Origin of the sequence: Ruegeria denitrificans, from assembly GCF_001458295.1 — a bacterium.
Lineage (GTDB): Bacteria > Pseudomonadota > Alphaproteobacteria > Rhodobacterales > Rhodobacteraceae > Ruegeria > Ruegeria denitrificans.
On record NZ_CYUD01000003.1, the window covers coordinates 114,536 to 168,705 of the forward strand.

Below are 54,170 nucleotides of genomic sequence, written 5' to 3' on the forward strand. Positions count from 1 at the left end.
GGAAAACACGGCGGTTCAGGCCTGTTGTGGTGGGTGACATCAATACTGCTCGAGCTCTTTGTTCGGGAAATTATGCCTGTTTCTGCCTTTCACGGCAAGCTGGGGCTTGCCCGCCGCGCTGCTTGCGCTTACCTCGGCTTGGAACACTGGATCAGGTTAGAAACCAAGGGTTAGCGGAATGTTTACAGGGATCGTCACCGATATCGGCACCGTCACCGAGCTAGACCAACAGGGCGATCTGCGAGCCCGGATCAAAACAGCCTATGACACGGTAGGTATAGATATCGGTGCCTCGATTGCCTGCGATGGTGTGTGCCTGACCGTCATCGCGCTGGGCGATGACTGGTATGACGTTCAGATCAGTGCCGAGACGGTTTCGAAAACCAACCTCGACAGCTGGCAGGTCGGCAAGCGCGTCAATCTGGAGCGCGCCCTAAAGGTCGGTGACGAGCTGGGCGGGCATATCGTGTCGGGCCATGTGGACGGCGTGGCTGAAGTGGTCGCCGTGCAGGACGAAGGCGACAGCACGCGCGTCACCCTGCGTGCCCCCAAAGAACTGGCCCGGTTTATCGCGCCAAAAGGTTCGGTTGCATTGAATGGAACCTCGCTGACCGTCAACGATGTGGATGATTGTGATTTCGGCATCAATTTCATCCCCCACACCAAGGAAGTCACAACCTGGGGTGATGTAGGGGTTGGTGACAAGGTGAACCTTGAGATCGACACACTGGCCCGCTACGTCGCGCGCCTGGCCGAAATGTCCTGAAACTACGTCGCGCCGGGATTGCCTGGTGCCGCAAGTGCTCTGGCCTTTGACCGTCTGGTAGTCTATCCACCGGGTCAAACATGCTCTGTGAAAGGCTGCCTCATGAGCTTTGAAACCCCAGGACCCGTCGAAGCCCAGCTGCGCGACGCGATCAGCCCGATCGAAGACATCATCGACGAGGCCCGCAAAGGCCGGATGTATATTCTGGTCGACCACGAGGATCGTGAAAACGAAGGCGATCTGGTGATCCCCGCCGAATTTGCCGATGCCGACGCGATCAACTTTATGGCCACGCATGGGCGCGGGCTGATCTGCCTGCCGATGACGGCCGAACGGGTGGACGCTCTTGAACTGCCGATGATGGCGGTGAACAACTCATCCCGACACGAAACTGCATTCACCGTTTCGATTGAAGCGCGTGAGGGCGTGTCGACCGGTATTTCCGCCGCTGACAGGGCATTGACGGTAGCCACTGCGATCAACGAACAGAACACGATGGCGCATATCGCCACCCCCGGCCACATTTTTCCCCTGCGCGCCAAGCGCGGCGGGGTGCTGGTACGTGCGGGCCATACCGAAGCCGCCGTGGATATTTCGCGTCTGGCTGGGTTGAACCCTTCGGGCGTGATCTGTGAGATCATGAAGGCGGACGGCACGATGGCGCGTCTGCCCGATCTGGTCGAATTCGCCAAAGAACACGACATGAAGATTGGAACGATCAGCGACCTGATTGCGTATCGGTCTCGCAATGACAATCTGGTGGTCGAGACGTCGCGCGAGACTGTTACCTCGGAATATGGCGGAGATTGGGAACTGCGGATTTTCACCGATCAGACCCACGGCATCGAACATGTCGTCATGACCAAGGGCGACATCACCACACCCGACCCAGTGCTGACCCGAACACATGCCCTGCACGAAGCGCCCGATATTCTGGGTCTCGGCCCGAAATCTTCGCGCGAACTGCCGCGGGCAATGGAAAAGATCGCCGAAGAGGGCCGCGGCGTGTTGTGCCTGTTCCGTCAGCCGCGCAACTCGCTTTATGCAGTCGAGGACGAAGGTCCGCGCACCATCAAGCAAACCGGTCTGGGCGCGCAGATCCTGTCCAAGATGGGTATTCAGGAACTGGTGTTGCTGACGGATTCACCGGAAACCGTATATTTGGGGCTCGACGCTTTTGGCCTGTCCATCGTCGGCACCCGCTCAATCCTCAAGGATGACTGATCGTGGCTGAGCAAGACAAACACGGCGTCCTGCCGACACCGACCTTCGACAAACCAGTAAAACTGCTCATTGTGGTCGCCCCGTTCTACCGCGCCATCGCGGACAATCTGGTTGCCGGTGCAAAGGCCGAGATCGAAACGGCAGGCGGCACCTGCGAAGTGGTCGAGGTGCCCGGTGCGCTGGAAATCCCTACCGCCATCGCCATGGCGGACCGTCAATGCAATTTTGACGGCTATGTAGCGCTGGGCTGTGTCATTCGTGGCGAGACCACGCATTATGAGACGGTGTGCAATGACTCGAGCCGGGCCATTCAGTTGATGGGCCTTCAGGGTCTTCTCATTGGCAACGGCATCCTGACCGTGGAAAATGACGATCAGGCCGAAGTGCGCGCAAATCCCGGGAAGATGAATAAAGGCGGCGGCGCGGCCGCAGCGGCCTTGCATCTGATCGCGCTCAGCCGTAAGTGGGGCGCTTCGAAAAAGGGCGTCGGTTTCAAGCCACCGTCCGAGTCCATCCTTGTGGCGGGCGACAGCAACGGACCGACGACAGCATGACCCAGACAGACGCGCCGAAACCGGCCAACCAGAAACGCCTGATGAAATCCGCTGCCCGGCTTTACGCCGTGCAGGCGCTGTTCCAGATGGAGCAGTCGGGGCAGACGACCGAGCAGGTTGTTAATGAGTTTCTGGATCACAGGTTCGGCGCCGTCTATGAAGGCGATGAGATGTTGGATGGGAACACCAGCGTCTTTCGCAAACTGGTTGAAGATGCGGTGAACTACCAGGCGCCGATTGACCAAATGACCGACCGCGCGTTGGTTGCAAAATGGCCAATCGCGCGCATCGACCCCACCCTGCGCGCCACTTTCCGCGCTGCAGGGGCCGAGCTGACCCAGGGCGACACACCACCCAAGGTGGTCATCACCGAGTTTGTCGACGTCGCCCGCGCCTTTTTCCCGGAAGGCAAAGAGCCGAAATTCGTCAACGCCGTGCTGGATCACATGGCGCGCGAAGCCCAGCCCGAGGCGTTCTGACGCCTTTACCCCGGTCTGAGATGCGCTAACCTGAATACCAGAGCGCAAGGAGGCCCACCATGCCCAAACTGATCAGACTGTATATCACTCAGGTCGCATGGGGTTTTGTCATCTCGGCCATGTTTGTCGGGGTGCTGCTGGCACTGAACGTGGCCAATTTACGCAGCTTGATCACCGGATCAGATATTGGGGTGGTAGCGATCCTGATGATCTGGTTCATGAACGGGATCGTCTTTGCCGGGGTTCAGTTCGCCTATGCGATCATGAGCATGGCAGAAAAGCCCAAAGGCCCGCGCCGTGGGACACCTGTAGCCGTCAGCCTCAAACCCGCGACGATCCGGATCGAAAAGACCTGAGACCAGAGCCATACCGCTGATCTAGTCGCAGCCTCGGTCAGTTTAACTTGATAGTAGCGTCTAATGCTTGAATATCGCGGTGTGTTGGCCTTTGATGCCGGTCAACACCTCAATCGACAGCGAAAGAGCAGCGCTTGTGAATATTCCTAGTTATGAAGAGGTTATCGCGTCCACGGACTTCCGCGATGATCTTGCATCCCTCAACGCTGCCATCGCCGATGGGCTGACACAAGCTGGTGAGCCGGTCGCGATTAACGGGAATGTTTGCTATGAGCATATGCAGCGGGATTTCCACCTACAGGACTTATCTCTTGGGATGGAGCCGAAACGTCGTGCTTTGCACCAGATGGCACAGGGCAGTTCGTGTTTTGCAGAGGTGGGTGTCGCCGGTGGTCACGCTGCTTTGCTGGCTCTCCATTCCAATCCATCGTTGACCTTTATCGGGATTGACCTTGGCCAGCGGTTGCGAGCGACCTGGCCGCCTGTGGAAATCTATGTTCCAATTGTTTTCAAGTGGTTCGAAGACAAGTTTCCGGGGCGCGTAAGGTTTTACCTGTCTGACGCCCGCGAAGGCCTGCGTCAGGCTGCGAACGAGCGCCCTTTTAGCTCAATAGATTTACTGCATCTGGATGCGATGAAGAAAGGCAGAATTTCCGAGCTTGAGGCAGTGTGGCCAGGTTTGGCCGGGCGGTGCTATTTGCTGCAGGGGGACAACAAAAACGGTTTTGTAAAGGCCAGTTCCGAGCAGCTGATTGCCGAAGGGCGTGCGCGACGGGTTACGTCTTCGAGTTATAAGAATGTTGCAAATGCCAATTTTGACGTGTTGGAGACAGGACCGGATGTTGCCGCAGGTAAGGTTAGCCTGGCAAGCCTCAGCGATGACCGAATTTTAGTGTGCGTCTGCCATCAGGACGATGAAACCCTGTTTTGCGGTTCGACTTTGGGTCATCTGAAAGATTGCGCGGATGTGACAATTGCAAGTTTCTTCCGGCCCGCTCCGAACCGCAAAGATACAGATACGCGCGAGGCGGCGATGCAGAGGGTATGTGATCTTCTCGGCGCCAAAAGGATTCAGTTTCCTTTTGCGGTCGAGCGAGATCATCGTTTATTGCGGCGTTTTATCCAGATGCCCTCTGCGACAGATCAGAATCCGCCGGAAATCCGCCGCCCTTTGCATCGGCACCCATTGTTCAATTTACTGGAAGGGTCAGCCTTTGCCCTGATGCAGCAGTATAAACCGTCGACCGTCATCACTCACAATCACGTAGGAGAATACGGCCATATCGAGCATGTGATGCTTCACCACGCTGTTTCGCATGCGGCAAAACGGTATCAAGAGGCACGGGTTTTGAATTTTGGCGTCGGGTTGCCCGAGGCGGATCTCGTCGTGCCGGCGCAACCTGAGCAAAAGAACCGGCTTTACGACGAATACATGCCGCAGTGGAATGGCCGCAGAATGTATGACTTTGCGCTATCAGACGAAACTTTCGTGAGCCACAATATTTCGGATGCTGAAGGGTAAGACGCGTATGTGGCGGGACCACCAGTCAACCGTGCGGTGTGATTCCCGAGGACCTGTATGTACAGGTGGGCGCCAGGTAATCAGGCCAGGACCTGAACAGAGCCAGCCCCCTCGGAATTGCTTAAGGCCACCAGAATGCTACCTATCACAAGAAGGGCAGAACCCGCCACGCGCCTAAGTAGGGGTTGCGGCGGGTTTGTACAAGGGGTTTTAAAATAGGTCAGGCATCAACTGTTTCGTGCAAGGCCGTGCGCATCTTGCCGAAATGCTCATCCCAGCCGTTGTCCAGCGCCAGGATCAGGCCAAAGGCTTCGGCACCCTGTGGCAGGCCTTCGTGCTGCAACACAAGCCGTGTGCCGCCCGGAACGGGCTCAAGTGTCCATTTGACCACGCTTACCGCATCCCCCATGGGTTTGACGGTGAACGTGTATTCCAGATACTCCGGCGGGCGGGCGACGCGCACTTCGCCCCAGATCAACAGGTCGCCACTAGTAGTGCCGAACATCTCAAGCTTTTGGCCAGCGGCCAGAGGGCGTTCGGGTTTGTGAAACCATTCGGCTAGCCGATCAGGGTCGGTCAAATATGCCCAGACAGTTGTGGGTTCCGCCCGTAGAAAGATCGTTTTATTCAGTATTGCATTTGTCATTTTTGTTTCCTTTCAATGGCTTCTTTCAGCTTGTTTAGGCGTTCGTCCCAGAACTGGTCAAAATAGCTGAACCAGTCGAGAACAGGGGCCATTCCCTGCGGTTCCAGCCGGTTGATACGTTCCCGCCCGCGTGTCTCGACCGTGATCAGACCGCCATCCGACAAGACGGTCAGATGTTTTTTGACGGCGGCACGGGTCATGTCGAACCGCTCGGTCAGTTGGGCAATTGTCATGTCCTGCGCGGCGAGCATCTGTACGATGTCGCGGCGTGTTGGATCGGCCAGAGCACGAAATGCGTTTTGGGTTTGGGGCTGCATTTGCTTCACCATTTGCGATACCATTTGGTACTATATAATTTCAGTACCAAATGGTATCATGTCAAGGGTGAAGTGGTTCTTGATTTTTGTTCACGAATTGTTCACATTCCTCGCATGACCCTTGATCTGCAACCCGGACAAAAACTGGCCCGCGGCGTGGCCCGCCATTTATCGGCGCATGGATTTGTTTCAGTTGAAGAATTCGTGCCGATGCGGGGATTGCGCGTCGATGTCATGGGGCTGGGCCCAAAGGGTGAGCTTTGGGTGATCGAATGTAAATCCAGCCGGGCGGACTATCAGTCCGATTCCAAATGGCAGGGCTATCTGGAGTGGTGTGATCGATTCTTCTGGGCTGTCGACATCGAGTTTCCAACCGACTTACTGCCAGCGGAAACCGGTCTGATCATCGCCGACGCCTATGATGCCGAGATCGTGCGCATGGCGCCGGAAGACAAAGTTGCCCCGGCGCGGCGCAAGAAGATGATCCAGAAATTTGCAACCGACGCGGCGCGCAGATTGCAGGCGCTTCGCGATCCCCGGATTTAGGTGATCAGCTTTGGACTGCTCGGGCAGCCTGAGCAGCAGCGCGAAGTTCGTCCGCGATTTCCTCGGCTTCTTCGGGGTCAAAATCCATCGGGATTTCGAGGTTATCGGCTTCGATGAATAGCCGCACCATGCCGTGATCGGTGGGGCCGATCTGCAGGTTTGCCTGAATGTCGCGTTCGGTGTTGATGCCCATGTTCGCCTCCGGGACTAGGCGTTCGTGCTAGCGCGCAAAGGGTTGAGAATCAAGCTGCCTTTGCGATCATATGAGGGATGGAGAACGTTCAGATCAGACCCTTTCGCGCCACAGATGTACCCTGGCTGGTAGAGCAGCATGGCAAGTATTATGCGCGCGATGAGGGGTTTGATGCCTCGTTTGGCGCTTTAGTTCAGAGCATTCTCGAGGATTTTGTCGCCAGCCATGATCCGGCGCGCGAACGCGGCTGGATCTCGGAATGTGATGGCGAGCGACTCGGCAGCATATTCTGCGTTGCTTTGGATGGGCAAACCGCAAAACTACGGCTTTTTCTATTGCTGCCTGAAGCACGGGGAAGGGGCTTGGGAAAACGTATGCTGGATACCTGCATGGGCTACGCACGCAGCGCGGGCTATGCTGAAATGCGGCTTTGGACCCATGAAAGCCACAGAGCGGCGTGCGCTCTGTATCGAGCGAACGGATGGCAGTTGTTGGCCAGTAAACCGGTGCATTCTTTCGGTGTCGATCTTGTCGAACAAAGCTGGAAAATTCAGCTTTAATCCTCTTGCATTCCTTCGGCGCGTTCGGTACATCGCCCCTCACGAGTGCCGCCTTAGCTCAGTTGGTTAGAGCGCTGGATTGTGGATCCAGAGGTCCCCTGTTCAAGCCAGGGAGGCGGTACCATCTCCTCCAAAACAGACGCAAAATTTTCGTGCCCGTTCAGCCGCATTGTGTGCGGTTTTTTAAATTGAAATGGACAGTGTGGAAGCAGGCACGCCCTTGTTAGCGCGCCAGGTTCAATCTCAGCTTCATTTTGCTTCGCTTTGAGGCAGGCAGATGTCGGTTCAAGTGCTTGTTAACCCGACCAAAGCCCCAGATGACCACAAGGGTCAGCAGGATGAAATAAAAGGCCAGAATCGGGTAGGGGATGAATGGGTTGAACGTTTTGTCCGCGAAATAGCCTGCGTAGTACAGCGCATCGCCCCGTTGCTGCCACACCGGGAAGGCTGAGAAGAAGACCAAGGTGGTGGCGTGGAACAGAAAAATCGCCTCGTTCGTGTAGGCCGGCCAGGCCAGCCGCAGCATGGTCGGCCAGATGATGCGACGAAACCGCGCCCAGCCGGTCATGCCATAAGCGTCTGCGGCCTCGATATCACCTTTGGGGATCGACCGCAGTGCGCCATAGAAGATCTCGCCGGTATAAGCGGCGGTATTGAAGAACAGCACGATCAGCGCGCCAAGCCAAGCCGAGGTGAGCGTGTCGAGGAACGGGTAGCTTTGCTTCAACGACAGGAAGAAGAAATAGGCGAAGAAGAATTGGATAAACAGCGGCGAGCCCCGGAACAAGAAGATGAACCACTCTGCCGGTTTACGCAGCCATTTATTCGTGGATGCCTTGCCCATGGCAAGCGCGGTGGCCAGAAAGAACCCTGTCGCCAGCGCCATGATCCCGAAATAGATGTTCCAGATCATGCCCGAGCCGATCAGGGTAAACTGTTCGCACAGGGTGAAATCGTTCCGCGGCAACAAACGCTCGCCAATCCCGATGGAACGCAGGCCATAGTCCTGGATCGTTTGCAGGCAGCTCATGCGGTGGTCTCCTTGCGCAGCAGCTCTCCGCCCGAGGTCGCCTGGCCGTGGGACAGGCGGCGCATCAGCCGTTCTAGGCCGATTTCCGAGACGCGGGTCATGCCCAAGTAGAACACCAGCAGGGCCAGGAAGTACCACATACGCCAGTCCCCATGTGGGTATTGGGTGAATTTCGGATTCTTGTAACCGCCCAGCTCACGCGCCCAATAGACGATGTCTTCGATGCCCAGCAGGAACAGCAGCGGAGTGGCTTTGATCAGCACCATCCACAGGTTCGATAGACCGGGCAGGGCGTATACCCACATCTGCGGCACAAGAATGCGCCAGAAGGTCTGGCGACGGGTCATCCCATAGGCCTCGGCCGTTTCCAGCTGAGCGTGAGGAACGGCGCGCATACCACCAAACAGTACGTTTGCGGCGAACGCGCCAAAAACGATTGAGAATGTAATGACGGCCAGAAAGAAGCCGTAAGTTTCATGCACCCACTCAGGCGCGCTGCCAAGCGGCAGCTTGGCAGCCTGACAGACGATGAAGTCATTGCCCTGCCGGATCGGGTCGGTCCATTCCGGACACAGAATTTGGTGGCGGGTCCATTCGAACGCCTGATCCAGCGCAATCACGAAGAACATGAAGAATGCAATATCCGGCACGCCACGTACAATCGCGATATAGCCCTTGCCCAGCATGCTGAGCGGCGGAAAGTGCGACCGGGCCGCCATAGCGCCCAGAAAGCCAAAGCCCAACGCCACAGGCGCGGTAATGGCGAGTAAAAGCAAGACCTTGAAAAAGGACAGATAGAACAGCCAATGCACACCGTTGGTCAGATAACACGAGAACCAACGGAACGTGCCGAGTGTTTCGGGATCAGTGCAGAACGAGAAAATGGCGGGCCTCTTTGACTGGCAAGGGCTCAGAGGCGGCGCGCCCTAGGGGTAGGCGCGCCGCAGAGTGCAGGATTAGAAGGTCGAGGACACTTCCCACTTGGTGATCAGCTCGTTCAGGCTGCCGTCGTCCTTCATGGACTGGATGGCCGCATTGAACTTTTCTTTCAGCTCACCGTCGGATTCGCGAATGCCCATGCCGACACCACCGCCCAGCGGAACTTCGTCGCCAACGAAAACAATGCCCGAGCCATCCTCGGTGAAGGGCACCAGGAAGGATTTGTCGGCCAGAACCGCATCAGCTTCGCCGTTGCGCACGGCGGCAAGGGTTTCTTCAGGGCTTGCGAACTCAACCAGAGTGGCACCGGAATCGGCAATGTAGCCCGCCTGAATGGTGCCGGTCTGCGCTGCGATCACGCCACCTGCCAGGTCAACGCCATCGGACATTGCGACATAGGCAGACGGATCCGGCGGCGTGTAATTGTGGGTGAAGTCGATGACTTCGTCACGCTCGTCGGTGATCGACATACCAGCGATGATCGCATCGTAGTTGCCCGATACCAGGTTCGGAATGATCGAATCCCAGTCGTTCTTGACCCATTCGCATTCCAGGTTGGCACGTTTGCACAGCTCATCGCCCAGCTCACGTTCAAACCCGTCGATCTCGCCCGCGTCATTGACGAAATTCCACGGTGCATAGGCACCCTCGGTGCCCAGACGGATGGTGTCCGCCATGGTCATGCCAGCGCTCAGCGCCAAGGCTGCAGTGGTCAGAATCAGTTTTTTCATTGGATACTCCCCAGTTTTGTTTTCTGTCCTGAAGTTAAGCCGCCTGTGTGGCGGATAGAAAGCCCCTAAGTCGTTCGGATTCGGGGGACGTAAAGATATCTTCCGGCAGACCCTCTTCTTCGATCAAGCCTTGATGCAGGAATACGACATGGCTCGAGATATCGGCAGCCATTTTCATGTCGTGGGTCACGATGATCATGGTACGGCCTTCGGCGGCCAGATCTTTGATCACCTTGATCACTTCCTGTTCCAGCTCGGGGTCCAGCGCCGAGGTGGGTTCGTCGAACAGCAACGCTTCGGGTTCCATGCACAGGCCGCGGGCGATGGCTGCGCGCTGTTGCTGGCCACCCGACAACTGCGCCGGGTAGACATCGCATTTGTCGCCGATGCCGACCTTTTCCAGGTATTTGCGAGCGCTGTCCTCAACCTCTTTCGGATCGCGGCCAAGAACTGTGACAGGGGCCTCCATCACGTTTTGCAGGATGGTCATGTGGGCCCACAGATTGAACTGCTGAAACACCATCGACAGGTTGGTACGGATGCGCATCACCTGTTTCGGGTCGGCGGGGCGGCGGTGGTGCAGGTCACCAGACCAGCGCACGGGTTCGCCCTTGAACAGAATCTCGCCCTGCTGGCTATCTTCCAGCAGGTTACAGCAACGCAGCAATGTGGATTTTCCTGATCCGGACGATCCGATCAACGAAACCACATCCCCGCGTCTTGCCGTAATATCGACCCCTTTCAGCACTTCGAGATGGCCGAAACTTTTGTGGAGGTTATTGATTTCGATAACGGGAGTGGAATCTGTCACGGGTGGCCCATGTGTTGTCGGTGTTGGTGCGGTAATAGGGCGCAAAAATCGGGGCAATGCAATGCGCAATTGACATCATCGAGTGCTGAAACCGTCAAATTGACCACACGTACTGACCAAAATGATCAGCAGACCGGTCAGATGGTATGATCCTGGGACGGATTGGGAACCGCCAGATAGTCGTCCGCTGAGATGTCGATCAGACCGCAGAGGTGAAGCAGGCCGCGGTCTTGTGGGGTCAGGTCATCAATTGCAGCTCGGACCGCACGAGCGATGTTTGACGCATCTTGCCCGGTGGCAGTGATATAGGGCAGGGCGGGCGTGGGCAGAGTCGTTCCAACCTCACGCATGGACTCGCCAAGATTGGAATGCGCCTTGAGCAATTCCCAAGTCAAAGCGTCCAGCGCAGCATAGTCAGCCCTGCCATCGGCCACTGCAGTGGCCGAGCGCGCATGCCCACCGGTTTCCAGTACGGCTTTGGGGCGCTGGTTGCGTGCCTTGAGATGAACCATCGGGGCAGCCCAACCTGATTGTGACAGGCCTTCATTATAGGCGAACGTACCCTCAGACAGCGCGCGCAGATCGCGTGGATCGTTGCTTCGGGCCACAAAAACAGATCGGTAATGGCCGGGCGGGCAGCCTTCCAGCCCATAATCCGGCGTGCCGACCAGCTGCACTTTGCCGTGTAGGCGGGTGCGGTAGGGCATTCCGCAAGTTTGGGCAAAAGTAAGGTTCGGATGCTGCCAGACTTCCCAGAAATCGGCGCCTCGGGTCAGTCGATCCGGGCCATAACCCAAATTGCCGCGAATCAACGCCCAGAACCGATCATTCGCAGACTGTAGCGCGGGCATGTCATACATGCCCAGCATTGCGATCACGACTTGGCAGCCTTTTGACGTGCCAGGGCCGAATCCACATCGCTGACCCCCAACAGGCTGACTACCAGCCGCAGCAGTGAATCTTCCTCACCTGTGCGATGTCCGTCGGCCAAAGCGACCGACCACATCGCCTGTACCACGGCCAGACGATCATCATAGGCGACGGCCTCTTTGATCGCGCGGGTAAAGCGGACGGTGTCCGGGGCCTCGGCCTCTAGGTCTTCGGCACGGGCTCGCAGGGCGGCGGCCTCAAACGGGGACAGGCCATAACGCTGGGTCGAAATCTTATCGATTCGGGCCATCTCGGTATCGGCATAGTCGTTGTCGGATCGGGCGATGCGTACCAACAGGGCCGTAAGGGCCAAGCGGGCATCATCATCGGCAAGCGGATCAGGGGCGGGCTGTGTCAGCCGGGACAGGAAATCACTAAACATGTGTTAGATATAGATGGCGCTTAGTGCTCTTCCAAGCTTCTTTGAACACGCTCGCGGGCGGTCGTACTGTCGTTAAAGCTTAGCCCCATGGCGATGCGTGCTTCTTCCACGATTTTGACTTCGCCCTCGTCCGAGTCGCCGTCGGCCAGAACGACCTCCCACAGCGCGTCCAGTGCGGCAAGGCGCTCGTGCAGGTCAGTGGTTTCGCGGATCAGCTTGCCGAACGTGTCGGTGTCAGGCGCGGCAGCGTGCAACTTTTCACAGGTGGCGCGGACCTTGGCGGCCTCGATCGCGTTGTGTTGATAGAGCCGCGCAAGGATGCGGTCGATCAAGCTGATTTCCTCAAGTTTATAGTCGCGATCCGCCTGCGCCACACGAACCATAAGCGCACCCAAGGCCAACTCGGCATCAGGATCGGGCAGTTTATCGTGTTGCGGTGGGCGAAAAGCCTGAAAGAACTTCTTCAACATGCGCTCAGGTTATTCCATATTTTGTGGGCCGCCAAGCACAGACCACCGGTCATAGGCCGAATGATCGCAACTTTGCCGGATTTGACAGAATCACGCTAAGAGCGACCCACTCAAAGGTGGCTCAACCCGATTTAAGCGCTTGTTTTGCCTGTTCCTGCAACCAGCCCAGCATCTGCCGATAGGGGACAGGGCCATAGCTGATCCGGGCCACGCCCAATGATGCCAGCGTAGTCGTGTCAGGGGTGCCGGGCAGGGCGATGATATTGACGGGCAGGTCTGTCGATTCGCACAGTCGGGCAATCAGCCCTTCATCCTTAAGCCCCGGTGCAAAGAAGCCGCTCGCCCCGGCATCGGCATAGGCTTTGGCCCGTGCGATTGCATCATCCAGCATTGTATCGTTATGGGTGTCAGGCTTTGCCTTCAGGAAGATATCCGTGCGGGCATTTATGAAGGCCGGGACAGCAGCAGCATCACAGCCTTCGCGCATGGCCCGGACACGTGCTTCCTGCGTTTCAATGTCGTAAAGGTCGCTCGTGCCAACGATCTGGTCCTCAAAATTAAAACCGATGACACCGGTTTCAAGCGCAAGTCGAACATTGGCGGCGACACCCAGCACATCTTCGGCATAGGCACCTTCGAAATCCAGTGTCACGGGAAGGTCTACCGTTGCAACGATCCGGCGTGCATTGTCCAGGGCGGCATCCAGTGAGATTTTCTGCCCGTCCCCGAACCCCTGCGCCATTGCGACCGGAGCACTCCCGGTTGCAATCGCCTTGGCACCCGCATCGCGCACGGCCCCAGCGCTGCCCGGATCCCAGATATTGTACAGGATGACCGGCTCGCCCTTTTTGTGTAGGGCGGCGAATTCTTCTGCTTGGGTATTCTGGTTGGTCATGCCGGTCTCCTGTCGCTGCTATGGCGGCAGTTAACCGTGCAAACCGTCGGCGCGTAAAGATGTTTCGCGCCGACCGACACAATACAGTGATCTGTCCGCGATCAGACCAGTCGCGAGCTGTCCTTTGCGGCACGCACGAAGTCGCGGAACAGGGGGTGCGGGTCAAACGGTTTGGATTTCAGCTCGGGATGATACTGCACACCGATGAACCACGGATGATCCGACCATTCGACGATCTCGGGTAAACGCCCATCCGGTGACATACCCGAAAAGTTCAGGCCAGCCTTTTCCAGCTTTTCACGGTACTTGATGTCTACTTCATAGCGGTGACGGTGACGTTCCTCGATCTGCGTGCCGCCATAAACCTCAGCCACTTTCGAGCCCTCGGCCAGCACCGCATTATATGCGCCAAGACGCATAGTGCCGCCTTTGTCGTCGCCGACTTTGCGCTCAACCTTGTGGTTACCCTGCACCCATTCTTTCAGGTGATAGACCACCGGCTCAAAACGCCGTTTTCCAGCTTCGTGGTCGAATTCCTCGGAGCCTGCTTCGGCGATACCAGCAGCGTTTCGCGCCGCTTCGATCACGGCCATTTGCATGCCCAGACAGATGCCCAGATAGGGCACCTTGTGTTCGCGCGCATATTGCGCCGCTTTGATCTTGCCCTCGGTGCCACGTTCGCCAAATCCACCTGGCACAAGGATTGCGTGGAAGCCTTCCAGATGGGGGGCGGCGTCTTCGGTATCGAATACCTCGGCATCGACCCACTCGACCTTGACCCTAACCCGGTTGGCCATGCCGCCGTGGGTCAGTGCCTCGGCAATCGACTTATAAGCGTCTTCCAACTGAGTGTATTTGCCAACGATGGCAACCTTCACTTCGCCTTCGGCGTTGTGGATGCGGTCGCTGACATCTTCCCATTTGGTCAGATCGGGTTTTGGGGCCGGGCTGATCTGGAATGCGTCCAGTACGGCCTGATCCAGACCTTCGCGGTGATAGGCCAGCGGGGCGTCATAAATGGTCGAAAGGTCCTGTGCCGCAATCACGCTGTCGGGCCGCACATTGCAGAACAAGGCCAGCTTTTCACGCTCTTTGGTCGGGATCGGGCCCTCGGAGCGACAAACCAGAATGTCAGGGGCCAAACCGATCGAGCGCAGCTCTTTGACCGAGTGTTGGGTCGGTTTGGTTTTCAACTCGCCCGATGCCTTGATGTAGGGCAGCAGGGTCAGGTGCATGAAAAGGCACTGACCACGGGGCTTGTCCTGGCTGAACTGACGGATGGCTTCGAAAAAGGGCAGGCCCTCGATATCGCCGACGGTGCCACCGATTTCACACAGCATGAAATCGACCTCATCCTCACCAATCGAGATGAAATCCTTGATCTCGTTGGTGACGTGCGGGATCACCTGAATGGTCTTGCCGAGGTAGTCGCCGCGGCGTTCCTTTTCCAGCACGTTGGAATAAATCCGTCCCGAGCTGACCGAGTCGGTCTTGCGGGCAGCCACACCAGTGAAACGCTCATAGTGGCCCAGATCCAAATCGGTCTCGGCCCCGTCATCGGTAACGAACACCTCGCCATGTTCGAACGGCGACATCGTGCCCGGATCGACGTTCAAGTAGGGGTCCAGTTTGCGCAGACGCACCGAATATCCCCGTGCTTGCAACAGCGCGCCCAAAGCCGCCGAAGCCAGTCCTTTGCCCAAAGACGAAACCACACCACCAGTGATGAAAATAAAACGCGCCATGTTTTTCGGCTGCTCCCGTGAGACGTCAAAATCAGCTGCCCGACGGTTCCGAAAAACCGCTGCATCACGGGACTTCACGTATAAAGGATTCGCGCCAATAGCGCAAGAGAACCGCAAGATGCTGTTGCAGTCCTCTTTCAGGTTTCTAGGTTTTGTGGATCAGTTGGCCTGCGGAATCAAAGGCGCGTTGTCGCCCTGCGCCGGAGGCAGCAGATCATCCGCCGACGGAACCGCCGGAGTGCTTTCTTCGGTTGCCGCAGGTGCCGGAACGCCCAATCTGTCGATTACCGAGCTGCCAGAAGATTTCTGAGCCGCCAGAATCGTCAGCGTGATTGAGGTCACGATAAAGCAGGCTGCCAGAATCCAGGTCACCTTTCCCAAAGCGGTCGCTGCCGCACGACCCGTCATGGCGCCACCGCCGCCGCCACCCATACCAAGGCCACCGCCTTCGGACCGCTGCATCAGAACAACGGCAATCAGGCCCAAGGCCAAGAGGAGGTGGATGATGAGAACGACGTTTTCCATGGTGTTCCTGTACAGCGTGGCGTGTATCGCGTGGTACTTATGCAAGTTTGCCTTCGGGGGCAAGGGATGAGTTGGCATCACGAATGGTGATATTCCAGATCACAGCAAAGGGACTGGACAGGCGGATGATCCGTAACGCAGGCTGCGGCCATGCCTCATGACGATCACGACCACCCGCACGCCCTGTTGCCGCCCGATCCCGCGCTTCGAGTTAAAGCGCTTGAGACGATTCTGACCCGTAAGGGCCTGATCGACCCTGCAGCGTTGGATGAGATTATCGATACGTATCAGAACAAGATTGGCCCGCAAAACGGCGCGTGCGTTGTCGCCAAAGCTTGGTCCGATCCTGCGTTCAAGCAAGCCCTGCTTGCGGACGCGACGCAGGTTGTTGCTGATCTTGGTTTTTACGGCCGACAAGGCGAGCACATTGTAGTGGTTGAGAATACGCCGGATCAGCACAACATGGTCGTTTGTACTTTGTGCAGCTGCTACCCGTGGCCTCTGCTGGGTATTCCGCCGGGCTGGTACAAGTCTGATGCCTATCGTGCCCGGGCCGTGCGCGAGCCGCGCAAAGTCTTGGCCGAATTTGGTGTCACATTGCCGCCCGAGACGGCCGTGCGCGTATGGGATTCGACTGCCGAGATTCGCTACCTCGTGTTGCCGATGCGCCCGGAAGGGTCAGATGGGTTGGACGAAGGCGATCAAGCCGCGCTGGTCACCCGTGATAGCATGATTGGCACAGGTCTGCCCATGGTGCCGTCATGACCCGCGTACACGATATGGGCGGCCGGTTCGGGGACGGTCCGGTTAGGCCCGAGGCCAAAGATGCCCCGGTATTTGCTGAGGACTGGCACGGTCGCGCATTGGCCGTGACTCTGGCAACGGGGTTTCTGGGGCAATGGAACATCGACGTTTCGCGCCATGCGCGCGAAAGGCTGTCGCCCAAGGACTACACGCGATTCTCCTATTACGAAAAGTGGATATCCGGTTTGGCCGACCTGCTGGTCGAGAAGGGTGTGCTGACCTTAGATGACTTGTCGGGCGCGGGCACTGAAGACCCACACCCATTGGCAGCCCGTGTTCTGAAAGCAGGGACCGTTTCAGGAGCCTTGGCCAAAGGCGGGCCAGCGGATCGGCCTTCGGACGTGCCGATACAGTTTGAGGTCGGGCAGAATGTACGCACTGTGAAGCTTGCAGCCAATCGTTTGGTGACAGGCGGCCATACGCGGCTGCCGATTTATGCGGCAGGGGCAAATGGCCGAATTTTGCGGCTGCACGGCACGCATGTCCTGCCGGATTCAAATGCACACGGGTTGGGCGAGGCCCCGGAACCCCTCTATGCGGTGGCGTTTGCCGCGTTTGAACTGTGGGCTAATCCGGAGCATCCGAATGATGAGGTGGTTCTGGACCTGTGGCAAAGCTATCTGGAGCCCGCATGAACACCCGCGTCACTCATTCTGCGCCAGAGCCGGTTTTCGCCGAACCCTGGCACGCGCAGGTCTTTGCCGTGACTGTGGCTTTGAATGAGGCTGGACGATTCGAATGGTCCGACTGGGCAGAACGGTTTTCTCAAACTCTGAAAATGCACGGTCTGGACCGGGAGCTGGATGGCGGAGATGACTATTTCCACGCATGGTTGGAAACCCTGGAGCAATTACTGATTGAGCAGGGGGCGGCTGAATTTGATGACATTCAGCAATTGAGAAATGCCTGGGAAAAGGCCTATCTGACAACGCCACACGGTCAGCCGGTGCATTTGGCGGCAAGCGAATAAGGGGCGCTGCCCCCGCGGCCCGTTCCGGGCAACTCCCCCTAGATATTTCTGGCCAGATGAACAGGGGGTCCGGTCTTCATCTGGCGAAAACCCCTCCGCCGGAGGCACCTTGCGCAGCGTGGTTCTGAACTGCGGCGAATTACCGGTTTCCCTGCCGCTTTGTCCTCGCTATACGAGCCGAGTTTGATAATTCAGCGCAAAAGGACCGGATATGGCCAATGTGGTTGTTGTCGGCGCCCAGTGGGGCGACGAAGGAAAAGGCAAGATCGTCGACTGGCTCAGTGAACGGGCAGACGTGATCGCGCGTTTTCAAGGCGGGCATAATGCCGGTCATACACTGGTTATTGATGGCGAAGTCTACAAACTGAACGCGCTGCCCTCGGGCGTTGTACGTGGCGGCAAGCTGAGCGTCATCGGCAATGGTGTGGTTCTGGACCCGTGGCATTTGGTCAAAGAGATTGCTTCGATCCGCGAGCAAGGTGTCGAAATTACTCCCGAGACGTTGATGATTGCCGAAAACACACCTTTGATTCTGCCGATTCATGGTGAACTTGACCGGGCGCGTGAAGAAGCTGCCAGCAAAGGCACCAAGATCGGCACTACTGGCCGCGGCATCGGGCCTGCCTATGAAGACAAGGTTGGTCGCCGTTCTGTCCGCGTTGCTGATCTGGCGGACGAGGCAACGCTTGAGGCGCGCGTCGACCGTGCGTTGCAACACCATGATCCACTGCGCAAAGGTCTGGGGATCGAGGCTGTTGACCGGGACAAGCTGGTTGACCAACTGAAAGAGATCGCTTCGGAAATCCTGCCGTTCGCTGCGCCGGTCTGGAAGGTCCTGAACGAAAAGCGCAAGGCAGGCAAACGTATCCTGTTCGAAGGGGCGCAAGGCGCGTTGCTGGATATTGATTTCGGCACCTATCCCTTTGTGACTTCATCCAACGTGATCGCGGGACAAGCAGCGACGGGCGTGGGTATTGGACCGGGCTCGGTTGATTTTGTTCTGGGGATCGTCAAAGCCTACACAACTCGCGTGGGTGAGGGGCCGTTCCCGACCGAACTGGATGACGATGATGGGTTGCGCCTGGGAACACGTGGGCATGAATTCGGTACCGTTACTGGGCGTAAACGCCGTTGTGGCTGGTTCGACGCCTGTCTGGTACGCCAGACCTGTGCGACCAGCGGTGTGAACGGCATCTCGTTGACCAAGCTGGACGTGCTGGATGGGTTCGAAACGCTGAAGATCTGCGTGGGATATGAACTGGACGGCGAACGTCTGGATTATCTGCCCACCGCAGCCGACCAGCAGGCGCGCTGTAAACCCATCTATGAAGAAATGCCGGGGTGGAGCGAATCCACCGAAGGTGCGCGCAGCTGGGCCGACCTGCCAGCTAATGCGATCAAATACGTGCGTCGCGTCGAAGAGCTGATCGAGTGCCCCGTTGCCCTTTTGTCTACCAGTCCGGAGCGGGATGACACCATTCTGGTGACCGACCCGTTTGCCGACTGATGAGTGATAACGCCAAAACCGGCCTGAGCTATAAGGCCCGGCGGCGCTGGTCGCTGGTGCTGCTGTTGATCGGGCTTCCGGTTTATATCGTGGCGGTGGTGACAGTGGTGAACTGGTTAGACCGTCCGCCGATCTGGCTGGAGCTGTTGGTCTATGTCGGGTTGGGAATTCTGTGGGCGTTGCCATTCAAGTTCGTTTTCAAGGGCGTCGGCAAAGAAGACCCCGAGCAGAATTCGGATTGATCATTATAAATGCTGCTGAACAAAAAAAGGCCAGAGGAAACTCTGGCCCATTTTCTATTGATCTGATTGATTGTTATCCTGCGGCGCGCTCGTCGTCAGGACGGAACCCTATCTCGGTCGAGGCCGCGAAACGACCGCCGCCTGCTTTTTCAATTTTTCCATCCCGCAGCAACTGACCGAATGTACGCAGACTTTCTTCGCGGTTGAATTCGTTCTGCTTGAGCGAGCGGATTTTGTTCATCAGTTGTGGACGTGAAAATTGTTCCTGACCCTCGATAAAGGACAGGTACGCCGCAGCAGCTTCAAGCAAGTCGGGCAGGGATTGCGCGCCCTGCTCTTGTGCAAAAAGGGCAAAGCCACCTTCCTCGGGTGAATCGTCTTCCGCTTCGGATTTGACGCGACGAGGGGTGACTGGTCCGGCGTCTTCGGTCAGATTGTCGACGCGCTGTTCAGCCACCAGTTTAAGGGGGGCGGCATCATCACTGCTTGGGCGTGTACTGGTAGCTTCCTGAACCTCAGGACGGCGCGGGCTTACAACCGAGGACAGATCGCCGCGATAACCCTGTTCTTCGTTGTCCAGACTCGTGGCTTTCTGATCACCGCGTTCAGCTTCGGTTACTGCAACAGCCGCACGCAGATGCGTGTAGGCCTCACGCTGATTGCTGGTGTCCGGGTCGTTCAACTGTTCGCTGGCCTTATCCATCAAGCGTGATACATCACGATCCAGGTCGGACCCTTCATCGTCCGCCTTGGCTGCGCGCTTTGCCAGAACAGCTTCGACGCTAGAAATCTCTTCCAGCAAATCGACTTCGTCTTCTTCCGTCAGTATGCCTTCATCGGCGGCAGCAACGGTTTCGTCCTCTGGCTCGGCGTCGTCCAGGATCGGGGTTACTTCTTCGGGCGCATTCTCGGCGGGAAACTCAAGATCGGAAAACAGCGCGTCCAATGTGTCTTCCTCGTCAGACAACTCTTCTGCCGCGACGTCCACCGTCTCAGAGCTTGCGTCCTCGGGTTCGCTTTCCAGAACTAGTGTCTCGGTTTCTTCGGGTTGAGGTACCTCAGCTTCCGCTTCGGTCACCTCTGGCGTGTCGTCCTGGGTTTCAGAGGGGGGCGCGACCTCAACGGTCGTCTCTAGATCCGAAGGATCAAGCGAACCGGCCGCAAAGGCAGCAGCAACCGCGTCAGACGGGCCTGTGTTTTTCATCAGGGTCGTATCTTCGTCCTCGGTATAGATGACCGAGTTCTCTTCGGAATGCGAGACGACAGCCCGGATGCGCTGCAACTTGGCAGCAATGCTATCCGCAGCAGGTGCCGAGTTATCTTTCACGGCCTCTACGTTGGTAAACACGGGCTGCGAGAGGGGCGGTGTGTCGATGGTGTTTAAACTTGGTGTGCTGACATCGGGTTGGGACGGTACATTGGCATCCTCGGTTGCGCGGATCAGCAGACCTGCATCACTTTGCCTGGCTTCGACCTTGCGGGACGCGTCACGCTGCGCGATGCGTGTCAGCATTTCAGTGTCGGGCTGAGGGGGTTCAGAACCAAAGTAGCGATCATCCGCCGCGAGATCGCGGAAATATTCGGCAATCGCTTTCATCGTTTCAAAGGAATCATCAAAGCCTTCCAAAGTGCACGAGAAGGTTCCATAAGAAACGGTCAAAACCTTGTTATTCTGTACCATCAGACGCATGTCCTCTACAAACTACAAGAGCCATATTCCCGGCGACGGGCACACCAATGGCTCGAAACTCTCTGCATGAACCTACCATTTTGTGGTCTCAATGTGTCCAAATCCGGAAAAAATGATCAATCTTAAAAAAAATCAGTCAATTGTGCGGTCTGAAGAGCCAATCGCAGTGGTCGGAGGCGGAGAAATCGGTCCCGAAGACCTAAATTTGGCGCTGATTCGCGTCAATGCCGTTGTGGCGGCAGATGGCGGAGCGATCCCACTGATGGACTCGGGGCGTATGCCGGATGCGGTTTTCGGCGATTTTGATTCGCTGACCAGCGCCTATAGCGACCGGATTCCGGCAGACCGGTTGTTTCCGGTCCGTGAGCAGGACAGTACCGATTTCGACAAGACCCTGCGCAGCGTCGAGGCACCACTGGTTCTGGGAATCGGGTTTCTGGGCGGGCGGTTGGATCACCAGTTGGCGGTGCTCAATACGCTGGTCCGTTTACAGGATCGTCCCTGCATTTTATTGGGGGAACATGAAGTCATGTTCCACGCGCCGCCACGGATCGCTTTGGACCTCTCACCCGGCGATGTGGTTTCGCTGTTTCCGTTCCAGCAGGTAACCGGGCGCAGCCGTGGGTTGGAGTGGCCGATCGATGATTTGGTGTTGGAACCGAGCGGTCGCGTCGGGACGTCCAATCGCGCATTGGCTGATGTGGAACTGGAGGTAGACGAGCCCGGCCTTTTGGTCATGGTTCCGCGCGAGGCCTTGGATCAGGTCATGCAGGCGTTTCTGTCGGAGCAGACCGGGCGTTGGACCGCTCGTGAAGAATGACATAAAGGCCCGCGGCGATGGTGATCCCAATTCCGATGGCCGCGATCCCGTTGGGCAGATCATGAAAGATGAGCCAGCCGAATAGGGTGGCCATCGGAATTTCCAGATATTGCATCGGCGCCAGAGTTGCCGAAGGCGCAAAGCGCAGCGACCACGTCATCAACAGATGTGCGACGGTGCCCAGCAGCCCGATTGCGATCAGCAAAAGGTGGATGTCTGGGTGCGGTAAGATCAGCGATACGGCCCAGGTGCCGCTGATCGACCCGGCCAACAGAACCGGCAGCAATAGGACAGTGGCCATCAGGCCTGATACGGCCTGCAAAGCGATTGGGTCGGTGTCCTTGGCGATCTGACGCGTCACCAGCATGAACAGGGAAAAGAGTAGTGCGACTACAAGCGGCAACAGGGCCGCAGCGCCCACTTGCGCAAAGCTGGGCTGGATGACCAGCAAGGTACCAACAAAGCCAACGGCACAGGCAATCAGGCGGCGCGGGCCGACGGTTTCTCCCAGCACGTATTTGCCCAGGATCAACATGATGAACGGCATGACAAAAACGATTGCAATCGCGTCTGCCAGCGGCAGGAACAGCAGTGAACTGAACATGGCTGAAAGGGCGAGAATATGCAGAGCTGTGCGAATGAAGGTCAGCCGCAGAATGCGGCCGCGCATACGCAGTGCTCGTCCGGTCAGTAAGGCCAGTGGTATCAGCACCAGCGCCTGAACGGCAAAGCGAACAAAGACCAGCATGCCAATGGGGGTGGTCTCGGACAGCAGTTTTGCCATCGCGTCGCCCATCGGCGCGATGATACAAAAGCCAAGCATCAAGACGATGCCAAAGACCGGGCGATCCTGTGTCATACGCGTGACGCTACGGGGTTTGGGGCCCGGTGGAAAGCGTCTAGGGCAGGGGCTGCACTTTGGTGTAGTCCGGTCCGGTGCAAGTGGGCAGGCCGTCACCCAATTTCAGCCAGTGCAGCTTTTCCTCATGCGCCACATGTAACGTGGGTTCCAATTGGTTGGGATCATCCAGCGTTGCCACATAAAGATGAAGCACATCCGACATGGATTGTGACCGGAACGAGATCGGAGTGCCGCAATCGGAGCAAAAGCTGCGGGTGACACCAGGCGACGAGGCGAAGGTTTTCGGCTCGTCTCCGGTCCAGCGCCACTGGCCGTCACGCACGCCGAAATAGGTGGTCATCGGCGCTGCGCACTGCCGTCTGCAACTGTCGCAATGGCAGGTGACGCATGACAGGACCGGAGGCGTGACTTCATACCGGATGGTGCCGCACAGACAATGTCCCCGCATGGTTTCCCCTTTTAATGCGGCATCAGCAGTTGGGTATGTTCACCGCCAGACCGCCCAGTGACGTTTCCTTGTACTTCTCGTGCATATCATGGCCAGTCTGACGCATGGTTTCGATCACGGAATCCAGCGGTACAAAGTGTTCTCCGTCACCACGCAAAGCCAGCGATGCCGCTGAAACGGCTTTGATCGCCGCCAAACCATTGCGTTCGATGCACGGCACCTGCACCAGCCCGGCGACTGGATCACAGGTCATGCCCAGATGGTGCTCCAGCGCGATTTCAGCGGCGTTTTCCACCTGTTCGGGTGTGCCGCCCATGACGGCGCACAGACCTGCCGCTGCCATGGCAGACGCACTTCCGACCTCGGCCTGACAGCCAGCTTCAGCCCCCGAGATCGAAGCGTTATATTTCACGAGACCGCCAATGGCGGCGGCGGTCAGCAGGAAGTCCTCGATATGGCTTTCCGACGCGCCGGGCACGTGATCAAGGTAATAGCGCAGCACCGAAGGCATCGTGCCTGCCGCGCCATTGGTAGGGGCAGTTACGACCTGCCCACCGGCGGCGTTTTCCTCGTTGACCGCCATGGCATAGACGCTCATCCAGTCATTGATGGTGTGCGGCGCGTTCAGGTTCATGCCCCGCTCGGCAAGCAGAGCATCGTGAATGCCTTTGGCGCGGCGTCGCACGTTCAGGCCACCGGGTAAAATGCCGTCAGTATTCAGCCCGCGTTCGATGCAATTGTTCATAACTTCCCACAGACGCGCAGTGCCCTTGGCGAAGCTGTCGGCACAGCCGCGCGCGATTTCGTTCTCGCGCTTCATCTGAGCGATGCTTTTGCCGCTGGTCTTTGCCATCTCAAGCATTTCGGCGGCGGATTTGAACGGGAACGGGACCGGGTCGCCCTCGTCGGTTGCCTTGCCTTCGGCCAGTTCCTCTTCGGTCAGGACAAAACCACCGCCGACCGAGTAGTAAACCTGCCGCAGGATCACATCGCCTTGTGCGTCGGTGGCCATCAGGATCATGCCATTGGCGTGGCCGGGCAGGTTGTTGTCATAGTCAAAGATCAGATCGGTCTTTGGATTGAACTGAAGCGTCGGCAACCCTTCGGGCGTCACCGCGTGCGTTTCGGATATCTCGGCCAGGGCGGCCTCGGCCTTGTTGTTGTCGTAGGTGTCGGGCACAAATCCTGCCAGTCCCAGAATGGTGGCGCGATCAGTGGCGTGGCCAACCCCGGTAAAGGCAAGCGATCCGTGCAGCGAGCCGCGCAGCCCCGCGAATTCGAATGGAGACGCGCGCATCAGATCCAGAAAACGCGCGGCGGCCACCATTGGCCCCATGGTATGAGACGAAGACGGGCCGATGCCCACTTTGAACATATCGAAGACAGATAGAAACATATCAGGTAGCTGAGCCTTCTTCAGGTGTAGCGTAACGTGGTGAGGTGAACGGCGTAACCCCCAACCCCTCGGCCGCGCTGGCGGCTTGGGTCGCGGGGCGGAATTCCAGCCGCGCCAGGGTTTCTTGCAGATAGGGCGTGTCCGCCAGTTGAAACCAGCTGCGATCCGCGCTGGTGGGATACAGCGCAATCCAGCGCATTTGGCAGGCCAGATAATAGCAAAGAACCGATGGGGTATCGGCCTGTAGCCAGACCGGCGCGTTCCGGGCCTCGGCGTCCAACACCCGCAGATGTTGACGCAGGCGCGGGCGGATGCCTTCTCGCAAAGTTTCGGCCTGTGCCGCGTCGATGTACTTTTCGGCATAGAACAGAATGCGCAGATCGGCGTGCAGCGTATTGGACGCAAAAAATAGCCACTTCAAAAACGCCGCCCGATCCGGGCTGTCGGGGGCGGGAGCCAGTTGTTTGTGCGTATCTGCCAGCCACAAAAGAATGGCCGCTGTTTCAAAGATCGGCCCCTGCGGCGTGTCCAGCACCGGGATCAGCCCATTCGGATTCAAGGCCCGATATGCTGCACTGTCCTGTTCGTTCTGGCGGCGGTTCACCAGAACGGTTTCAAATGGCAGGCCCATCTCTTCCAACGCCAGTCTGATCACCAGAGAGGCGTTGTCGGGGGCGTAGTGCAGGCGATAGGGCGCGGTCATGTATCCAATGTACAATGCCGTGCTGTTGCTGGAAGCCTCGATTGCGACGTTTCCCATCGGAAACGCGTATTTTCCTCGCATGTTTACGCTATCCAGCGGAGAATTGGCTCTCGAAGTTGGCAGTCGTATTCCGTATAAGTCTGTCAGTAATAAAGGGAAACGCTGCCATGACCCGTGATCTGTCGCCTATCGACAACGCCAAATTTGCTGCCGCGCGCCGAGCTGCCGATTTGGTTCAGGATGGTATGCGCGTCGGTCTGGGGACAGGATCGACCGCTGCTTGGATGGTGCGCCGCCTTGGTGAACGGGTGCAAAATGAAGGGTTGCGGGTTAAGGGCGTTCCGACTTCGATCCGCACCGCGCAATTGGCCCGCGAGGTTGGGATCGAAGTGGTCTCGCTCGATCAGGCGGGATGGCTGGATCTGACCATCGACGGCGCGGATGAATTCGATAGCGAACTGAGCCTGATCAAAGGCGGCGGAGGTGCGCATCTGTTGGAAAAAATCGTCGCCACGGCCAGCGATCAGATGATCGTCATCGCAGATGCCGGCAAAGAGGTTGAAACGCTGGGCGCCTTCCCCCTGCCGGTCGAGGTGATCCCTTTTGGCTGGCAAACCACCCGCACTTTGATCCAAGAAGTACTGGATACGATGGATGTTCTGGGCACCTCGGCCATGTTGCGCATGAATGGCGAGGCACCTTTTGTGACAGACGAAGGCAACCACGTTCTGGATCTGCACCTGCAACGCATCGGCAATGCGCGCCAATTGGCGCTGGTGCTCAATCAGGTGCCGGGCGTTGTTGAGAACGGATTGTTCATCGACATCTGTGACAAGGTCGTGATCGGCCATGGCGATGGCCGGGTCGAACTGCGCGACATCAACGCGGGCACCACCGAAGTGGGTGAGTTGATAAGCGGCGGCGAGAACCTATTCTCGGATCTGGCGGATGAGCGATAGATTCACAGAATTTTTGATGTCGCGTTCGACCGCTTTGTGGCGTGCGCCTAGTGGGTTTTGGTGCCTTCTGGTAGTGTGGCTGTTCGGATTGAGGGTATTGTCCGGCGGCTTAACGCAAGCTCCTTGGAACCTTGCGCTTTTTTTGCTGACAACGGTGTTTTTGTTTCTTTCGCTGGGCCGTCTGACAGGTTTGATGCGAGATTTCCGCCTTGTATTCTTACTGATCACGAGTTCCGATTTCGCGGGCGTGGTACATACTTTGGTGCCATTCCATGGTCTCGCATTCAAGGCATTGAAATTGGACCCGGTCGCAAGTTTGGCTACGTCCATTACATCAACAATAACGACCGGCCTAAGTTGGTCCGGTTCCCGTTGAATCTGCTCGACCATACCATATCTGAGCAGTTGCTTGCGGCGCTTCGGCATTCCCCGGTGGATGTTCGGGAAATCACGGGGGGCTAATCCATCCCTGATCGCTCTGGACAGCAGCGCGCGATACTATACACCCCTTGCAAGGCCAATGGGCACTTGTGGCAACTTGAAAGAGGCACGGTAAATGAGCTTTGATTATGATCTGTTCGTCATCGGAGGCGGCTCGGGCGGGGTACGCGCGGCGCGCGTGGCAGCTGGCGAAAACAGTGCCAAAGTGGCGCTGGCCGAAGAAGATCGTTACGGCGGCACCTGCGTCATTCGGGGCTGTGTGCCGAAAAAGCTGATGGTTTTTGCCAGCGAGTTCTCGGGCACCATGCAGGACGCGCAGGCCTATGGCTGGCATGTCAAACCCGGCGCCCTTGATTGGAACACCTTCCACGGCAAGCTGGTGGCGGAACTGGATCGGCTGGAAGGTGTCTATCGCAACATTCTCAAGAACAACGGTGTCGAAAGCTTTGATCAGCGTGCCCATGTGGTTGATGCCCATACGGTTGAGTTGGCCGATGGCACACGTAAGACGGCAAAGCATATTCTGATCGCAACCGGTGGCCACCCAGTTGTGCCCGAGTTTCCGGGATCGGATCTGGCGATCACTTCGAATGAGATCTTCCATCTGGAAAAACTGCCCGAGAGCATCCTGATTGTGGGCGGTGGGTATATCGCCAGCGAGTTTGCCGGGATCATGAACGGGATGGGAGTGAAGACCACCCAGTTCTACCGGGGTGCGCAAATATTGCGTGGCTTTGATGAAGAGGCACGCGGCCTGATCTGCGAAGAGATGCGGCAGAATGGTATTGATGTACGTCTGGGCACCAATGTGTTGGAGATGACCAAGGATGGCGACAAGATCCGCGTCAAAGCCACCGACGGCACCGAGGATCAGTTCGATGTGGTCATGTACGCCACTGGTCGCGCACCCAATGCCGACAACCTGGGGCTTGAGGCCGTTGGCGTTGAACGGGGCCGTAAGGGTGAGATTGTGGTGGACGAATACAGCCAGACCGGCGTGCCCTCGATCTATGCTATCGGTGACGTGACGGACCGAGTGAACCTGACTCCGGTGGCGATCCGCGAAGGCATGGCTTTTGTCGAAACCGTCTTCAAGGCTAACCCAACACCGGTCGATCACGAGTTGATTCCGACTGCGATCTTCACCCAACCGGAGTTCGGCACCGTCGGTCTCAGCGAGGAAGACGCTGCTGCGCAAGAGCCGGTTGAGGTATATGCGACCTCATTCAAGCCGATGCAAAAGGCGTTTGCCGGTGGGACGCAACGGGTGCTGATGAAGCTGATCGTCAGTCAGGCGACCCGCAAGGTGCTGGGCTGCCACATCGTGGCCCCCGGCGCGGGCGAGATGATCCAGCTGGCCGGTATCGCCGTGAAAATGGGCGCAACCAAGGAAGATTTCGACCGCACCGTCGCTGTTCATCCGGTCATGGCCGAGGAACTGGTGACAATGCGGCAACCTGTTCGCACTGCTTGATTTGCAACGGCGCGCACACAAGTTACAAGGGAACCCGTGATCACACGGTCCAACACGAAGGAACAGATACATATGGCGGGCAACAGCGGTGGCCCCTGGGGGGGCGGAGGCTCTTCCGGTGGCGGAGGAAATCGGGGTAACAACGGTGACGGGCGCAAACCACCCGAAGGCGAGAGCCCGCAGATCCCCGAGATCGACGAGCTGATGAAAAAAGGCCAGGAACAGCTGCGCGTACTGATGGGTGGCGGCGGTGGCCGTGGCGGCAGTGGACGGGGAACCGGTGGCGGTGGCCCGATCTTTACCAAGGGTACAGTGCTGATCGGTGTAGTCGTTGCAGCTGTGCTTTGGGGCGCTGCCAGCTTTTATACCGTGAAACCCGAAGAACAATCGGTTGAGTTGTTTCTTGGCGAATTCTCGGCCGTTGGGAATTCTGGTCTGAACTTTGCCCCTTGGCCGTTTGTGACGGCTGAAGTTGTCTCAGTGACCAGCGAACGAAATGAAGATATGGGGGGGGCACGTGGCAGTGACGATGGGTTGATGCTGACCGGTGACGAGAACGTAGTTGATATCGACTATCAAGTTGTCTGGAACATCAACGATCCGGCCAAGTACCTGTTTAACCTGCGGGACCCTAAGCAGACGATTCAGGCTGTTTCTGAATCGGCGATGCGTGAGATCATCGCGCAGTCAGAGCTTGCTCCGATCCTGAACCGGGACAGGGGTATCATCGCGGACCGTTTGCAGGAACTGATCCAATCGACGATGGACAGCTACGATTCAGGTGTAAACATCGTCCGTGTGAACTTTGACAAAGCCGACCCGCCGCAGGACGTGATTGCAGCATTCCGCGACGTTCAGGCCGCTGCGCAAGAACGTGACCGTCTGCAGAACGTTGCCGACGCCTACGCCAACCGCGTTCTGGCTGAAGCCCGCGGTGAAGCTGCACAGGTTCTGGAAGAGGCCGAAGCCTATCGTGCCCAACAGATCAATGGTGCACAGGGTGAAGCCAGCCGCTTTAGCGCGGTTCTGGAAGAATACTCCAAAGCGCCTGATGTAACCCGAAAACGCTTGTATCTGGAACGGATGGAGCAGGTTCTGGGAGACGTCGACAAGATCATTCTGGATGAAAACTCAACCGGGCAGGGGCAGGGCGTCGTGCCCTATCTGCCGCTGAACGAACTGCGCCGTAATAGTCCGGCCGGGGAGAGCAACTGATGCGTAAATCACCTATTATTCTCATCCTGGTCGTGATTCTGGGCGTGATTGGTTTGTCCTCGATTTTCATCGTGGACGAGCGGGAACGCGCGCTGGTCCTACAATTTGGCCGCGTTGTCGCGGTTAAGGAAGAACCCGGTCTGGCGTTCAAAATTCCGGTGATTCAGGAAGTTGTCCGCTATGATGACCGTATCCTGTCGATCGACGTCCAGCCGTTGGAAGTAACACCGCTGGATGATCGTCGTCTGGTCGTCGACGCCTTCGCGCGCTACCGGATTTCCGATTTGAACCGGTTCCGTCAGGCCGTTGGTGTCGGTGGTATCCCGGTTGCCGAAGATCGTCTGGACCGCATCCTGCGCGCCGAAACCCGCGAAGTTCTGGGTTCGGTCTCGTCCCGTGATATCCTCAGCTCGGACCGTGCCGCGCTGATGCTGCGCATCCGTAACAGCGCAATCGCCGAAGCGCAGGCGCTGGGTGTCACTGTGATCGACGTGCGTCTGAAGGCGACCGACCTGCCTCAGGCCAACCTTGAGGCGACTTTTGACCGGATGAAGGCCGAGCGGGAACGTGAGGCAACAGACGAACGTGCGCGTGGTAACGAGGCAGCGCAACGTGTTCGCGCGCAGGCCGACCGGACCGTGGTTGAACTGGTATCGGATGCCAACCGCGAGGCTGAGATCATTCGTGGTGAGGCCGACGCCGAACGCAACGCGATATTTGCCGAAGCCTATGGCGCGGACCCGGAGTTCTTTGAATTCTACCGCTCATTGACCGCTTACGAGAATGCGCTGCAGGGCAGCAATAGCTCATTGATTCTGAGCCCGGATTCAGAGTTTTTCAACTACCTGAGTTCGCCGACTGGACGGCGGGCGCCGGTCGCTGAATAATGGGCATGATCCTTCTGGCCCTTGGGCTGGTACTGATTGTCGAGGGGCTGGCCTATGCGCTGGCCCCTTCGCTTATAGAACGTATGCTTGAAGCGCTGCGGACACTGCCGGAACAAGCGCGCAGGCTGGCGGGACTGCTGTGCGTGGTCAGCGGCTTAGTGCTGCTTTGGGGCGCGTATCAGGTCGGGTTTTAATACAGTCCTTTCACTTGCCGGTGATTTCCCCGCGATCCCGAGTTGCGGGCTTGGACAAACTGACTACATTGGGTGTCAAGACAGGTTGCCGAGATGCGACCAAAGAAGAATTGACGACAAGGAGTTCCCAAGTGCAGTCACAAGCGCGCAGTATTGCAGTCCAAAGGGACGATGGTGTTGGTTTCATGCGGCTAATGTGGTTGGCCTTTGCTGGGATGTTGCTAGTGCTGGCGCAAACCGTCGCAGCGCAGGCGCGCGGCGAAAGCCTGGCGCCGTTGGCTGAAAAGATCAGCCCGGCGGTGGTGAATATCACTACTTCTACATTGATCGAAGGACAGACCGGCCCACAGGGGATTGTGCCCGAGGGTTCTCCGTTCGAAGATTTCTTTCGCGAATTTCAGGATCGGAACGGCGAAGAAGGCGACCGCCCACGCCGCAGCAATGCGCTGGGGTCGGGTTTTGTGATTTCCGAGGACGGTTATATTGTCACCAACAATCACGTCATCGCCGAAGCCGATGAAATCCTTGTGGAATTTTTTCCCGGCGACGGCCAGCCCAAGAAAGAGCTACCGGCCAAGGTGATCGGCACGGATGAGAAGACGGACATCGCATTGCTCAAGGTCGAAGCCTCAGGCCCGCTGAAATATGTGCAATTTGGCGATAGCGACATTGCACGTGTAGGAGATTGGGTAATTGCCATGGGCAACCCGCTGGGCCAGGGCTTTTCGGTTTCGGCCGGAATCGTGTCGGCCCGCAACCGGGCACTGAGCGGTTCATATGACGACTACATTCAGACCGACGCGGCGATTAACCGGGGCAACTCGGGTGGCCCGCTGTTCAACATGAATGGCGAGGTGATCGGTGTAAATACCGCGATCCTGTCGCCCAATGGCGGTTCCATCGGAATTGGATTCTCGATGGCGTCCAACGTGGTCGTCAGGGTTGTCGACCAGCTGCGCGAATTCGGTGAAACCCGCCGTGGCTGGTTGGGTGTGCGGATTCAGGACGTGACCGAGGACATGGCCGAAGCGATGGGGCTGGACAAACCCGGCGGCGCACTGATCAGCGATGTACCCGATGGTCCGGCCAAGGATGCGGGACTGCTGGCAGGTGACGTGATCCTCAGCTTTGACGGGGTCGAGGTCGAAGATACCCGCGGCCTGGTGCGTCAGGTGGGCGAGACCACGGTTGGTAAATCGGTTCGTGTGGTCGTGCACCGCGACGGCGGTACGCAGACTGTTCTGGTAACGCTAGGTCGCCGTGAGGATGCAGAACGCTCGGAAACCGAAGAGGAGGAAACTCCCGAAGCCGCGCCAGATGAAAACGCTGATATTCTGGGTCTGACGATTTCACCGCTGACAGATACGCTTCGCACCGATCTCGGTCTGGACGCGGATGCCGAAGGGCTGGTCGTAACTGAGGTGGATGAGGCGTCAGAAGCCTATTCCAAGGGTCTGCGTGCGGGTGATCTTATCACCGAAGCCGGTCAGCAGAAGGTTACTTCGATTGGCGACCTTGAGGCGCGTATGAGCGAGGCGCGCGAGGCTGGCCGCAAATCTTTGCTGCTGCTGGTGCGCCGTGGCGGGGAACCCCGCTTTGTGGCGCTGAGCCTGGGCGAGTAACTGATCTTCAGTTCAATAAAAGGGCCGGAGCATGACCTCCGGCCTTTTTGCATCGGGGCTGAAAATAAGTGAGCCACACGCCGGGGAGGCGTATGGCTCTGATACAGGGAGAGGTCAGTGGACAGATATCGGGGATGATTCTCTGACCTCCTACGGTAACAATTACGAGATTAGTCTCAACGTGATCCACGGTCTGTGAAGAAGGTCACAGGGGTCAGATCAGATCAGATTCTGCCAATTCGCGCAGAGCCTGAAAATCGTGAATCATCAATCCTCCGCGCGACGCTTCGACCACATTGTCGCGTTTCCAGGTCGAAATGGTTTTTGAAACAGCTTCACGAGTGGCGCCCACGAATTCAGCTAGTTCGCTTTGCGATAGGGTGATCCGGGTCGATGGGTCATCCTGCAGTCCGGACAGGTGCAACAGTTTGCGGGCCAGTCGTATCGGCATCGGCAGGAACACCTGCTCGTTTAGTTGTGACCCCATCCACCGCATGCGCAGACCGGCCAGCCGGATCAAGTCAACCGCCAGATCGGGATGCTGGCGAATTTGGTCCATCACGTCGCCTTGTCGAACGCGCAGAACACGCGAAGGCTCTGCCGCCGCAATGGTGGCGGTGCGGGGGCCGCTGTCAAACAGGGCGATCTCTCCAAACACCTCACCAGGGCGCATCAGGGTCAGCGACAGTTTGCGGCCGCTCATGGCCAGAAATGACACCTCGAGCGTGCCTTCGAGGATTGCAAAAAGCGCGTCGCCTTCATCGCCTTGTTCAAACAGGACATCGCCGCGTTTTAGTGCAATTTCAGTCGCCTGGGCAGAAAGCATAGCTTTCAACCCGTCGGACGCCTCGGACAGGAAGCCGCTGTCTGGGAAAGCTGTCATAAGTTCCAGATTCTCCGGCTGTGAGTGACTTGGTGGTGCCACAACCTTCCACAGCTAAAGCCTTAAGCCAAGGTTTTTGTCGGTTCTACCCGACAATCCCTTGTAAACGCATGAGGCGAACGCCGTCTAAAGTGGCTCATCTACTGGTGGTCAGGGTCATCCATATAGCCTTGCAGCAGATTGAATTGCAGCATTAGAAAAACCATCAGCGCGATGGGAAAGGCAAAAGTCTCAATTTTTACCCACAGGTCAGTAGACATTGTTCGCCAGACAAATTCGTTGGCTGCGGCGAGAACCGCGAAACAGCCGCACAGCCGTCGGGTCAGGATCATCCAGCCCTCGTGGCGCATCGGCAGCATCTCGTCCAGAACATAGGCGAGGTAGGATTTGCCCTGCAACAGACCGATACCAAGCATGATCGAAAAGAATCCGTAGACCAGCGTGGTTTTCATTTTGAAAAACCGCTCATCATTGAACCAGGCGGTCAGACCTCCAAAGAAAATGACCATTATAGCGGTAAAAATCTGTATCCTGCTGAGCTTGCCAGTCAGAAACCAAAGTACCCCCATAGCCGCCAGCATCAGCGGCACGAAAAGGATGGTAGCAACGATAAAGCCGGAATATTCGATGCCACCGATCAGGAAGCTATCGTCGCGCAGGCGCAGGTAGATGAAGAAGAAGGCCAATGGGGGGCCAAGCTCCAGCACCTGTTTCAGAAACGGGTTGATCTCTTTTTTGCCTGTCATAACGGTTTCCTGCTGCTTACCCGCCCATTTCAACTATTACGGCGCCCAATGCAATCAATGCCATCAGCGCAATCCGCCTTGGCCCCACGGTTTCTTTCAGCACCAGCCAGCCGATCAGGGCTGCGAAGACGGTTGAGGTTTCGCGCAGAACGGCTGCTTCGCCAACCTTGTCGAGCCTTGTGGCCAGCATGATGGCTCCGAAAGACATGGGGGCGATTATGCCGCCTGCAAGGCCGCGCAGCATCAGTGGTCCGATAGCTGGACGGTTGATCATCGCACGCCATCTGAGAAAAGCGTAGAAGGGCATGGTCGCGCCGTCGATCATGAAGAACCACGCCAGAAAAGTGAACGGATCGGCGGTGGCGCGGATGCCATAGGCGTCGTAGGTGGTATAGAGCGCCACGAACAGGCCGGTCGCAACGGCCAATACCAGCGCAATACCCAGCGTTTCTCGATTGGTTTCAAGAAACCGAAGGTTGTAGGCGGCCAATCCGAAGATACCGGCCAGCAGAACGCCCACGCCGAACCATTGTGTGCCGGTAAAGGTTTCTCCGAACAGCAGATAGGCGCCGATGACAGTGAACAGCGGGCCGGTGCCGCGGACAACCGGGTAGACGACGGTGTAAGAGCCTTTGGTATAAGCCATCGCTTGCAGGACCTTGTAGGCGATGTGGATCAGCCATACGACAGCAAAGATCGGCCACATATAGGGTTCAGGCCATGGCACCACGAAAAAGGCAAACGGCGCGGCCATCAAACAATAGCTTGCGTCAATTGCGCCACGCGATAGCCAGGGATCGTGGCGACCTTTTTGCAGGGCTCCGAAAACCGCGTGCAGGAAAGCCGCCATCAGGGCAAGCCCAAGGGCAAGTTCGTGGCCTGCTTCTGTGCCTTCCAGAGAGATCAGCCAGTCGCTCAAGTATCAGATCTTTTCGCTGAGTGGAGAGTCTGGGGGTTTTCCAACGCCACACCTCCGGAGGAATATTGGGGCCAGATGAAGTATCGGATCAGGATTGACCCAGACCGGTGAGCGCGGCGGCGAATTCTTCGGGATCAAAGGGCGCGAGGTCGTCGATCTGCTCTCCGACACCGATGGCGTGGATGGGCAGGCCGAACTTGTCCGCCAACGCGACCAGGACGCCGCCTTTGGCGGTACCGTCGAGTTTCGTCATTACCAGGCCCGAGACATCTGCCAGATTGCGGAATGTTTCCACCTGGCTCAGCGCGTTCTGACCGGTGGTGGCGTCCAGCACCAGCAAAGTGTTGTGCGGTGCAGTTTCGTCCTTCTTGCGGATGACGCGAACGATCTTGGCCAGTTCTTCCATCAGGTCGGCACGGTTTTGTAAGCGGCCGGCGGTGTCGATCATTAGCAGGTCGGCACCGTCCTCTTGCGCCTTGGTTAGTGCGTCAAAGGCAAGGCTGGCCGGGTCTGACCCTTCGGGGGCGGTCAGGACAGGAACGCCTGCGCGTTCCCCCCAGACTTGCAACTGTTCGACAGCGGCGGCGCGAAAGGTGTCTCCGGCGGCGATCACGACCTTTTTGCCTGCGGATTTGAACTGGCTGGCCAGTTTACCGATTGTGGTGGTCTTGCCTGACCCGTTCACGCCGACGACCAGTACCACTTGCGGGCGTTTGGGGTAGATGGGCAGGGGTTTGGCGACCGGCTCCATCACGCGGGCGACTTCCTGCGCCAGAAGTTGTTTGATTTCCTGCGTCGAGAGTTTACGACCAAAGCGCCCCTCGGCCATGTTCGCGGTGACGCGCAGGGCAGTGTCGACACCCATATCTGATGCGATCAGCAGCTCTTCGAGCTGTTCCAGCATGTCGTCATCCAAGGTGCGACGCACGGCGATTTTCGCCTCGCTGCGCCCGAACAACCGACCCAGAACGCCCTTGGAGGGGGCTGCTTCGGGCGGCGGGGGCGCAGGTGTCGGATCAACAGGCGCGGGCTCGGGCACCTCGACCGGCTGCGGTGCTGGCGCAGGTTCGGGCACTTCGGGAACTGGTTGCGGAACTTCCGGCACAGGTTCGGGCTGCGGCTCAGGCTCGGGGATGATCGGATCGGGTGCAGTCGTTTCCTCGCCGCCATCTTCAACAATGGCCTCAAGCCCCTGTTCGAGGCGGGACGAGGATTTGAACAACTTGTCCTTGAGCTTTGAGAAAAACGCCATTTTTAGTCTCCGCAGGTGTTCCCCTCACCTAATGCGGATTTGCGGCAGTTGCAAAGGGTCAGAGGAGCGCGACTAGCAAACCGGCTTGCGCGCCCCAATAAAGCGGCCAGACCAGATAAGGGGTGATCTTAAGGGCAGGGTGGTTGGGGGGCAGCAGAAACTTCTCGGTTGCCAGGATTAGGTCCGAAGCGATGAAGGCCAGGGCCGCAGGCAGGGCCCACCGCAATGTCCCGGTTTCGGGCAGGGACAGAACGGTAATCCCCATCCCTAGGATGATCGGGATATAGCCTAGCACGGGGATTTTGAGCTCTCCGGCCCGCGGGGTCAGCAGGGTAGCGGCAACAATGCCAAGAATGATGAGTGACCAGAAATATCCGGGCCGGTCGAAAATCAGGGCTAGATTGCTTGCAGGATGGGTCAGAAACAGGGCGACATAGGCCAGATGACCTGCGGCAAAAGCCCCGATTCCAGCCATAAAGGTGCTGTCCGTCTCGCGCGACAACAGTGCGTCGCCGATGGTGCAAAAAAACAGTGCGGCGACCAGAAGAAGCGGACTTGCACCCAGCAAGGCGATCACGGCCAGTAGGGCGACAGAGGCTGTCTTCAGCACTGTTCGTAAGGTGCTGGCGGGGCGCGGTGACAACGGCAGATAAGCCACGGCACAGGCGGCTGCGAGCCAAAAAAGTACAGTCGTCATGTAAATCCCCCTTGTTTTCCGCAGCTTGTGACAGCTTGTTGATTCAACTCAACCGGTGACGTTGAGGCAGGCGGTTCTGCGGAAATGGTGATTGGCACGGCGCAAGGGCTTCTGACACAATACAATCATGCTCAGATTTCTTGCGATTCTTCTTTTGCTGCCCGCGTTTTCGGCGTCAGCCCAGTCGGCGTTGTCGGGGGCGGATTTCGATGAATATACGCGGGGGAAAACCCTGTTTTATGGTTTTCAGGGGCAGGTTTACGGTGTCGAGCGATACCTGCCCAACCGACGCGTCATCTGGTCGTTTCTAGATGGCGATTGCAAGCATGGCGTCTGGTACGAACAGGACGGTCAGATCTGTTTCATCTACGAAGACCGTTTGGATCCGCAATGCTGGCAGTTCACCCGGTCAGGGAACGGGCTGATTGCACAATTCGAAGGTGATCCGGAAGAAACAGAACTCTACGAGGCCGAGGATGTCGATGAAGAGATGATCTGTCATGGGCCGGATGTAGGCGTTTAAGACGCGCTCAGAACAAAGAACCCTGATCCGGTGCGTCCTTTTTCGGTGTTTTCTTCGGTGCGGGTCGGTGGCCAGCAGTTTGACCGGTGGTGAGCACGCCATCGGCGAACTCGATCTGCAGTGAGTCATGCTGCGCAGCCTGAGCTTTCGTTGTGACAACCTGATCGTCGGCTCGGACTACGGTGTATCCACGCTGTAACGTGGCCTTGTAGCTGAGCGTTTCGCGCAGGCGGTCCGTGGCGTCCAACTGTCGCCGCATCCGATCCAGGCGCGTTGTCTGGGCTGCATTCATACGTTCCACCAGCCGGGTGACTGTCTGGCGTTGCATCTCGATCTCGCGCTGGATGGGCCGCAGAGATAGGCGCGAGGACAGGTTCCTCACCGCTTCCTGACGGCTTGAAACCAGATTGCGCAGGGTCGAAGGGCGCAGATGGGCGGACAGTTTCACCACTTGCAGATGACGGTTCTGTACGCCGCGTTCCAGCGCTGGGGTCAAGCGATCTGCAATTAAATCAAGTCGTTGTCGAGGGTTGTTCAATAGGCTGTCCGGACGTGGCAACGCGCGGGACAGATCGCGCAGGCGCTGCGAGCGCCGTTGGACCGCATCTGTTGCGGCACGGGACAGACGTGCACCTTGTTCGCCCGTCCAAGCCAGCAGCTCTATCCGCACGGGCACGGCCAGTTCGGCGGCCGCAGTCGGAGTAGGCGCGCGACGGTCCGAGACATAGTCGATCAGCGTCGTATCCGTCTCATGCCCAACGGCCGAGATCAGCGGGATATCTGATCCCGCAGCGGCGCGAGCGACGATTTCCTCGTTAAAGCCCCACAGGTCTTCGATCGACCCGCCACCTCGGGCGACGATGATCAGATCGGGGCGGGGCAAAGCGCCTCCGGGCGTCAGTTGGTTGAAGCCGTTGATCGCATTCGCAACTTCTGGGGCGCAGTTCGATCCCTGCACGGCAACTGGCCAGATCAGAACCTTGCGCGGGAACCGATCCCGCAAACGGTGCAGAATGTCCCGTATGACCGCCCCTGATGGAGAGGTCACAACACCGATAACCTTCGGCAGGTAAGGCAAGGGTTTCTTACGCTCGGGATCAAACAGCCCCTCGGCCTCAAGCTGTTTCTTGCGTTTCTCCAGCAACGCCATCAGCGCACCTTGCCCGGCAACGGCGACCTCGTCGACGTTCAGGTTGTATTTCGACTGCGCGCCAAAGGCGGTCAGACGTCCGGTAACGACAACCTCAAGCCCTTCTTCGGGGACAACGGACAGGTTTGAGACCTGACCTTTCCACGTGGTGCAGGCCAGCACGTTCCGATCATCCTTGATGTCGTAATACAGATGCCCTGACCGTGCTTTGAACACGCGCCCGACCTCGCCGCGCACACGGATCCGGCCAAACGTGCCTTCGAGCGTGCGTTTCACCTCGCCCGAGATGTCCGAGACGGTGTATTCAGGGGTGTTTTGGCCGGGAATGGGGTCGTCAAGCAGGTCGGACATTTCAGCGCCTTGTGTCAAATGCCCGGCCAGCTTAGAACGCCCGCAAGGCGAGGCCAAGCAGATCGGAGAGCATTCATGAATATCCTTATTCTCGGCAGTGGTGGGCGGGAACACAGCCTGGCCTGGGCGGTGATGCAGAACCCCAAATGTGACCGCCTGATCGTGGCTCCCGGCAATGCCGGGATTGCGCAGATCGCTGATTGCGCCGCACTGGATATCGAGAACGGTGGCGACGTCGTCAGTTTTGCCGAAGAAAACGCGATTGATTTCGTGATTGTCGGCCCCGAAGCGCCCTTGGCTGCAGGTGTGGCGGATCGACTTCGTGAGGCGGGCGTGTTGGTTTTTGGGCCTTCTGCGGCGGCAGCCCAGTTGGAGGCGTCGAAAAGTTTCACCAAGGAAATCTGCGATGCGTCGGGCGCACCGACCGCAGCCTATGCGCGGTTTACCGAAGCTGAACCAGCCAAAGCCTATATTCGCGAACAAGGGGCTCCGATTGTCGTCAAGGCCGACGGATTGGCCGCAGGCAAGGGCGTGATCGTGGCGATGGATGACCAAACCGCTTTGGACGCTATCGACGATATGTTCGGTGGCGCGTTTGGCGGGGCTGGGGCTGAGGTGGTCATCGAAGAGTTCATGGACGGCGAAGAGGCGTCTTTGTTCGTGCTGTGTGATGGTGAGAACATCCTGTCCGTCGGCACCGCACAGGACCACAAGCGCGTGGGAGAAGGTGATACCGGCCTGAACACCGGCGGTATGGGAGCGTATTCTCCGGCACCAGTTCTGAGCGCCGAGATCGAAGAGCGCGCGATGGAAGATATCGTCAAGCCTACCGTTGCTGAGATGAAGCGTCGCGGTATGCCGTTTCAAGGTGTGCTCTATGCTGGTTTGATGATCAAGGACGGCCAGCCCCGCCTTGTGGAATACAACGTGCGTTTTGGTGATCCCGAATGCCAGGTTCTAATGATGCGCCTTGGCGCTCAGGCGATGGACCTGATGCATGCCGCAGCCGAAGGTCGGTTGGGCGAGGCGCGGGTGAACTGGGCGGATGATCATGCTTTGACTGTGGTGATGGCTGCGAATGGTTATCCAGGATCGTATGAAAAAGGTAGCGTGATAAACGGTCTGGAAGGTTTTCCTGAAGATAGCGGGAATATGGTGTTCCATGCTGGAACCAAAGCTTCGGGGGGGCAAATTGTGGCCTCGGGCGGCCGCGTTCTGAACGTCACCGCGCGCGGTGGCTCGTTGCAGGAGGCACGGGATCGTGCCTATGGGGCGGTTGACGGTATTGACTGGCCTGATGGGTTCTTTCGCCGCGATATCGGCTGGCGGGCGCTGTAAACCAAAAGGCTCACGCGCTCTGACGCTGCATCAAAGATGCGTCGCCAAAGGCTTTGGGCCGGGCAGCCCGCCGACGCGGGCTGCGGTCGGTTCTATTAGGGGCAGGTTAGAGCCCATTTCATTGCAGTAGGGGTGAAGGGCAGTAGTTCCTGTTGTTTCCAGCCATCGTCGTAACTGACACTGACAATGTTGCTCCAGTCGGCGTTGACCACAATCATCTCACGGTTTCCTCTGCATTTGCGAATGCCGCCGGTGATGAAATCTTCACCGATCCGGTGATTGGTCAGACCGGGCAGAGTTGCGATCTCGGTTAGTGCGCCATTCTGAAAGCGCCAGATCCGCAGGGTTTTGGCCAGATGGGGTCGGTCGATGTAAGCGATCTCGACTAGACCATCGCCATCCAGATCTGCTGCACCGATTGGGGCGAGCCAGCGGAAACGGGTCCCTATGTGGGGCGTGGCGGCGATCTTTTTTCCGCGTGCATCATAGATTGCGAGTTGTGCCCCGGTATGGACGCTGGACTCTACGACGATTACTTCGAATCTGCCGTCGAGATCAACGTCGACAATACGTGGCGCGATGTCTTCGAAGACGCGATCAAGCGGTAACTTGATGGTCAGAGCCGAGCGCCTATAGAGCAGGGTTGCCGTCAGCCCCTGCGCCGCGTTGCTAACGGTGATCTCAAGCGCGCCGTATTCAACGTCATCCCCAAGAACGCCATGGGTATAACGGTTAGTCGGGTCGGTAAATCGGGCAGAAGTAATAGTGTCGGCAACGGCAGGTATTGCCCCCGCAAGCCACAAGCTCGACGCCAGCATCGCGCCGCGAACCCGACGTCGCCACTGGCGAACGGGCAAACGCGGCGCTTGGGAAAGCATCAGATCTGCTTTTCGGGCATCTGGACTACCAGACCGTCCAGCTCATCCGTGACCTTGATCTGGCAGGTCAGGCGTGAACGGGCAGGGTCAGGCTCATAGGCAAAATCCAGCATATCTTCTTCCATGTCATCCTTGGTCGGGACTTTCTCGACCCAGTCGGGGTGGATGTAGACATGGCAGGTCGAACAGGCGCAGGCGCCGCCGCAATCGGCCTCGATGCCGGGGATGTTGTTGTCACGGGCTCCTTCCATGACGGTCAGTCCGTTGGCGACCTCGACTGTATGTTCGGTACCGCCGTGCTCGACATAGGTGATCTTTGCCATTGCGTGCGTCTTCCTTTTTCGATTGTCGAATTCTTCCTTAGTGAAGGCAATTCCGTCTTTCCAGTACCATTTGCGACTCAGTACGCCATGTCTGGACTTTCTTGCTGTTTGTTCTATTTTTGTTCTCATGCTTGTTGTCCCTGTTCACCCTGCTGTTTCAAACCGGAACTGGCCGCGCCCGCCGGCCTGCTTGCCAGCCAACCGGCTGGACGACCCGCCCGAGGGCGCGCGTGTTACCGTCGCCGGGCTGGTGATCCTGCGGCAGAGGCCGGGGACAGCCAAGGGGGTGATCTTTGTCACGCTTGAGGATGAGACCGGCATCGTGAACGTGGTGGTCTGGCGCAAGATTTACGAACAGTTCCGCCGCGCGGTGATCTCGGGGCGGTTGTTGCGGGTCACCGGCCGGATGCAGCGGGCGCATTCCGTGACCCATGTGATCGCCGAAGAGATTGAGGATATTTCATCAATGCTGGATGTGCTGGTACGCAGGGAAGGCTAGGTCACTAGCGGCAAACAGATCCACTGCGGCGGTGCGCCGTGTCAAAATGGAAATGCCCTTTGTGATAACGGTCAGCGTCAGGGCCCAGCACCGTGCCGAACAGACCGCAAGCACCAGCGTGAAGCTCGTGCATAACATCGCTTGTTTCTTCGCCAGTCCAACCGTCGCGCACGGTGATCACGGTGCCATCCGCCAGTATGAAGGATGAGATATCAATTGCACGGCCCCGGGCGTGTTCTGACATCCGCGCATATGGCTGGTTGTTTTGTGTTTTGCACGCGTAGTGACCAGCCAGACGTATTCCTTTCAAACCGCCGCCCTGATCCGCAAAGGCCGGTTTGGCCGTGCTTTCCAGCCATGTCTTAAGGGTAATGGCCGTTTCGCAATCCATCAGCGCCAACTGGCTGAGAAAGATGTCGGACACCACACGGATGCGCACCGGTTCGATAATGCCGCATCCCTGAAACTTTCCTCTAAAGGGCTTTCGATTCTCGCCGATTATAGTCCAATCACCACATACCGCACCACGATCGCGCATCCGTTCACGACCGATTTCGATCTGACGAAACTTGCAAGGACGCAGTCGCGGTCTGGGGGAGGCTGTCAGTTCCCGTTTTGCCGGAGAGGCGGCTGGATCTTCTTCTAAGACTTCGGCCGGTTCAAACACCACGAGTTCGGATGTCGGAATCTGTGAGTGGTCGTCACAATCTGGTGCTGCACCCGCCGCGCCAGAACAGAGAACAAGAAAGGTAACCAAAATACGCATAAAATCAGTGTCCTACAGGGTCATATTAAAGTCTATTGACTGATCTCAAGGTATTAATGACCTGGGTATCGGGCAGGGTTATGACTTTTCTTCTTCGGCTTAAAGGCAAACTATAACAAGGATTTCTTGTTCCCGAAACAGGATGCTCTGACCCCACTCATAAGGATTGTTTGCGTGAAATTTGGTGCGGTACGAGCAACCGATCCGAGTTTTGGAACGCGCTGTGCAATTGAAAGAGGGTTTGGGCAATACCTGTTAGATAGGGGCCAGGATAGCCAAGCCGTATTTTGATCCTACTCAAGAAAGAATTTCGGATCATATCCTAGTTTTCTGCAGTCATCCCCTCGATACTTCACAAATCTAGCGATTTGTTCCTCACTCAAATAATCTCTGAAGTTCTTGAGCTTTTGCTTCCAAAAAAACCTGCCATTCAACTGAGTGGTCGATTTCGCACTCTTGATACCCTGGTTTAGATCGAAGCGCTTCAAGCCCACCCAGTCATTGAGAAAAGACAAAGTGGAATAGGAATCCTCCATTAAGTCTTCGTAGCGGATTAATTTGACGTTCGGGTTCTTCTCAGCACGATCCTTCCAGGTAAAGTTGTGCTGGAAATATGAGCCGGAGACAGGGAAGGTATGAACGTGACCCAAGACAATGAAAGCTGAGAGGTACTGATCCAGAATCTCGCTCCCCTTGATTTCATCCACACTTGAAAAAGGAATTGGGGCTTTTTTTCTTACGTTCTCCGATATGAAATTCATATAGGACAGGAATACGTCCAGTGGATTTCTGCGTATGTGGATTACGTTATTTGTATTAAACTCAATCCCATCTTGCTCTCGGATAAAGTTTAATCCGTGATATTTATAGAATCTTACTTTTCGCGAACCCTGAGGGGTATCGGTCAGATTTTCTTCAAAATATTTTGCGTTTCCAATGGGGTTCCCGTGAAGACCCGGAACTGTATCAGGGTTAGCTGCGAAAGCTCCGGCAATAATGTAACGAACCCAGGTGTTTCCGGATTTTGGAAACGAGTAAATTCCGATTGTCTTATTCATTGTTGGGGTGCTCTGGATGCAAGTTATAGACTGGGCTTTATCGAAACCCGAGTGAATGGTCTAGTCCGGCCCGCTTACCAGACACAATTCTCACGCATTTTCTAGGTCTATCTACAGGGCGCGGATCTTTGGCCCATGCTTCGATTTAAGGCAGCGCGAATGAATCCAACCCGGAATCCAGGATTGGCGAAGCGCGGAAGTTCATTGCGGGAACACTTCTTTTCCGTCAACGCTCTTGCAGCATCATCCTCTGGCGACTTTGCTGTGCAAAAAATTCTGGGCTGAGAGTTGGCGGTTAACGTTTAAACAAGGTCTCCTGCGCCTGCTTACCCCGATGATCCCCGCGTAATTCTGCATACAGCGCGCGACCGGCCTGAACGCCGGGGCGCCTGCTGACCGCTTCCAACCAGCGGGTAAAGTGGGGTTTATCCTCAAGCACTTGCTGCTGTCCTTCCCACAAGCTCGCCCAGCCCCAGATAGATATGTCCGCGATCGAATAGAAGTCACCTGCGACATATTCATGGTCAGCCAGACGACGATCAAGAACGCCGTACAAACGTCCGACCTCGGAGCGATATCGATCCTGGGCGTACGGCAAATCCTGCGGCGGGTCCATGTAGGGCGCATATTTCAGAAAATGATGCGCCTGACCGGCCATCGGGCCAACACCACCCATCTGCCACATCAGCCATTCTTCAACTGCGATCCGGTCACGCTCGGTCTTGCCGTAAAAGCGTCCGGTCTTGCGGGCGAGATACATCAGGATTGCCCCACTTTCGAACACTGAAACGGGCGCTCCGTCCGGACCATCCGGGTCGACGATGGCGGGCATGCGGTTGTTTGGCGAAATCTTCAGGAACTCAGGTTCGAACTGGTCGCCCTTGCCGATATTGATCAGATGAGTGGTGTAGGGCAGCTCCATCTCTTCCAAAGCGATGGACGCTTTCCAGCCATTTGGCGTGGGCCAGAAATACAGGTCGATCATGACGTCTCCTAAGGTTGAGGAGATCATGAAGCTTTCTGTGTCAACGGCAAGAGCCCATTGCTGAAGGCAAAAGCAAAAAGCTGTTACCAGCGGCGGAAAATACACGACAAGCGCCAATTAGAATGCCCGGTAGGTCGGCTATTACAGAATCGCGAAGTTGCCCTTGTCAGGGTTGACGTGAAAGCGAACGCGGCGTAAGGGCAACACCACTACGTGGCGATTTGTTACCGGATTGCGGGCCACGCTAAACAAAACCGCTAAAAGGTCAGGATGAAAGGCCCCTTTCGCTTGACCGCGTCTGGGGTTTTTTTGATGCCCTTGCCAGTCAAGGGTCGAGAGGAATGACATGAGCGAAAGCTGGAAAAAACGCACCCAAGCCGTCCATGGCGGCATCCGTCGCAGTCAATATAATGAGGTCAGCGAGGCGATTTTCCTGACCCAAGGGTTCGTCTACGACAATGCTGAACAGGCCGAGGCGCGGTTCCTGGAATGCGGCCCGGATGACTTCATCTATGCCCGCTATGGCAACCCCACCGTGTCGATGTTCGAGCAGCGCATCGCAGCGCTGGAAGGGGGCGAGGACGCATTCGCCACGGCCTCCGGTATGGCGGCTGTGAATGGTGCGCTGACTTCAATTTTGAAGGCGGGCGACCATATCGTTTCGGCAAAGGCGCTGTTTGGTTCGTGTCTCTATATCGTCGAGACCATCCTGACCCGGTTCGGGGTGGACGTCACCTATGTGGACGGCACCGATCTGGAACAATGGAAGGCAGCCATCCGGACGGACACCAAGGCGGTGTTCTTCGAATCCATGTCGAACCCGACTCTTGAAGTGATTGATATTGCCTCTGTTGCCGAGCTGGCCCACGCGGCCGGAGCGCTGGTGATTGTGGACAATGTCTTTTCCACTCCGGTGTTTTCGCGCGCCATCGAGCAAGGTGCGGATGTGGTGATCTATTCCGCGACCAAACATATCGACGGGCAGGGTCGTGCATTGGGTGGTGTCATCATCGGCACCAAAGACTTCATCCGCGGTACGGTCGAGCCCTACATGAAGCACACCGGCGGCGCGCTCAGTCCGTTCAACGCCTGGATCATGCTAAAAGGTATTGAGACAATGACGCTGCGGGTCAATGCGCAGGCTGAGACGGCTCAGATCTTGGCTGAAGCACTGGAAGGACATGCTGCGCTGGAGCGCACCTTGTATCCCGGTCTGAAAACGCATCCGCAGAATGCACTGGTTCAGTCACAGCTGGGCGGCAAGGGCGGCACCGTTCTGGCACTGGACATCAACGGCGGGAAAAAGGCCGCGTTTGCCTTCCTCAACGCGCTGACGATTCCCGTGATCTCGAACAACCTGGGCGACACCAAGTCGATTGCAACGCATCCGGCGACCACGACGCACCAGCGTCTGAGCGATGAGCAGAAAGACGAGCTGAGCATCACGCCAGGTCTGATCCGCCTGTCCATCGGTCTGGAAGACTCTGGCGATCTGCTGGCCGATATCAAGCAGGCGCTGGACGTTTCGCAGCGATAAATCCGTATTCACGTTGACGCACAGGGCGCAGGTGTTGCGCCCTGTGTTAATATTCATCCAGGCTTTGTTTTTGCGCGTATAAGGTTAGACTGGAAAATCTGCCGATCCCGTATATATTCCGGCGACCAACCAAGGAGCCCCGTTCGATGAACGTGCACCCCCGCAGCATTGAAGACGCACCTGATAAAGATGACGCCGCCGCCGCGCTGAAGACGCTGCGCAAATGGGCCGAGTCCGCGACCGAAGCTGAAATCAGTCAGCTTGATCCGGCTGTTGCGCGTCTGGTGCCCGGGGTTGTTCCGGTGAATTACCCTTCGCTGTCGCGGGAATATGCCGAGAACTTCAAAGTTGATGCAGCCTATCGTGCATCACTGCCGGACCTACAGAACGGGCCATCCAGCCTGATCCGTGGGGCCAAACAGCAAATTCAGCATGTAGGCATTTCCAATTTCCGCCTGCCGATCCGGTTTCACCGTAAGCATGGTGACGACCTGACGCTTGAGACTTCGGTCACCGGTACCGTCAGTCTTGAGGCGGAAAAGAAGGGCATAAACATGTCCCGCATCATGCGTTCGTTCTACAAACATGCCGAGCGCACGTTCAGCTTTGAAGTCATTGAAGCCGCGCTGAACGACTATATGACCGATCTGGACAGTTTTGATGCACGGATACAGATGCGATTTTCTTACCCGGACCGGGTGGAAAGCTTGCGCTCGGGGCTGGCGGGGTATCAATACTACGACATCGCGCTGGAGTTGGTGGAACAAAACGGCGTGCGCCAGAAGATTATCCACCTGGATTACGTTTATTCTTCGACTTGCCCATGTTCGCTTGAGCTGAGCGAACACGCGCGGTCTACGCGAGGGCAATTGGCGACGCCGCATTCTCAGCGTTCTGTCGCGCGGATTTCCGTTGTTTTGGATTGCGAGGCGGATTGCCTGTGGTTCGAGGACCTGATCGCATTGTGCCGTCGTGCGGTGCCGACGGAAACGCAGGTGATGGTCAAACGCGAGGATGAACAAGCCTTTGCCGAGTTGAACGCTGCCAATCCGATCTTTGTCGAAGATGCCGCACGTCTGTTCTGCGCCGAACTTCTGGCCGATCATCATGTTGGTGATTTCCGGGTGGTGGCCAGCCATCAGGAAAGCCTGCACAGCCATGACGCAGTGTCGGTTCTGACCGAGGGGCCAACTTTTGTTTCGCCCAGTCTGGACCCCCGGCTATTCACGACCCTGTTCCACGTCGGGTAAGTCTCAATTTGATCCAATTGGCGAAATTTTGCCGCACCGCAGCAAAATTTCTGCACCCGCAGTGTGTTTCGCGCTAGACTGGCGTGGAATGCAGCCGTGGTGTGTGTGCCTGCCAGCCCTCAGACCACTCTGATAGGAAGCCGTGACGTGCGACGCCCGGGGATTTCAGGTCTTGTACATCCGTCCCAGAGAACGGGGCGGGGCAGGATCGTTCTTTCCTTTGAAGGTTGCATCGCTTTTACAGGAGATATGACTCATGAATCCGATTACCCAACCGCTTGAGTTTCAGGCGGCGGCTATTCGAATGGCCGGTTACGCGGTCAGTAACCAACTGAAGATCATGCAAATATTGGCAAACTCGGCCATGGAGTTGCCTTTCGTTCCAGTGCAGGCCCTGCATGCGTCATGCTCGGCTCCCGCGTCGGCAGAGAAGAAGCCCGAGTTCAAGTCCAAAGCTGCAGTTACCAAGCCAACGGCGAAAGCCAAGCCGAAACCCAAGCCGAGCGTTCAGGCCAAGAGGAAAACGACTCCTAAAGCCGAATCGCCAATGCCATCGGTGGCAAAAACGGCGGCCAAGCCCACAGTTACAAAGACTGAGCCTAAAGTCGTAGCTGCCAAGGCCGAGGTGAAACCCGTCCTGCCCAAACCTGCGGCACCAAAAGCAACGGCCAAACCTGCGGCACCAAAAGCAACGGCCAAACCTGCGGCACCAAAAGCAGCGGCCAAGCCTGCTGCGCCAAAAGCAATGGCCAAGCCTGCTGCGCCCAAGGCACATGCCGCGAAACCGGCTGCACCTGCGACAACGCCGACAAGCCCAAAAGTTGCGGTTAAGCCAGTGGCGCCCTTGGCGAGCACAACCAAACCTTCGGCACCTCAAAGCCGAACGCGCGCGCCTTCGAAACCACCCGTGATGCCCACACCCGTCAGCAAAACCGACGAGTAAACGGGACATCCGCTTGACACAGTCGTGCAGGCGCGCCAACGCTGCGCCTCATGACGGACATGCGCCCGGTTGGATATGTGATTGGCCTGTTGGTCGCCATTCTTGGGGCGACCATGATGCTGCCCTTGCTTGCGGATCTCATCGAAGGCCGCGGCGAATGGCATGTGTTTCTGGAAAGTGGCATCATCACCATGCTGACGGGCATTGTTCTGTCCATCAGCTGTTCGAACGGGGTGGGCGAAGGTCTGACTATCCGTCAGACCTTTTTGCTGACCACCGGTGTCTGGGTAGCGCTGCCCTTTTTCGGTGCAATCCCGTTTCTTTTTGGCGAGACCGAGCTGCGCTTTGTTGACGCCTATTTCGAAGCGATGTCGGGTCTGACAACCACTGGTTCGACCGTCATCTCCGGACTTGATGATCTGCCACAGGGCTTGCTGCTGTGGCGTGGGTTGTTGCAATGGCTGGGCGGCATCGGCATCATTGTTGTCGCCATGGTGTTCCTGCCCGAACTTCGCGTGGGGGGGATGCAAATCTTCCGGTCGGAAGGTTTTGAAACCATGGGGAAAATCCTGCCACGCGCGCAAGAGATCGCGGGGCAGATTTCCCTGATCTACGTTTTTCTGACCTTTGTATGCATGCTCGTCTATACCGGTTTGGGGATGGGCTTCTTTGACGCCATCGTGCATGCGATGACAACGATCGCGACCGGAGGTTTTTCGAACTATGATACGTCCTTCGCCAGCTTTTCCGGACCGACGGAATATGCAGCGGCGGTCTTTATGATCCTCGCGGCGTTACCCTTCGTGCGTTACGTTCAGTTTGCCAACGGCAACACAAACTCTCTGTGGCAGGACAGCCAAATACAGACCTTCCTTGTGACGATCCTTGTGTTGGTCGTGGTCATGGCAGTGTTTCTGACCACGGTCTTTCCGCATCATTGGGAACAGGCGTTTCGGGAATCGCTGTTCAACATCACGTCGATCATTTCAGGCACAGGTTATGCCAGCGTCGACTATATGACCTGGGGCAGCTTCCCGGTCATGCTGTTCTTTCTGATCGGCTTGATCGGCGGTTGCGCGGGCTCGACTGCCTGTTCGATCAAGATTTTCCGGTATCAGTTGCTGTTTGCGTCGATCAAAACCCAAATTCGTCGCATCCGCTCGCCCCACGGTGTCTTTACCCCGCAATATGGCGGACGCACGATCGGGACGGATGTTCTGACCTCGGTGATGAGCTTTTTCATGTTCTTCGTGCTGTCGTTGGGCGTGCTGGCCTGGGCGCTTGCGCTGACAGGGCTGGATTTCATCACTTCGGTTTCGGGGGCTGCGACGGCACTGGCCAATGTGGGACCGGGGCTGGGCAGCCAGATCGGCCCAGCAGGGAATTTTGCCGAGTTGAATGACACTGCCAAATGGCTGTTGTCCATCGGCATGCTTGTCGGACGGCTGGAGTTGCTGGCCGTCTACGCGTTGTTTACCGTCCAATTCTGGAGAAATTGATGGAAAGACCCTTGGGTGCCCAGATATCGCATATGTTGAAAGATCGGGGTGTTGACGTGATTTTCGGCATCCCCGGTGTTCACAATCAGGAAATGTATCGCGGCATCGAAGAGGCAGGCATCACGCATGTACTGGCCCGGCACGAACAGGGGGCGGGTTTCATGGCTGATGGCTATGCCCGCGCAACCGGCAAGCCGGGCGTGGCCTATGTGATCACCGGGCCGGGGCTGTGCAATATCATGACACCGATGGGGCAGGCCTATGCGGATTCGGTGCCCTTGTTGGTGATGTCGTCGTGTCTGGACGAAACACAGGCGGTGCATGGGCAATTGCATCAGATGAAGGATCAACGCGGGGCGGCTGAAACCGTGACTGACTGGTCGCGGCAGGCCAATTCCGCACAGGCCGCCTATGGGTTGGTCGAGTGCGCCTTTGAAGAATTCGAACTGTCCCGCCCGCGCCCCAAACATATTCAGGTACCGATTGCCCAGCTTGAAGCCGATGCCGACCCTGCGCCATTTCCCAATCAGCCGGGGTTGCGCACCAAGGTTTTGCCGCCCGATATTGCTCCGGTCATGTCTTTGTTGAATATCGCGCGCAGACCGCTGTTCATTCTGGGTGGCGGGGCGCGCTCCAATCTGTGGCGGCAAATTTTGACAGAACTGGGCGCGGCCTGTTTCACAACATTTGCCGGGCGCGGGATGGCCGGGCAGGGCTATGCGCTGGATTTTGGCGCCATGCTGACGCGCCCCGGCAGCGCCGAGGTGATCGGGTCCGCCGATCTGGTAATCGCGGTAGGCGCGGAACTGGGCGAGGTTGACCTGTGGCGCGACACGCTGGGGCACAGCACCCATCTGGTGCGCGTCGATCTTGATCCTAAGGTTCTGTCTGATCACCATCGTGCTGGCATCAAGCTGCAAGCCGATGGGGAAAGCTTTGCGCATGCCTTGTGGGGTGCGATTGACAAGGTGAAACCCGCAACGGGTTGGGCTCCGGAAGAAATCACCGAGGCGCGCAGACGCTGGCGCGCCGAGGTAGATGCCGAGCGGCCGAGAATCGTTCCGGTGCTTGATGCTCTGCGCGATGCCATGCCTGCGGATACGATGATCTATTCCGACATGACCCAAATCGCCTATACCGGGAAAGAGGTCTGGGATATGGCCTACCCCTATCACTGGCACCACCCAACCGGGTTTGGCACTTTGGGATATGGCTTGCCCGCTGGTATTGGCGGCGCGGTTGCCCGCCGGGGAAAACCAACAGCTGTGATCGCAGGGGATTATGGGTTTCACTATACAATGATGGAGCTTGGCGTAGCGGTCGAGCTGGGCCTTTCACTGCCCATTATCCTATGGGACAACGGCAAGCTGAAAGAGATCGAAGACAGTATGGTCCGAGGTCAGATCGCGCCGAACGCGGTAATCGCCCAAAACCCGGATTTCTGCAAACTGGCCGAAGCTTTTGGGGCCCTGTCTGCCGCGCCCACTAGTTTGGCAGAGATGCAGGCTGCCGTACGCGCTGCCTTTAATGCACCGGTTCCAACTCTGATCCGCATGACGCCTGATATCGTGTAGCCACAAAAAACGCCGCCCAACGGGGCGGCGTTCCTCTTTTGCAGATCAATTTAATCCCAACAATGCACCAGAACGGTCATGCCGTTGGCCCTGCGGCTGAGTTCATTGGGCGAGATCTCGGCGGTCGCTTGACCGGGTTGGCCTGACACGCCCGCCTGTTCAAGCGCGGCGTTCAACCGTTCCGCCGTGGCTGCCAAACTGACCGAAGCGGGCAGGGTGCGCCCGTCAGACGGGGTGGGCAACAGCATGCCGACAACTTGTCCGGCGCCGTCAAAAACAGGCCCACCCGCATCGCCCGGCTGAGCGGCCATCGCTAGACGTTTGACACCGTCTTCTCCGTTCAGGCCGCGCACGTCAGTGACCAGGCCATAGGTCAGCGTAGGAGCGCCCAGTGCGCCCTGATACGAAAAGCCCGACACTGCGACCTCGGATTGGATGCGCGGTTGATCGGTGCCAAATTCCGCGACGCTGATCGGCGCAAGGCTATTGCGGGGGCGGAGAACGGCTACGCCCAGATCAGCATCGGCCCAGGCGACCTGAACCTCTTGATCGTCGTTCAGGGTGATCCGGGTGCAGCTGTCGGTGGCCTCGGATACCGTCAGGATTGTACCGCTGGTATCGGTGAAAAAGCCGGACCGGGACAGGCGCGGCTTGCGGATTTGCAGGCCAGAAACAAGATCGATCCGTTGCTCGGCATTCGCCCCGGCCCCTGCGTCCAGAACAGCGCTGTTTGTGGTGAAGCTGGCCTTGAGCGCGGCCAGAACCCGTGCCCGGCGGGCCTCATCCCCTTCGGGCCAGACCAGCGTGAAGCCTTTGATCTGGCCGTCCTTCAGCGCGGCTTGGGTGTACGAGACAACACCGTTCCCGCGACCTTCCAGTGTAAAGCGATCGCCGCGCAGTTGTCGGGGCCCGTCCAGAGGAACGATCTCAAGCGACTGCATCACCTCGTACAGGGCGCGCAGGGTGGCCTTGTCGCCTTGCTGACTGATCAGCAACGCCTTGGCATCCAAGTCAGTGGTGCCTTTGAAATGCGCAAAGGGGGCCTCATAGCGGTCAAAGGCAATAACATCCAATGGCAGGTCCAGATCAATCCCGGCCTGCGGGTCTGAATAACGCGCCATGCCGACGCTGATCAGCGGCGCGTTATAGTCATCCATTAGCGACTTGCGCTGCGCTGTTGTCAGAACGCCGGTTGCTTCAAAGCCGTTGAAACGCTGCCAGTCACCCATCGAACGGCGCGTGCCCTGACCAAAGGCACCGTCAATTGTGGCGTTATAAAACCCTGCGGCCTGCAAGGCTGTCTGCAAATTCCGACGCTCTTGCGCAGTAAGCAGGCGTTCGGACTGTAGGGCCTGCGACCGGGTTTCATCTGCGGGCTCAGCCGACAATCCCGAGACAGTCGCTTCGGGTTGTGGAGTGTTTTCGACGGGCGGCGCCACCACGCCCCGGTCTAGGATGTTCGCCCCGACCGGCCAGAACTGCTGACCCAGAGAGCTGGTGAAGGCTATGTAGCTGTCAGCAGGTATCTGCCCTTCGGCCCGATAGACGTCCAGTACCTGCTGGGCATCACTGCGTAAATAAGGCCCGATAACAATGGCATACCAGCCAGAGTTCAGGCGAAATCCGTTTACGTCCGGCAGGAGGTTTGAATAAGCCTGCGCGCGCTCTTGTGCCTCGCGCAGCGAAGGGCGCGCCTCGACCTGAACCCAGACCCCAGCGTCCTGTTGCGCTGATACGGCGCCTGCGCCGATAGAAAATAGAAACAAAAATACAGTGAATATGCGTGTCATTGTCTGCCCGTGTTCGCAGTGTTTTAGCTTTGCGGCAGACTACGCGAATTGAACCGCAGAAAGCCATGCCTGGAATACGGGGAATTTCCAGTGTGGCGGTGCAGTGACAGCCTGACCCGATTGGCCCGTTGACGCCCCTTGGCCCCTTGCATAGGAAGGGCAAAACCGACCGGAACCGGGCGCAAACGTGCCCAAAGGGAATGTCATGACCGAACCGTTCAGCGCACCACGTTCTTTTCAGGAAATTATCCTGCGACTTCAGACCTATTGGGCCTCGAAGGGCTGCGCGATCCTGCAGCCCTATGACATGGAGGTTGGCGCAGGCACGTTCCACCCGGCCACCACGCTACGCGCCTTGGGGTCAAAACCGTGGGCAGCGGCCTATGTGCAGCCCTCGCGCCGCCCGACCGATGGGCGGTACGGAGAAAACCCCAATCGGTTGCAGCATTATTACCAGTACCAGGTACTGATCAAACCCAGCCCACCGGACTTGCAAGAGCTGTATTTGGGCAGTCTTCAGGCCATCGGTATCGACATGAATCTGCACGACATCCGCTTTGTCGAAGATGACTGGGAAAGCCCAACTTTGGGTGCCTGGGGTCTGGGCTGGGAAGTCTGGTGCGACGGTATGGAAGTCAGCCAATTCACTTATTTCCAACAGGTTGGAGGCCACGATTGTGCGCCAGTTTCGGGTGAGCTGACATATGGTCTGGAGCGTCTTGCAATGTATGTGCTGGGCATTGATCACGTGATGGACATGCCCTTCAACGATCCGCAGTCGCCCAGCCCGCTGACCTATGGCGATATCTTCAAACAGACCGAAGAGGAATACGCCCGCTGGAACTTTGACGTGGCCAACACCGAGGTTCTGCTGCGTCATTTCGAAGAGGCCGAGGTCGAATGCGCGGCCATTCTGGCGCAGGAACATGACGACCCCAAAACCGGCAAGCGTATTATCATGGCGCACCCGGCTTATGATCAGTGCATCAAGGCCAGCCACATCTTTAACCTTCTGGATGCGCGGGGCGTGATATCGGTTACGGAACGGCAGGCCTATATCGGCCGTGTGCGGGCGCTGGCCAAGCAATGCGCCGATGCGTTCGTGCAGACCGGGGCCGCCGGGTTCGAGGCCTGATGGCGCGCTCAGGCCAATCCCGGCAACAGCACTTTCAGGCCATCTGCGATCATACCGATTGCGATGGCCGACAGGATCATGCCCATGAAACGGCTCATGATCACGCGCGCGTTGTCGGACAGGCGTTTGGCCAAGGCCGAGGCGTTCCAGAATGTGATGAACAGCAGGAACAGGACCACCAGGAACACGCCTGCATAGATGATGGCGTCCATCGGTTTC

General features: G+C 57.5%; 61 protein-coding genes, 1 tRNA gene and 1 riboswitch (2 of these 63 running past the window's edge). Of the genes, 30 read left to right on the forward strand and 32 right to left on the reverse strand.

The genetic code is table 11. The annotated features are described in order from the left end of the window. A protein-coding gene (locus RUE5091_RS05305) for a capsule polysaccharide biogenesis protein (protein ID WP_058280856.1) crosses the window boundary here: on the reverse strand, positions 1-40 show its beginning. It extends 1,259 nt beyond the left edge of the window; 40 of the gene's 1,299 nt are visible here — the first part of the coding sequence; the start codon lies at positions 38-40; the stop codon falls past the left edge of the window. A gap of 138 nt (positions 41-178) precedes the next feature. Here RUE5091_RS05305 and RUE5091_RS05310 point away from each other — a divergent pair, with 138 nt between their 5' ends. From RUE5091_RS05310 to RUE5091_RS05335, 6 genes are all read left to right on the forward strand, one after another. Further along, positions 179-766 (forward strand): riboflavin synthase, encoded by a 588-nt coding sequence (locus tag RUE5091_RS05310; RefSeq protein WP_058280857.1) that lies wholly within the window; start codon positions 179-181, stop codon positions 764-766. A gap of 102 nt (positions 767-868) precedes the next feature. Beyond that, positions 869-1,990, forward strand: a complete 1,122-nt coding sequence (gene ribB / locus RUE5091_RS05315; RefSeq protein ID WP_058280858.1) for a 3,4-dihydroxy-2-butanone-4-phosphate synthase — start codon at positions 869-871, stop codon at positions 1,988-1,990. 2 nt (positions 1,991-1,992) lie between these two features. Further along, a complete protein-coding gene (locus RUE5091_RS05320; protein WP_058280859.1) occupies positions 1,993-2,544 on the forward strand; it encodes a 6,7-dimethyl-8-ribityllumazine synthase in 552 nt (183 codons plus the stop codon). Next, positions 2,541-3,023 carry a transcription antitermination factor NusB gene (gene nusB / locus RUE5091_RS05325; RefSeq protein ID WP_058280860.1) on the forward strand — a complete coding sequence of 161 codons (483 nt, stop codon included), beginning with the start codon at positions 2,541-2,543 and terminating at the stop codon, positions 3,021-3,023. The genes RUE5091_RS05320 and nusB overlap by 4 nt, the downstream gene beginning before the upstream one ends. A gap of 59 nt (positions 3,024-3,082) precedes the next feature. Beyond that, a complete protein-coding gene (locus RUE5091_RS05330) occupies positions 3,083-3,379 on the forward strand; it encodes a hypothetical protein (RefSeq protein ID WP_058280861.1) in 297 nt (98 codons plus the stop codon). 136 nt (positions 3,380-3,515) lie between these two features. Next, entirely contained in the window at positions 3,516-4,901 is a 1,386-nt protein-coding gene (locus RUE5091_RS05335) for a PIG-L family deacetylase (RefSeq protein ID WP_165590753.1), read from the forward strand. A gap of 220 nt (positions 4,902-5,121) precedes the next feature. Here RUE5091_RS05335 and RUE5091_RS05340 read toward each other — a convergent pair whose 3' ends face one another. Together RUE5091_RS05340 and RUE5091_RS05345 are read right to left on the reverse strand one after the other, a co-directional pair. Next, the gene (locus tag RUE5091_RS05340; RefSeq protein ID WP_058280863.1) at positions 5,122-5,547 is read right to left on the reverse strand and encodes an SRPBCC family protein; all 426 of its coding nucleotides are present in this window, start codon (positions 5,545-5,547) and stop codon (positions 5,122-5,124) included. After that, the gene (locus tag RUE5091_RS05345) at positions 5,544-5,864 is read right to left on the reverse strand and encodes an ArsR/SmtB family transcription factor (RefSeq protein WP_058281100.1); all 321 of its coding nucleotides are present in this window, start codon (positions 5,862-5,864) and stop codon (positions 5,544-5,546) included. Before RUE5091_RS05345 ends, RUE5091_RS05340 begins: the two co-directional genes overlap by 4 nt. 114 nt (positions 5,865-5,978) lie before the next feature. On the opposite strand from RUE5091_RS05345, the gene RUE5091_RS05350 reads away from it, so the two are divergent. After that, on the forward strand, positions 5,979-6,410 hold the full coding sequence (locus RUE5091_RS05350) for an MmcB family DNA repair protein (RefSeq protein WP_058280864.1): 432 nt from the start codon (positions 5,979-5,981) through the stop codon (positions 6,408-6,410). A 4-nt stretch (positions 6,411-6,414) separates the two neighbouring features. On the opposite strand, the gene RUE5091_RS05355 is transcribed toward RUE5091_RS05350, so the two are convergent. Beyond that, complete coding sequence (locus RUE5091_RS05355; RefSeq protein WP_058280865.1) at positions 6,415-6,603, reverse strand: DUF6324 family protein; 189 nt, start codon at positions 6,601-6,603, stop codon at positions 6,415-6,417. 77 nt (positions 6,604-6,680) lie between these two features. Here RUE5091_RS05355 and RUE5091_RS05360 point away from each other — a divergent pair, with 77 nt between their 5' ends. Then, positions 6,681-7,163 (forward strand): GNAT family N-acetyltransferase, encoded by a 483-nt coding sequence (locus RUE5091_RS05360; protein WP_058280866.1) that lies wholly within the window; start codon positions 6,681-6,683, stop codon positions 7,161-7,163. A gap of 47 nt (positions 7,164-7,210) precedes the next feature. Further along, a tRNA-His gene (locus RUE5091_RS05365) sits at positions 7,211-7,287 on the forward strand. A gap of 99 nt (positions 7,288-7,386) precedes the next feature. Here the strand turns inward: RUE5091_RS05365 and RUE5091_RS05370 are convergent. The 10 genes from RUE5091_RS05370 to secG all read right to left on the reverse strand — a co-directional run bounded on the left by RUE5091_RS05370 (position 7,387) and on the right by secG (position 15,621). After that, positions 7,387-8,193 (reverse strand): ABC transporter permease, encoded by an 807-nt coding sequence (locus RUE5091_RS05370; protein ID WP_058280867.1) that lies wholly within the window; start codon positions 8,191-8,193, stop codon positions 7,387-7,389. After that, positions 8,190-9,077: an ABC transporter permease gene (locus tag RUE5091_RS05375; protein ID WP_058280868.1), complete on the reverse strand. Its 888-nt coding sequence runs from the start codon at positions 9,075-9,077 to the stop codon at positions 8,190-8,192. Before RUE5091_RS05375 ends, RUE5091_RS05370 begins: the two co-directional genes overlap by 4 nt. Positions 9,078-9,149: 72 nt before the next feature. Then, the gene (locus RUE5091_RS05380) at positions 9,150-9,863 is read right to left on the reverse strand and encodes a transporter substrate-binding domain-containing protein (protein ID WP_058280869.1); all 714 of its coding nucleotides are present in this window, start codon (positions 9,861-9,863) and stop codon (positions 9,150-9,152) included. 34 nt (positions 9,864-9,897) lie between these two features. Continuing rightward, positions 9,898-10,674, reverse strand: coding sequence for an ABC transporter ATP-binding protein (locus RUE5091_RS05385; protein ID WP_058281101.1), 777 nt, complete (start codon positions 10,672-10,674; stop codon positions 9,898-9,900). A 137-nt stretch (positions 10,675-10,811) separates the two neighbouring features. Beyond that, a complete protein-coding gene (locus RUE5091_RS05390; protein ID WP_058280870.1) occupies positions 10,812-11,552 on the reverse strand; it encodes a phosphate/phosphite/phosphonate ABC transporter substrate-binding protein in 741 nt (246 codons plus the stop codon). Then, on the reverse strand, positions 11,549-11,986 hold the full coding sequence (locus RUE5091_RS05395) for a tellurite resistance TerB family protein (protein WP_058280871.1): 438 nt from the start codon (positions 11,984-11,986) through the stop codon (positions 11,549-11,551). The genes RUE5091_RS05390 and RUE5091_RS05395 overlap by 4 nt, the downstream gene beginning before the upstream one ends. A gap of 20 nt (positions 11,987-12,006) precedes the next feature. Further along, positions 12,007-12,456 (reverse strand): tellurite resistance TerB family protein, encoded by a 450-nt coding sequence (locus RUE5091_RS05400; RefSeq protein ID WP_058280872.1) that lies wholly within the window; start codon positions 12,454-12,456, stop codon positions 12,007-12,009. A gap of 121 nt (positions 12,457-12,577) precedes the next feature. Next, positions 12,578-13,351, reverse strand: a complete 774-nt coding sequence (locus RUE5091_RS05405; protein ID WP_058280873.1) for an isocitrate lyase/PEP mutase family protein — start codon at positions 13,349-13,351, stop codon at positions 12,578-12,580. A gap of 101 nt (positions 13,352-13,452) precedes the next feature. Then, positions 13,453-15,096 (reverse strand): CTP synthase, encoded by a 1,644-nt coding sequence (gene pyrG / locus RUE5091_RS05410; RefSeq protein WP_058280874.1) that lies wholly within the window; start codon positions 15,094-15,096, stop codon positions 13,453-13,455. A 159-nt stretch (positions 15,097-15,255) separates the two neighbouring features. Further along, on the reverse strand, positions 15,256-15,621 hold the full coding sequence (secG, locus tag RUE5091_RS05415; RefSeq protein WP_058280875.1) for a preprotein translocase subunit SecG: 366 nt from the start codon (positions 15,619-15,621) through the stop codon (positions 15,256-15,258). 150 nt (positions 15,622-15,771) lie between these two features. On the opposite strand from secG, the gene nthA reads away from it, so the two are divergent. The 5 genes from nthA to RUE5091_RS05440 all read left to right on the forward strand — a co-directional run bounded on the left by nthA (position 15,772) and on the right by RUE5091_RS05440 (position 19,144). Then, positions 15,772-16,386, forward strand: a complete 615-nt coding sequence (nthA, locus tag RUE5091_RS05420; RefSeq protein ID WP_058280876.1) for a nitrile hydratase subunit alpha — start codon at positions 15,772-15,774, stop codon at positions 16,384-16,386. Beyond that, positions 16,383-17,060, forward strand: coding sequence for a nitrile hydratase subunit beta (gene nthB / locus RUE5091_RS05425; protein ID WP_058280877.1), 678 nt, complete (start codon positions 16,383-16,385; stop codon positions 17,058-17,060). The genes nthA and nthB overlap by 4 nt, the downstream gene beginning before the upstream one ends. Further along, complete coding sequence (locus RUE5091_RS05430) at positions 17,057-17,395, forward strand: nitrile hydratase accessory protein (protein WP_058280878.1); 339 nt, start codon at positions 17,057-17,059, stop codon at positions 17,393-17,395. The genes nthB and RUE5091_RS05430 overlap by 4 nt, the downstream gene beginning before the upstream one ends. A 211-nt stretch (positions 17,396-17,606) precedes the next feature. After that, positions 17,607-18,902 carry an adenylosuccinate synthase gene (locus RUE5091_RS05435; RefSeq protein ID WP_058280879.1) on the forward strand — a complete coding sequence of 432 codons (1,296 nt, stop codon included), beginning with the start codon at positions 17,607-17,609 and terminating at the stop codon, positions 18,900-18,902. Further along, on the forward strand, positions 18,902-19,144 hold the full coding sequence (locus tag RUE5091_RS05440; RefSeq protein ID WP_058280880.1) for a DUF2842 domain-containing protein: 243 nt from the start codon (positions 18,902-18,904) through the stop codon (positions 19,142-19,144). The genes RUE5091_RS05435 and RUE5091_RS05440 overlap by 1 nt, the downstream gene beginning before the upstream one ends. Before the next feature lie 73 nt (positions 19,145-19,217). Here the strand turns inward: RUE5091_RS05440 and RUE5091_RS05445 are convergent, their stop codons facing one another. Then, complete coding sequence (locus RUE5091_RS05445; protein WP_058281102.1) at positions 19,218-20,825, reverse strand: hypothetical protein; 1,608 nt, start codon at positions 20,823-20,825, stop codon at positions 19,218-19,220. Positions 20,826-20,946: 121 nt separating this feature from the next. Here RUE5091_RS05445 and RUE5091_RS05450 point away from each other — a divergent pair, with 121 nt between their 5' ends. Next, the gene (locus RUE5091_RS05450; protein ID WP_058280881.1) at positions 20,947-21,654 is read left to right on the forward strand and encodes a thiamine diphosphokinase; all 708 of its coding nucleotides are present in this window, start codon (positions 20,947-20,949) and stop codon (positions 21,652-21,654) included. Here the strand turns inward: RUE5091_RS05450 and RUE5091_RS05455 are convergent. From RUE5091_RS05455 to RUE5091_RS05470, 4 genes are read right to left on the reverse strand one after another with little or no spacing between them, the layout of a single operon-like run. Beyond that, positions 21,599-22,513, reverse strand: a complete 915-nt coding sequence (locus RUE5091_RS05455; protein ID WP_058280882.1) for a DMT family transporter — start codon at positions 22,511-22,513, stop codon at positions 21,599-21,601. The two genes, RUE5091_RS05450 and RUE5091_RS05455, sit on opposite strands and share 56 nt — an antisense overlap. A 40-nt stretch (positions 22,514-22,553) precedes the next feature. Continuing rightward, positions 22,554-22,964 carry a GFA family protein gene (locus RUE5091_RS05460; RefSeq protein ID WP_082643565.1) on the reverse strand — a complete coding sequence of 137 codons (411 nt, stop codon included), beginning with the start codon at positions 22,962-22,964 and terminating at the stop codon, positions 22,554-22,556. Positions 22,965-22,986: 22 nt separating this feature from the next. Next, entirely contained in the window at positions 22,987-24,360 is a 1,374-nt protein-coding gene (locus tag RUE5091_RS05465) for an L-serine ammonia-lyase (protein WP_058280884.1), read from the reverse strand. Position 24,361: 1 nt separating this feature from the next. Then, a complete protein-coding gene (locus RUE5091_RS05470; RefSeq protein ID WP_058281103.1) occupies positions 24,362-25,063 on the reverse strand; it encodes a glutathione S-transferase family protein in 702 nt (233 codons plus the stop codon). Between the two features lie 167 nt (positions 25,064-25,230). On the opposite strand from RUE5091_RS05470, the gene rpiA reads away from it, so the two are divergent. From rpiA to RUE5091_RS05505, 6 genes are all read left to right on the forward strand, one after another. Further along, complete coding sequence (gene rpiA / locus RUE5091_RS05475) at positions 25,231-26,022, forward strand: ribose-5-phosphate isomerase RpiA (protein WP_058280885.1); 792 nt, start codon at positions 25,231-25,233, stop codon at positions 26,020-26,022. A gap of 556 nt (positions 26,023-26,578) precedes the next feature. Next, positions 26,579-27,937 carry a glutathione-disulfide reductase gene (gene gor, locus RUE5091_RS05485; RefSeq protein WP_058280887.1) on the forward strand — a complete coding sequence of 453 codons (1,359 nt, stop codon included), beginning with the start codon at positions 26,579-26,581 and terminating at the stop codon, positions 27,935-27,937. Between the two features lie 72 nt (positions 27,938-28,009). Continuing rightward, on the forward strand, positions 28,010-29,152 hold the full coding sequence (hflK, locus tag RUE5091_RS05490) for an FtsH protease activity modulator HflK (RefSeq protein WP_058281104.1): 1,143 nt from the start codon (positions 28,010-28,012) through the stop codon (positions 29,150-29,152). Beyond that, positions 29,152-30,039, forward strand: coding sequence for a protease modulator HflC (gene hflC, locus RUE5091_RS05495; RefSeq protein ID WP_058280888.1), 888 nt, complete (start codon positions 29,152-29,154; stop codon positions 30,037-30,039). The genes hflK and hflC overlap by 1 nt, the downstream gene beginning before the upstream one ends. After that, positions 30,039-30,233: a DUF2065 domain-containing protein gene (locus tag RUE5091_RS05500; protein WP_058280889.1), complete on the forward strand. Its 195-nt coding sequence runs from the start codon at positions 30,039-30,041 to the stop codon at positions 30,231-30,233. The genes hflC and RUE5091_RS05500 overlap by 1 nt, the downstream gene beginning before the upstream one ends. A 185-nt stretch (positions 30,234-30,418) precedes the next feature. Beyond that, a complete protein-coding gene (locus RUE5091_RS05505) occupies positions 30,419-31,855 on the forward strand; it encodes a Do family serine endopeptidase (protein ID WP_243470723.1) in 1,437 nt (478 codons plus the stop codon). A 214-nt stretch (positions 31,856-32,069) separates the two neighbouring features. On the opposite strand, the gene RUE5091_RS05510 is transcribed toward RUE5091_RS05505, so the two are convergent. The 5 genes from RUE5091_RS05510 to RUE5091_RS05530 form a co-directional block, all read right to left on the reverse strand. Beyond that, on the reverse strand, positions 32,070-32,738 hold the full coding sequence (locus RUE5091_RS05510) for a Crp/Fnr family transcriptional regulator (protein WP_058280891.1): 669 nt from the start codon (positions 32,736-32,738) through the stop codon (positions 32,070-32,072). A 140-nt stretch (positions 32,739-32,878) separates the two neighbouring features. Then, positions 32,879-33,484: an inner membrane-spanning protein YciB gene (locus RUE5091_RS05515; RefSeq protein WP_058281105.1), complete on the reverse strand. Its 606-nt coding sequence runs from the start codon at positions 33,482-33,484 to the stop codon at positions 32,879-32,881. A gap of 16 nt (positions 33,485-33,500) precedes the next feature. Then, positions 33,501-34,403, reverse strand: coding sequence for an EamA family transporter (locus tag RUE5091_RS05520; protein WP_058280892.1), 903 nt, complete (start codon positions 34,401-34,403; stop codon positions 33,501-33,503). 88 nt (positions 34,404-34,491) lie between these two features. After that, entirely contained in the window at positions 34,492-35,655 is a 1,164-nt protein-coding gene (ftsY, locus tag RUE5091_RS05525; RefSeq protein ID WP_058280893.1) for a signal recognition particle-docking protein FtsY, read from the reverse strand. A 58-nt stretch (positions 35,656-35,713) separates the two neighbouring features. Beyond that, positions 35,714-36,352, reverse strand: coding sequence for a lysoplasmalogenase family protein (locus tag RUE5091_RS05530; RefSeq protein WP_058280894.1), 639 nt, complete (start codon positions 36,350-36,352; stop codon positions 35,714-35,716). Between the two features lie 127 nt (positions 36,353-36,479). On the opposite strand from RUE5091_RS05530, the gene RUE5091_RS05535 reads away from it, so the two are divergent. Continuing rightward, positions 36,480-36,875, forward strand: coding sequence for a hypothetical protein (locus RUE5091_RS05535; protein WP_058280895.1), 396 nt, complete (start codon positions 36,480-36,482; stop codon positions 36,873-36,875). Between the two features lie 7 nt (positions 36,876-36,882). On the opposite strand, the gene xseA is transcribed toward RUE5091_RS05535, so the two are convergent. Further along, positions 36,883-38,376: an exodeoxyribonuclease VII large subunit gene (gene xseA / locus RUE5091_RS05540; RefSeq protein ID WP_058280896.1), complete on the reverse strand. Its 1,494-nt coding sequence runs from the start codon at positions 38,374-38,376 to the stop codon at positions 36,883-36,885. 75 nt (positions 38,377-38,451) lie between these two features. Between xseA and purD the strand changes: the two genes are divergently transcribed. After that, positions 38,452-39,714: a phosphoribosylamine--glycine ligase gene (gene purD, locus RUE5091_RS05545; protein WP_058280897.1), complete on the forward strand. Its 1,263-nt coding sequence runs from the start codon at positions 38,452-38,454 to the stop codon at positions 39,712-39,714. 95 nt (positions 39,715-39,809) lie between these two features. Here the strand turns inward: purD and RUE5091_RS05550 are convergent, their stop codons facing one another. Together RUE5091_RS05550 and RUE5091_RS05555 are read right to left on the reverse strand one after the other, a co-directional pair. After that, positions 39,810-40,592 carry an FG-GAP repeat domain-containing protein gene (locus RUE5091_RS05550; RefSeq protein ID WP_058280898.1) on the reverse strand — a complete coding sequence of 261 codons (783 nt, stop codon included), beginning with the start codon at positions 40,590-40,592 and terminating at the stop codon, positions 39,810-39,812. Next, positions 40,592-40,915 carry a 2Fe-2S iron-sulfur cluster-binding protein gene (locus tag RUE5091_RS05555; RefSeq protein ID WP_058280899.1) on the reverse strand — a complete coding sequence of 108 codons (324 nt, stop codon included), beginning with the start codon at positions 40,913-40,915 and terminating at the stop codon, positions 40,592-40,594. Before RUE5091_RS05555 ends, RUE5091_RS05550 begins: the two co-directional genes overlap by 1 nt. Before the next feature lie 127 nt (positions 40,916-41,042). On the opposite strand from RUE5091_RS05555, the gene RUE5091_RS05560 reads away from it, so the two are divergent. After that, positions 41,043-41,414, forward strand: a complete 372-nt coding sequence (locus tag RUE5091_RS05560; protein ID WP_058280900.1) for an OB-fold nucleic acid binding domain-containing protein — start codon at positions 41,043-41,045, stop codon at positions 41,412-41,414. Between the two features lie 4 nt (positions 41,415-41,418). Here RUE5091_RS05560 and RUE5091_RS05565 read toward each other — a convergent pair whose 3' ends face one another. The 3 genes from RUE5091_RS05565 to RUE5091_RS05575 all read right to left on the reverse strand — a co-directional run bounded on the left by RUE5091_RS05565 (position 41,419) and on the right by RUE5091_RS05575 (position 44,223). Continuing rightward, positions 41,419-42,180 carry an extensin-like domain-containing protein gene (locus RUE5091_RS05565; protein WP_058280901.1) on the reverse strand — a complete coding sequence of 254 codons (762 nt, stop codon included), beginning with the start codon at positions 42,178-42,180 and terminating at the stop codon, positions 41,419-41,421. Between the two features lie 293 nt (positions 42,181-42,473). Continuing rightward, complete coding sequence (locus tag RUE5091_RS05570; RefSeq protein ID WP_058280902.1) at positions 42,474-43,238, reverse strand: sulfotransferase domain-containing protein; 765 nt, start codon at positions 43,236-43,238, stop codon at positions 42,474-42,476. Positions 43,239-43,533: 295 nt separating this feature from the next. Further along, on the reverse strand, positions 43,534-44,223 hold the full coding sequence (locus RUE5091_RS05575; RefSeq protein WP_058281106.1) for a glutathione S-transferase N-terminal domain-containing protein: 690 nt from the start codon (positions 44,221-44,223) through the stop codon (positions 43,534-43,536). A gap of 203 nt (positions 44,224-44,426) precedes the next feature. Next, positions 44,427-44,504, forward strand: a riboswitch (SAM riboswitch). 65 nt (positions 44,505-44,569) lie between these two features. Between RUE5091_RS05575 and metZ the strand changes: the two genes are divergently transcribed. From metZ to RUE5091_RS05605, 5 genes are all read left to right on the forward strand, one after another. Then, a complete protein-coding gene (gene metZ, locus RUE5091_RS05580; protein WP_058280903.1) occupies positions 44,570-45,760 on the forward strand; it encodes an O-succinylhomoserine sulfhydrylase in 1,191 nt (396 codons plus the stop codon). Positions 45,761-45,906: 146 nt separating this feature from the next. Then, positions 45,907-47,010, forward strand: a complete 1,104-nt coding sequence (gene folE2 / locus RUE5091_RS05585) for a GTP cyclohydrolase FolE2 (protein WP_058280904.1) — start codon at positions 45,907-45,909, stop codon at positions 47,008-47,010. 256 nt (positions 47,011-47,266) lie between these two features. Further along, complete coding sequence (locus RUE5091_RS23055; RefSeq protein WP_131726278.1) at positions 47,267-47,953, forward strand: hypothetical protein; 687 nt, start codon at positions 47,267-47,269, stop codon at positions 47,951-47,953. Between the two features lie 50 nt (positions 47,954-48,003). Beyond that, positions 48,004-49,452 (forward strand): TrkH family potassium uptake protein, encoded by a 1,449-nt coding sequence (locus RUE5091_RS05600; protein WP_058280907.1) that lies wholly within the window; start codon positions 48,004-48,006, stop codon positions 49,450-49,452. Beyond that, positions 49,452-51,026, forward strand: a complete 1,575-nt coding sequence (locus tag RUE5091_RS05605; RefSeq protein WP_058280908.1) for a thiamine pyrophosphate-binding protein — start codon at positions 49,452-49,454, stop codon at positions 51,024-51,026. Before RUE5091_RS05600 ends, RUE5091_RS05605 begins: the two co-directional genes overlap by 1 nt. A gap of 50 nt (positions 51,027-51,076) precedes the next feature. Here RUE5091_RS05605 and RUE5091_RS05610 read toward each other — a convergent pair whose 3' ends face one another. After that, complete coding sequence (locus RUE5091_RS05610) at positions 51,077-52,816, reverse strand: serine protease (RefSeq protein WP_058280909.1); 1,740 nt, start codon at positions 52,814-52,816, stop codon at positions 51,077-51,079. 205 nt (positions 52,817-53,021) lie between these two features. Between RUE5091_RS05610 and RUE5091_RS05615 the strand changes: the two genes are divergently transcribed. After that, a complete protein-coding gene (locus tag RUE5091_RS05615; RefSeq protein WP_058280910.1) occupies positions 53,022-53,951 on the forward strand; it encodes a glycine--tRNA ligase subunit alpha in 930 nt (309 codons plus the stop codon). An 8-nt stretch (positions 53,952-53,959) separates the two neighbouring features. On the opposite strand, the gene RUE5091_RS05620 is transcribed toward RUE5091_RS05615, so the two are convergent. After that, positions 53,960-54,170, reverse strand: partial view of a MarC family protein gene (locus RUE5091_RS05620; protein WP_058280911.1) — the 3' portion only. 422 nt of this gene lie beyond the right edge of the window; the window shows 211 of its 633 coding nt (coding positions 423-633); its start codon lies beyond the right edge, outside the window; its stop codon occupies positions 53,960-53,962.

What these genes read in the sequence shown, in the direction of transcription:
- RUE5091_RS05310 (WP_058280857.1), top strand. Translation starts at nt 179, where the DNA reads ATGTTTACAGGGATCGTCACCGATATCGGCACCGTCACCGAGCTAGAC.
- ribB (WP_058280858.1), top strand. Translation starts at nt 869, where the DNA reads ATGAGCTTTGAAACCCCAGGACCCGTCGAAGCCCAGCTGCGCGACGCG.
- nusB (WP_058280860.1), top strand. Translation starts at nt 2,541, where the DNA reads ATGACCCAGACAGACGCGCCGAAACCGGCCAACCAGAAACGCCTGATG.
- RUE5091_RS05330 (WP_058280861.1), top strand. Translation starts at nt 3,083, where the DNA reads ATGCCCAAACTGATCAGACTGTATATCACTCAGGTCGCATGGGGTTTT.
- RUE5091_RS05340 (WP_058280863.1), bottom strand. Translation starts at nt 5,547, where the DNA reads ATGACAAATGCAATACTGAATAAAACGATCTTTCTACGGGCGGAACCC.
- RUE5091_RS05345 (WP_058281100.1), bottom strand. Translation starts at nt 5,864, where the DNA reads ATGCAGCCCCAAACCCAAAACGCATTTCGTGCTCTGGCCGATCCAACA.
- RUE5091_RS05350 (WP_058280864.1), top strand. Translation starts at nt 5,979, where the DNA reads ATGACCCTTGATCTGCAACCCGGACAAAAACTGGCCCGCGGCGTGGCC.
- RUE5091_RS05355 (WP_058280865.1), bottom strand. Translation starts at nt 6,603, where the DNA reads ATGGGCATCAACACCGAACGCGACATTCAGGCAAACCTGCAGATCGGC.
- RUE5091_RS05360 (WP_058280866.1), top strand. Translation starts at nt 6,681, where the DNA reads ATGGAGAACGTTCAGATCAGACCCTTTCGCGCCACAGATGTACCCTGG.
- RUE5091_RS05370 (WP_058280867.1), bottom strand. Translation starts at nt 8,193, where the DNA reads ATGAGCTGCCTGCAAACGATCCAGGACTATGGCCTGCGTTCCATCGGG.
- RUE5091_RS05380 (WP_058280869.1), bottom strand. Translation starts at nt 9,863, where the DNA reads ATGAAAAAACTGATTCTGACCACTGCAGCCTTGGCGCTGAGCGCTGGC.
- RUE5091_RS05395 (WP_058280871.1), bottom strand. Translation starts at nt 11,986, where the DNA reads ATGTTTAGTGATTTCCTGTCCCGGCTGACACAGCCCGCCCCTGATCCG.
- RUE5091_RS05400 (WP_058280872.1), bottom strand. Translation starts at nt 12,456, where the DNA reads ATGTTGAAGAAGTTCTTTCAGGCTTTTCGCCCACCGCAACACGATAAA.
- RUE5091_RS05405 (WP_058280873.1), bottom strand. Translation starts at nt 13,351, where the DNA reads ATGACCAACCAGAATACCCAAGCAGAAGAATTCGCCGCCCTACACAAA.
- pyrG (WP_058280874.1), bottom strand. Translation starts at nt 15,096, where the DNA reads ATGGCGCGTTTTATTTTCATCACTGGTGGTGTGGTTTCGTCTTTGGGC.
- secG (WP_058280875.1), bottom strand. Translation starts at nt 15,621, where the DNA reads ATGGAAAACGTCGTTCTCATCATCCACCTCCTCTTGGCCTTGGGCCTG.
- nthA (WP_058280876.1), top strand. Translation starts at nt 15,772, where the DNA reads ATGCCTCATGACGATCACGACCACCCGCACGCCCTGTTGCCGCCCGAT.
- nthB (WP_058280877.1), top strand. Translation starts at nt 16,383, where the DNA reads ATGACCCGCGTACACGATATGGGCGGCCGGTTCGGGGACGGTCCGGTT.
- RUE5091_RS05430 (WP_058280878.1), top strand. Translation starts at nt 17,057, where the DNA reads ATGAACACCCGCGTCACTCATTCTGCGCCAGAGCCGGTTTTCGCCGAA.
- RUE5091_RS05435 (WP_058280879.1), top strand. Translation starts at nt 17,607, where the DNA reads ATGGCCAATGTGGTTGTTGTCGGCGCCCAGTGGGGCGACGAAGGAAAA.
- RUE5091_RS05440 (WP_058280880.1), top strand. Translation starts at nt 18,902, where the DNA reads ATGAGTGATAACGCCAAAACCGGCCTGAGCTATAAGGCCCGGCGGCGC.
- RUE5091_RS05445 (WP_058281102.1), bottom strand. Translation starts at nt 20,825, where the DNA reads ATGGTACAGAATAACAAGGTTTTGACCGTTTCTTATGGAACCTTCTCG.
- RUE5091_RS05450 (WP_058280881.1), top strand. Translation starts at nt 20,947, where the DNA reads ATGATCAATCTTAAAAAAAATCAGTCAATTGTGCGGTCTGAAGAGCCA.
- RUE5091_RS05455 (WP_058280882.1), bottom strand. Translation starts at nt 22,513, where the DNA reads ATGACACAGGATCGCCCGGTCTTTGGCATCGTCTTGATGCTTGGCTTT.
- RUE5091_RS05460 (WP_082643565.1), bottom strand. Translation starts at nt 22,964, where the DNA reads ATGCGGGGACATTGTCTGTGCGGCACCATCCGGTATGAAGTCACGCCT.
- RUE5091_RS05465 (WP_058280884.1), bottom strand. Translation starts at nt 24,360, where the DNA reads ATGTTTCTATCTGTCTTCGATATGTTCAAAGTGGGCATCGGCCCGTCT.
- RUE5091_RS05470 (WP_058281103.1), bottom strand. Translation starts at nt 25,063, where the DNA reads ATGACCGCGCCCTATCGCCTGCACTACGCCCCCGACAACGCCTCTCTG.
- rpiA (WP_058280885.1), top strand. Translation starts at nt 25,231, where the DNA reads ATGACCCGTGATCTGTCGCCTATCGACAACGCCAAATTTGCTGCCGCG.
- gor (WP_058280887.1), top strand. Translation starts at nt 26,579, where the DNA reads ATGAGCTTTGATTATGATCTGTTCGTCATCGGAGGCGGCTCGGGCGGG.
- hflK (WP_058281104.1), top strand. Translation starts at nt 28,010, where the DNA reads ATGGCGGGCAACAGCGGTGGCCCCTGGGGGGGCGGAGGCTCTTCCGGT.
- hflC (WP_058280888.1), top strand. Translation starts at nt 29,152, where the DNA reads ATGCGTAAATCACCTATTATTCTCATCCTGGTCGTGATTCTGGGCGTG.
- RUE5091_RS05500 (WP_058280889.1), top strand. Translation starts at nt 30,039, where the DNA reads ATGGGCATGATCCTTCTGGCCCTTGGGCTGGTACTGATTGTCGAGGGG.
- RUE5091_RS05505 (WP_243470723.1), top strand. Translation starts at nt 30,419, where the DNA reads ATGCGGCTAATGTGGTTGGCCTTTGCTGGGATGTTGCTAGTGCTGGCG.
- RUE5091_RS05510 (WP_058280891.1), bottom strand. Translation starts at nt 32,738, where the DNA reads ATGACAGCTTTCCCAGACAGCGGCTTCCTGTCCGAGGCGTCCGACGGG.
- RUE5091_RS05515 (WP_058281105.1), bottom strand. Translation starts at nt 33,484, where the DNA reads ATGACAGGCAAAAAAGAGATCAACCCGTTTCTGAAACAGGTGCTGGAG.
- ftsY (WP_058280893.1), bottom strand. Translation starts at nt 35,655, where the DNA reads ATGGCGTTTTTCTCAAAGCTCAAGGACAAGTTGTTCAAATCCTCGTCC.
- RUE5091_RS05530 (WP_058280894.1), bottom strand. Translation starts at nt 36,352, where the DNA reads ATGACGACTGTACTTTTTTGGCTCGCAGCCGCCTGTGCCGTGGCTTAT.
- RUE5091_RS05535 (WP_058280895.1), top strand. Translation starts at nt 36,480, where the DNA reads ATGCTCAGATTTCTTGCGATTCTTCTTTTGCTGCCCGCGTTTTCGGCG.
- xseA (WP_058280896.1), bottom strand. Translation starts at nt 38,376, where the DNA reads ATGTCCGACCTGCTTGACGACCCCATTCCCGGCCAAAACACCCCTGAA.
- purD (WP_058280897.1), top strand. Translation starts at nt 38,452, where the DNA reads ATGAATATCCTTATTCTCGGCAGTGGTGGGCGGGAACACAGCCTGGCC.
- RUE5091_RS05550 (WP_058280898.1), bottom strand. Translation starts at nt 40,592, where the DNA reads ATGCTTTCCCAAGCGCCGCGTTTGCCCGTTCGCCAGTGGCGACGTCGG.
- RUE5091_RS05555 (WP_058280899.1), bottom strand. Translation starts at nt 40,915, where the DNA reads ATGGCAAAGATCACCTATGTCGAGCACGGCGGTACCGAACATACAGTC.
- RUE5091_RS05560 (WP_058280900.1), top strand. Translation starts at nt 41,043, where the DNA reads ATGCTTGTTGTCCCTGTTCACCCTGCTGTTTCAAACCGGAACTGGCCG.
- RUE5091_RS05565 (WP_058280901.1), bottom strand. Translation starts at nt 42,180, where the DNA reads ATGCGTATTTTGGTTACCTTTCTTGTTCTCTGTTCTGGCGCGGCGGGT.
- RUE5091_RS05570 (WP_058280902.1), bottom strand. Translation starts at nt 43,238, where the DNA reads ATGAATAAGACAATCGGAATTTACTCGTTTCCAAAATCCGGAAACACC.
- RUE5091_RS05575 (WP_058281106.1), bottom strand. Translation starts at nt 44,223, where the DNA reads ATGATCGACCTGTATTTCTGGCCCACGCCAAATGGCTGGAAAGCGTCC.
- metZ (WP_058280903.1), top strand. Translation starts at nt 44,570, where the DNA reads ATGAGCGAAAGCTGGAAAAAACGCACCCAAGCCGTCCATGGCGGCATC.
- folE2 (WP_058280904.1), top strand. Translation starts at nt 45,907, where the DNA reads ATGAACGTGCACCCCCGCAGCATTGAAGACGCACCTGATAAAGATGAC.
- RUE5091_RS23055 (WP_131726278.1), top strand. Translation starts at nt 47,267, where the DNA reads ATGAATCCGATTACCCAACCGCTTGAGTTTCAGGCGGCGGCTATTCGA.
- RUE5091_RS05600 (WP_058280907.1), top strand. Translation starts at nt 48,004, where the DNA reads ATGACGGACATGCGCCCGGTTGGATATGTGATTGGCCTGTTGGTCGCC.
- RUE5091_RS05605 (WP_058280908.1), top strand. Translation starts at nt 49,452, where the DNA reads ATGGAAAGACCCTTGGGTGCCCAGATATCGCATATGTTGAAAGATCGG.
- RUE5091_RS05610 (WP_058280909.1), bottom strand. Translation starts at nt 52,816, where the DNA reads ATGACACGCATATTCACTGTATTTTTGTTTCTATTTTCTATCGGCGCA.
- RUE5091_RS05615 (WP_058280910.1), top strand. Translation starts at nt 53,022, where the DNA reads ATGACCGAACCGTTCAGCGCACCACGTTCTTTTCAGGAAATTATCCTG.